Raw genomic sequence first — 50,142 nt, 5'->3', positions numbered from 1 at the left:
GCCTTTTCCCCCCGACGCCTTTTCTTTTGTTTTGTGTTTTGTTCGTCTTGGTGGGGGAGGACCTTCTGGGGCCCGTTGTAGACGGGACCCCCCGCCCCCCCCCCCCCCCCGTCCCCCGGGGAAGGTACATGCGGCGGTGAGTGGCCGGGAGTGCCGGCCGCGGAGGATGTTGCGCAGCCGGCGGGTGGGGGCGCGATGCCGCGCCCTATCCGCATCCTTGGCCACCGCCGTTCACCACGATCGCGTGGCGCCGCCGGTGAGGGCATGGCCCGGAGAGCCGCCGGCACCGCTCGTCGTCGGTTGCCGGCCTCGGCGCCGGGCCGCTTCGTCGTGCCGGACCCGGCCCTCGCGCCGCGGATCCGGGGGAGCGCCGGTTCGGCGTATGCACGGGTGGCACGGGACCGGGGCTCGGCGACGGATCACCGGTGGCGACGCCCCCGAGTTCACGAGGCCGCTCGCGCCCGGTGGGCGCTTTCGCCGAGAAGCGCTCCTTCGTCCTTCTCGGTGGCAACCGCGGACGCGGAGAGGAGCGTCGCAGCGGCCAGGCTGCCCCAGAGCGCGGCCGGACCGTGCGGTGCGAGAGCGGTGAAGACCGCGGGGGAGACGGCGAGGCCGAAGCCCGTGGAGAGTTCGAAGCGGGCGAGGGATCGTCCCAGGACGTGGGCCGGGGCGAGGGCGGTGACGAGGGCGGTGGCACTGCCGGCGTAGAGGATCTCGCCGACGGTGCAGACCACGGACATCACCGCGACGGCCGGGGCGGCCCAGCCGTGCCCCAGTGAGGTGACCGCGAGGAAGCCCAGGTAGGACGCGGTGAGTACGACACCGGCCAGGGCCAGCACGGTGCGCCGGGAGAACCGGGACATCAGTACGGTGAGCGGAACCTGCAGCGTGACCACCAGCACCGTGTTGGCCACGAAGATGGCCGCCGACCACACGGGCGATGCGTGCAACTGCGTCACCAGCACCAGCGGGAGCGCGATCTCGGGGACGTTGAGGCAGAAGACGTACACCACGTTGGCGGCCAACACGGCGCGCATACGGGGAGCGGACCCCTCGTCCCGGTCCTCGACCGCAGTGGCGGCCGGACGTGCGTGCAGGTGGACCGACCACGCCAGGGCCGCCGCCGTGAGATAGGCGAGCCCGGTGACGGCGGCCAGTGCCTGCAAGGCGGTGGCTCCGCCCGCCAGGCACACGGTGGCGAGGAGCGCGCCCACCCCCAGGCCCGCGTTGCGCAGGGCACGGCCCGCCGCGAGAGCGGCGTCGCGTTCCCGGCCGTGGGCGATCGTGGCCACGAGAGCCGCGTGGGCGGCCGGCCACGCCTGGTTGCCGATGCCGAGGAACAGCGCCGCCGCCGCGAATACCCAGACCTGCCCCGCCGGGGTGGCCAACAGCAGCGCCACTCCCAGCACCCGCACCAGCATCGACGCCGCCACGACCGTGCTGCGTGCGCCCCGGTCCAGCCATCGACCCACGGCGGGCATGCACACCAGGCCCACGACGACGCCGACCGTCATGGCGATACCGGTGGCGGGAGCGGACAACCTCAGCACCGTCATCCCGTAGAGCAGCAGAAAAGGCCGCAACAGGCCGGTGCCGAGCGCGTCCACGGCCAGGGCGACGGCGTAGCGGGGGCCTCCGGAGGCACGGACGAGGGCGCGGGGCCGGATCTTGCTGGTGGTTGGCATGGCGACAACGGTGCTTTCGGCCGCCGGGTTCGCCCGCGTCGGTTGACGGACACCGTCAATCGACGCCGTCGCCGGTCGGACGGTCGGTGATGATGAGGGGGTGACCTTGAGGATCGACATCAGCGGCCTGCCGTCCGAGCGAGTGCGGTTCGCCGCATCCCCGCTGGCCGAACTGACCGCGATGCTGCACGTGCTGGCCGAACCCGGACATCATCCGCAGTTCGCCGCCTGGGCCGGGGACGTCTGGGCCGGGCTGTCACCGGAACTCGCCGAACGGTTGCGGGAGGCGGACTTCCTCTGGCGCTCCTCACAGGCCGACTTCCTGATCCCCGCCCGGCCCCGGCCGACCCTCGCCGAGGAGCTGCGCGACGTGGACCGGATCGACGACGAGAGATATGTGACCGCCGCACTCGTCACCACATGCGGCGGCAACCGGGTCCGCTTCGTCGCGCCCTCGCCGCTCACCGACGCCACCGCCCGCGAACGTGCCCTGGATCTGGCCCAGGCCCGCGGCGCACGACAGGAGGCCTTCGCGGAACGGCTGCTCGCGGACCCGGCCACCGTGCGGGTGTGGGTGCGCGAAACCCTCGAACAGTGCGCCGAGGCCTTCTTCGACGCCGCTTGGTCGGGCGTCGCCGTACAACTCGCCACCGACCTGCGCCTGAAGAACGACCTGCTGAAGCGCAAGGGCATCGGGTCGGCCCTCGCATCGGTCTCCGGCGCGATCGCGCTGGCACCGGACGGCGACCGCATCGTCATCGACAAGCTGCAGGACAAGGCGACCACCGCGCACGACACCGGGGTCACCTTCATCCCCACCGTCTTCAACCGCCCGCACCTGGTCGTGGTCCACGCGCCCGGGTGGCATCCGGTGGTGCAGTACCCCGTGGCCGAGTCGGGCCCTTCGGAACCGGTGCCACTGGAAACGGTCACCCTGCGCCTGGAGGCACTCGCCCATCCGGTACGGCTGCGCCTGCTGCGCACCCTGGCCCGCGGCCCGCACACCACCGGCGAACTGGCCCACGTCTGGGAGTTGTCAGCCCCGGAGGTGTCCCGTCACCTCGCCGTCCTACGCCGCGCGGGTCTGCTCACCGCCCGACGCCAGGGCCGTTACGTCCGCTACACCCTCAACCTGCCCGACGTGACAACTCTGGGCACCGACCTGCTGGCAGCCGTACTGCGCTGACCGACCCCGAATCGCCGAAGCCCCCGGGCGCCCTCGCCGCCGCGTCATCATCGGCGACGACCGCGCAGTTCGCTCATGTGGCCGCGGCGTTCCGGATTTCGATGATGTCCGGGAAGGTCCCGTACGGTCCCATGGCTCCCCAGGCGAGCCGGCCGGTGAACGGGACCGACAACTCCTGCGGCGGCACCGGCACCAAGACGTGGTCGCTCGTCTCGAGCACCGCCAGGGTTACGTGCGGGCGATAGTCCGCGCCCGCCGAGGTGAGCGTGCCCAGTGACAACTCGCGGGCGTGCCCGAGCACTTCGCGGTGTGCCGCGTCGAGGTCGGCGCTGCGGAGCGCCTCCGACCCGACGTACACACCGCCTTGCGGCACGTAGGGGTCGCCGGTCGCGAACGCGGCGATCTGCGTACCGGACAACACCACGGGCAACTCCGCCGGGACCGTCGCGCAGGTACGCCCCCACAGCTCGGCGGCCTCCGCCCGACCACAGTCGACGTGCAGCAACGTCAGGTGCGGTCGGCGCACTTCGTCCACACACATGATCGTGGGCACATCGTGGGCAATGGAGCGGGCATACGCCACCAGGCGTGCCGATGTCCGCGTGTCGGGCAAGAGAATGATCCCGTAGGGCATCTGCCGTCACCTTTCGTTCTCCCGAGCCGGCGCCGTCCCCGCGGCCCTCGGTGCTCCTCATGCTGCCGTGTCGCTCCCTCGCAGACGGCCCCCGCGCGCAAAGCGGCCGACCACCGCGCGCACCGCACTCCCGGCCCGCCGCCGGACCCGCCGGCCAGGGGTCCTCACCCGTATGGGTGCCCCGGGTTGCGGTTCGGGGATTCCGTTCGCGTTCGCTCGCGATGAGGCGCACGATGGAAGTGGTGGACTCCGAAGGAGATGATTCACCATGCTTGCTGTGCGTTCGATCAACGAGGCCGACGAGAGCCGCGACATGCCGCACGGTCACCTCGACGTAGTCAGTTTGGAAGGCGTCGATTTCGGCGTTGCCCGATTCGAGCCGGGCTGGCGGTGGTCGCAGGATGTCGGACCCATCGCGGGGACCGACAGTTGCCAGTTCCACCACAACGGTTACGTGGCCCAAGGGCATCTGCACATCCGCATGGACGACGGTGAGGAGAAGGATCTCGGCGCGGGTGACGTCTTCGTCTGCGATCCCGGCCACGACGCGTGGGTCGTCGGCGACGAGACCGCGGTCGTCTTCGACTTCGCCGGCAACATCCACGAATACGCCACGCCCGCCAAATAAACGAGGTCACGACGGCACGAGCGGGTAGGTCGAGGTACGAGCGCTGCACGACGACCCGGCGGTAGGCGTCCCGCATGGCGGCCGCGGCCACCACGAAGTCCGCGGACTGCGGCCCGCCACGCGGGTCGGCCCGGTGGTACGGAGCCGGCCCCGGGTCGTGGGGCGCGCTGCGGGTCAGTCCTGCGGTTCTGCAGCGATGATGTCCAGCAGTCCCGGGAATCGCCGCTCGACGTCGGCTCGACGCAGGCTGGCCATGCGGCTGTTGCCCCGGTCGACCTGACGGACCAACCCGGCCTCGCGCAGCGTGCGGAAGTGGTGCGTCAGGGTCGCCTTGGACACCGGCAGCCCGAAGGAACTACAGGTCCGCGCCGTGGCATCGGGCTCGTTGGCCAATTCGCGCACCACCCGACGACGCAGCGGGTCCGCCAGCGCCGAGAGCACCCGGCCGAGTTCGATCTCCTCGACGTCCGGATGACCTTCGTCGTCGGGCATGCGGCCACCTCTCTTCCAGGTACGACTTGCATCATACCTACTGTCTTGCTAGCGTCCACCGGGCACTAGGTACGAACTTCGTCTTACCTTCCGGAGGAGAATCCCATGCCCCAGCCGCTCACCCTCGTCGGCACCGCCCGGCCCAAGCCCGAACGCGCCGCCGAGTTGAAGCAGCTCCTGCTCTCGTTCGTCGAGCCCACACGAGCGGAACCCGGTTGCCTCGAATACCACTTCCATGAGGACCGCGACGAACCCGGAGTCTTCGTCTTCTACGAGGCGTGGCGCTCGCAGGCCGATCTCGACGCCCACCTGGCGCTCCCCCGGATGAGCGCCTTCTGGGAGAGCCGCATGGACTATCTCCAGTCCGATCTGGACATCCGTTTCCTCACCATGCACAGCCCCTACCGGCCCGACTTCTCGAACTGACCGCCGCCACCGCGCCGCCGCCGCCGGTCTCGATCGGTGCCCCGGTCACAGGCTCGCGAGCAGATCGTCGAGGGGAGCGGGTACCCGCTCGGAGTCGAGGGCCTCGACCAACAGCCGGCCGTAGCGGATCTTGCGGCCCTTCTTCGTACCGAGAAAGCGCCGCAGCCGCTGGTGCGAGGGCCGGTCCCGGTGTGCGGGTTGGCTCACGAAGGTCTGCCAGGCCCGAAGGTCGCCCTCGGCCGCGAGGATCTCCTCGACCCGTGCCACGCCCAGCGCGCGGACGAGTTCGTCCTCCAGGTCCGACACGCACACGAAGAACCCGCGGCGCGGTGCGCGGGCCCGCTCGAGAGCGCGGTCGTAGAAGCCCTGCTCGCCCTCGTCGCACAGTCCGGCCAGGCGCAGCCCCAGCCCCGGCGGCCCGAGCAGGCCTGCGTACCGGCCGACGCTCATCGCCCCGCCCATCGGCAGCGCGCACACCCCTTCGGAGGACAGGTCCCGGCCGCGCCGCGCGGCCAGCGTCTCGACGGCCGCGAGATCACTCGGCCCTTCCAGCAACACCGCGGTCCGCACGCGCAGTCGCACGGCCAACTCACCCGCAGGCCCGCCGGGGCCGCCCGCCGCCCAGCCGGTAACCGCATCCCGGAACGCTCGCATGTCCACCATGCGCCGATTCTTTCCCGGTGCGAACGGACACGGCACGCAGTTTTCCCCGGCGAGGGAAGGCCCGGGCATCGAACAAGCCCGTCATGGAGTAATCGGCCATGAAGGAGAAGGACGCTTTTGCCGGTCTCGTGTGGAGCCGGTCGGAACAGCGCGCGGCACGCGGCGGCGCCGGCTTCGTGCGCGGGCCGGGCGGGCAGTCGGCCGACAGGCATGCGGCCGCCGTCGAGCGGGTGGGGCCGCGGCCGGGGCCTGGGCCTGGGCCGTCCCTGGGAGCGCTACACGGCCGACCGATGACGACCGGTTCGACGGCGCGTCTTGTGCGGCTCGCCGTCGAAGCCGGGCGGCTGCCGGACGGGCCGTCGCCGGGAACGGGCCGTCGTCGGCCGTTCGGCGTGGCGTTCCCATTTGTACAAGACCGCGGTGGCGGTTTCGGGCACCCTCGTCGGTGTCCGCCCGCCGACGGGTGGTTCTTCGCTGCCCACCGGCCCGTCACCAGGAGCTGCCCATGTCCATTCGCCGCGTGATGCCCGATTTTCCCTCGCAGGCCATGGCGGAGAGCCGGGACTTCTACGGCCTCCTGGGCTTCGAGGAGGTGATGAACCAAGGCTGGGTGATGACGCTCGCCTCGTCGTCGAACCCCACCGCGCAAATCACCTTCATGACCCACGACAAGACCGCGCCGGTCGTACCCGACGTGAGCGTCGAGGTCGATGACGTGGACGCGGTCCATGCGGCGGTACGGGCGAGCGGCGCGGAGATCGTGCGCCCCTTGCAGGACGAGGAGTGGGGAGTACGCCGGTTCTTCGTCCGCGACCCCAACGGCCGGGTGGTCAACGTGCTGACGCACCGCCAGGGTTCGGTCGGCGCCGAATGAGGGTCGCGCTGCGGATCGTGGGCCGCGAGGGTCCGTGCGTCGGCGGGTTCCGGGGTCGGCCGGCGCGCCGGTTGCGCGGACGCGCCTCGCCCCTCCTTCCTCGTGCCGTCGGGGTGGGCTCGGGTCTCGTGGTCGACACGGGAGAGGCTCGATGCTACTTTCGGAACATGTTCGGAAAGTCGATCGGGCCGCGCCCTGGACCGGAGTCCGCGATGACGGCGCAGACGGGAGAGCGATGAAGGCCACCGACCTCGCCCAGGCGGAGGCGCAGTCCATACCGCCGCCGGCGGCCCTGCCGCCATCCCCGCCATCCCCGCCATCCCCGCCGGAGGCCGACGCGGCGGCGGGGAAGAGCCTGGTGCGGTTGTTGCGCCCGTACGGATGGAGCTTCGCCGCCGTTGTCGTCCTGCAGGTCGTCGGCGCGCTCGCGGGTTTGGCGCCGCTGCTGGCGGTCGTCGAGTTGGGCCGCTCCCTGCTGTCGCCCGGCCCGACCGATCGTGATCACGTCCGGATGGTCGTGATCGCGGGCGCCGGCGGCATGTTGGTCCGGCTGGTGTTCACGGCGGCGTCGTCGGGGATCGGGCACATCCTCGACGGCGGGGTGCAGCTGATGTTCCGTCGGGAACTGGCCGCACGGTTGGGGCGCGTTCCGATCGGTTGGTTCTCCCGGCGGCGAACCGGCGAACTGGCCAAGGTGGTGGGGGAGGACGTGAGCGCCGTGCACCCCTTCATCGCGCACGCCCCCGGCGAACTCGTCTCCGCGTTCGTGGTGCCGCTCGCGTCGCTGATCTACCTGTTCACCATCGACTGGCGACTCACGCTGATCACGTTGATCCCGGTGGCGCTCGCCGTGGCGATGGTCCCGTTGATGATGACGCCGACCCGGCTGGGCGAGCAGCAGGAGTTCGACGCGGCCATGGGGCGGATCTCCAGTTCCGTCGTCGAGTTCGTGCAGGGCATCTCGGTGGTCAAGGCGTTCGGCGGATCCGGGCGCGCCCACCGCAAGTTCCGCACCGCCGCGGACGACTTCGTCGACACCTTCCACCGCTGGGTGCAGGGGCTGTCCCGGATCGCCGCCGCGATGCAGCTGGTGTTGTCGCCGCCGTTCGTGCTGCTGGTCGTGCTCGTCGGCGGCGCGGCGCTGATCACGAACGGCGGCATGGACCCGGCCGATCTGCTGCCCTTCCTGCTGCTCGGACTGGGCCTGACCGCGCCGGTGGCGGCTCTCGGCCACGGCTTCGACGACATGCAGGCCGCCGGGCGCGCGGTCGGCCGGATCCGGGACGTCCTCGACGCGCCGGTGCTACCGGAGCCCGATCACCCGGTCGCACCACGCGGCCACCGGGTGGAACTGCGCGACGTGCGATTCGGCTATGAAGCCGAGCACGAGGTGCTGCGCGGGATCGACCTGGTGCTCGAACCGGGAACGGTCACCGCGATCGTCGGGCCGTCGGGAAGCGGAAAGTCCACGCTGGTCCAGTTGTTGCCGCGATTCTTCGACCCGACCCACGGATCGGTCGCCCTGGGCGGCGTCGATCTGCGCGAGCTCGACAGCCGGGAGCTCTACCGGATGGTCTCCTTCGTCTTCCAGGACGTCCGCCTGTTGCGCGCGTCCGTCGCGGAGAACATCGCGCTCGCCGTACCGCAGGCCGACCCGGACGACGTCGTGCGTGCCGGCCGACTCGCGAACATTCACGATCGCATCCTCGAACTGCCGCGCGGATACGACTCGGTGATCGGTGCGGACGTCGGACTGTCGGGAGGCGAGGCGCAGCGGATCTCGATCGCCCGCGCCCTGCTGGCCGATACACCCGTGCTGGTGCTGGACGAGGCGACCGCGTTCGTCGACCCGCAGACCGAACACGCGGTGCGCCGAGCCCTGGCGACGCCGGGCAGCGATCGCACCATGCTGGTCATCGCGCATCGCCTGGAGACGATCGCGGACGCCGACACCGTCGTGATGCTGGAGAACGGTTCGATCGTCGAACGCGGCAGCCCCACCGAACTCATGGCGCAGGACGGAAAGTTCGCCGCGTTCTGGCACACCCACCGATCGGCTGTCGCCGACGAGGGGGGCGCCCCCGAAAACGCGGCGCAAGGAGACGAGTCCCGATGATCCGAATGTTGCTGCGTGTGCTGGGCAACGAGCACGCCCGGCCGATGCGCCGCACCGTGGCGCTGATGACGACGGCCGCGCTGGCCGAGGGCCTGTCGTACGCACTGCTGGTCCCGGTGCTGCGGGCGTTGTTCGGGAGCACACCCGAGGACGCCTGGCCCTGGTTGATCGCGTTCGGGGGCGCGGTCGCGGTCTACGCGGTGCTGCGCTACAGCGGCGACCTGTCCGGATTCCGGATCGGGACCACGGTGTTGCGGGGCACGTACCACCGACTCGGCGATCACATGGCCCGGTTGCCGATCGGCTGGTACAGCGCGAGCCGCGTCGGGGAGGTGTCCACGCTGGCCAGTCGGGGCGTCCTGGAGGCCATGGGCGTGATCGCGCATCTGCTGGCACCGCTCGTCTCCGCCTGCGTGACCCCACTGACCATCGCGGTCGTGATGCTCGCCTTCAACTGGCAGATGGGGCTGGCCGCGTTGGCCGCCGCACCGATCGTGGCGGCGATCCAGATCCGGACCGCACGCTCGATGGCCGCCGCCGACGCGGAGCGCACCGAACGCGACCACGAGGCCACCGGGCGGGTGATCGAATACCTGCAGGCCCAGCCGGTGTTGCGGGCCGGCGGCCGGACCGTCGAACGCTTCCGGCTGCTCGACGACTCGTTGCGGGAGGTGCGGCGCACGTCCCGCCGTTCCACGCTGTCGGCGCTGCCCGGCGTGGTGGGACTGACACTCGTGGTGCAGGCGATGTTCACCGTGCTGCTGGTCCTGGGCGCCTACCTCGCGCTCGAAGGGGACGTCGGCGCGGCGGAGGTCCTGACGATCCTGGTGTTGGCGGCCCGCTGCGCGGATCCGTTGCTGTCGCTGACGGACATCGCCGGCAAACTCCGCGGCGCGCGTTCCGTGCTGGCGGGCCTCGACGCGGTGCTGCGCGCCGAGCCGCTGCCGGAAGCCTCCGAACCGATGCAACCGGTGGGCCACGGCCTGGAGTTCGAGTCCACGGTCTTTCGACACGGCGACCGTACGGTGATCGACGACGTGTCGTTGTCCGTGCCGGAGGGACAACGACTGGCCGTCGTCGGACCGTCGGGATCAGGCAAGAGCACCCTGCTCCGGCTGCTCGCACGGTTCCACGACGTGGACGCGGGCGCGGTGCGGGTGGGCGGGGTGGACGTGCGCGCGATCGATCCGCGCGTGTTGATGGAGCGGTTCGCCATCGTCTTCCAGGACGTCTATCTCTTCGACGGCACGATCGAGGAGAACGTACGCCTGGGCCGTCCGGACGCCGACGACGCGGAGGTGCGGGCGGCGGCGACCGCGGCCCGGCTGGACGAGGTGATCGAGCGACTGCCCGGCGGATGGGCGACGCACGTCGGCGAGGGTGGAGCGCTGTTGTCCGGCGGCGAGCGCCAGCGCGTCTCGATCGCGCGCGCACTGCTCAAGAACGCGCCGATCGTGCTGCTGGACGAGGTGACCTCGGCGCTGGACCCGGTGAACGAGGCCGCAGTCCACGACGGCATCGAACGCCTGATGGCGGGCCGGACGGTGGTGATGGTGGCGCACCGGATGCGAACCGTGCAACGCGCCGATCGCATCGTCTTCCTGGACGCGGGCCGGATCGTCGAATCCGGCAGCCACGACGAACTGCTGCGCCACGGGGGTCGCTACGCCGAGTTCTGGAGTGTCTCGCCTGCTCCTGCGTTGAGTTGACGCGTCGAGCCGGCCCGTCGGCGCGGGCCCGCCGCCCGCCCGTTGTCGGCGGGCGGCGGGCGGCGTGCCGGATGCCCGCGACGACGCGAAAGTGTGTACCATCGAGCCCGTTGCGCGACGCGCGCAACCAACACGAGGAGGTGAGCCCGATGAACAACCGCATGGCATGTGTCGGTATGAACCGGGCCCTCCCGTTCGCCGCGTCCGTATGACGCATTCGGGAGTGCCCCGCGCGTGAGCGCGCTCTCGAAACGAAGGAACCATGACAGTCGAGACCTTCCGGATCTCCGTGTCCGACGACGTCCTGCACGACCTGCGGACCCGTCTGCGCCGTACCCTGTTCACCACCGCCTCCGACTCCACCCGCTGGGCCGCCGGTGTCGACCCCGGGCAATTGCGCGACCTGGTCGCCTACTGGGCCGACGACTTCGACTGGCGCGCGGCCGAGACGGCACTGAACGCCCATCCCCAGTACACCGCCCAAGTGGCCGAAAAGCGTGTGCACTTCGTGCACCTCAAGGCCAGGCGGGCGGAGGGGGCGCCGGCGGCGATGCCGCTGATTCTCACACACGGCTGGCCCAGCAGCTTTGTGGAGATGTTGCGCGTGGCCGGGCCGCTGACCGATCCGGCGGCCTACGGCGGCGACCCCGCCGACGCGTTCGACGTGGTGATCCCCTCCCTGCCCGGCTTCCTGTTCTCCGAGTTGCCCCGGGGGCCGTTCACCCGTCGCGGCGTCGCCGAGATCTGGCACGAGTTGATGACCGAGACGCTCGGCTACCCGCGCTTCGGCGCGTTCGGCGGGGACATCGGCGGTGGCGTCAACCAGTGGCTCGGCGCGCTGTACCCGAAGGAGGTCGCCGGCGTGCACCTGACCTCGGCCGTGATCTCCGCCGACTTCGGGACCGCCCCGCCGACCGCCGACGAACAGGCGTTCCTGGACGCGCTGGACGCGTACGACCAGGGTGATCAGGGCTACAGCGAGATCATGTGGACCAGGCCGGACACGATCGCCGCCGCCCTGGCCGACTCACCGGCCGGGCTGTTGGCCTGGATCGCCGACAAATACCGGGACTGGAGCGACTGCGGCGGCGACCTGGAGACCCGCTGGGACCGGGACACGCTGCTGACGGTGGCGACCCTGTACTGGGCCACCGGGAGCATCGGCTCGTCGTTCCGTCAGTACTACGACTACCCGAAGAACACTCCCGTCCCGCCGATCACCGCCCCGGCGGCGATCACCCTGAGCAATGAGCCCGCCTTCCGCAACTACCCGCGCAGCCTCGCCGAACGTGTGCACACCGACCTGCGCCACTGGCACATCCCGGAGCGCGGCGGCCACTTCATGGCGCACGAGGAACCCCACCAGGTCGTCGCCGACCTGCGGTCCTTCTTCCGGCCGCTGCGGTCGAGCGGCGGGTGAGCGGGTGCGCGGGTGCGCGGGTGAGGGATTGAGCGGGTGATCGACGCGGGGCGCTCGGCCGAAGGTTTCCGGTCGGGCGCCCCGCGCGGCTCCGCGCATCTCCCCGCCCCGACGGATGGCCGGTCGGCCGATACCGGCCTCGCACGGTCGCCCCGGTGGGGCGGTCCCGGGTCGGCAGGGTCGGTGGGTACCGTGTTTCCGGTGACCCCAGTCGACGCGGGCGTGGACGCCCTTGACCGCCGTATCATCGCCGCCCTCCAGGTCGACGGCCGCGCCTCCTGGCGTCGGATCGCGACCGCCCTCGGCGAACCCGAGCGCACCGTGGCGCGCCGAGGGCTGCGCCTGCTGGAGACCCGATCGGTGACCGTGACGGGCCTCGTCGCCGGCGGTGACACGGTGATCGTGCGGCTGAACTGCCGGCCGGGGCAGGTCCGCGAGGCGGCCATCGCCGCGGCGTCCGGCAGCGGCACCGTGTTCGCGTACGTGCTGGCCGGCTCGGTGGACTGCGTGGCCGAGGTGCAGTGTCCGCCCGATCGGCTCGCGCGTTTGATGTTGGAGGAACTGCCCACCCTGCCCGGCCTGGTCTCCCAACAGGTCGCGCCGGTGTTGCGGTACTTCCGCACCGTGCACGAATGGCAGCCGGACATCCTCGCCCCGGACGAGGCGAGTGCGCTCGCGCGGTTTCCCACGCCGACCGAGCACGTCGAGCCGGCGGATGCCGACGTCGGCCCGGAGGAGTGGAGCATTCTGCACGCGCTTGCCGAGGACGGCCGGCGAACGCACGAGGAACTCGCCGCCATCGCGGGTGTCTCCGAGGCCACCGCGCGCCGCCGGGTGGAGGCGCTCACCCGTTCCGGCATGGTGAGCATCCGTGCCTCGACCGAACCGGCCCTGCTCGGCTTCCCGGTGGAGGCCATGTTGTGGATCCGCACCCGGCCCGACGACGTCGAGGCGGTGGGTCGGCTGCTCCTCGACTCGCCGTTGGTGCGCTACGCGGCGGTGGTGATGGGGGAGTACCAGATCCTGGTCGACGTCGTGCAGCCGTCGAAGCAGGCGCTGCACGAGTTCCTGACCACCTCGCCGTGGGTGCGGCGCGTGGAGGCGGTGCAGTCGCACCTCGTGGTCGAACCCCTGATGCGCAGCGCGACCCCGACCCCACGACTGCGCGAACTGCTCGGTGCGCGGGTCGGGGTCGGGGCCGGGCGCGGGGCCGGCGTCGGCTGACTCGCAGGCGGTACGGCCGGGTTCAGCGGGCCGCTCGGGCCTGGGCGAACTCCTCGGCGATCGCCGTGCCGAGTCGGTCGAGGAAGTCGCCCGGCGCGAGCGACCCGGGTTCCGCGACCTCGGCGACTTCGGCGGCTCCCGCGATTTCCGCGACTCCGGGGGCTCCGGCGATTTCCGCGACGACGCGATGCACGATTCCGGCTGCCAGCAGGGCCCGGGCGCCGATTCGTTGTTCGTCGGCGAGTTCGGCGGCCCGGGTGGTGTCGCGATGCACGATCGCCGACGCGCCCTCGGGCGGTAGCGGGGCCAGCCACGCGTGTTCGGCCGCGATCCGGCGCACCGCCGGTATCAGCGCCAGCGCGGCGCCGCCCGCACCCTCGCCCAGCAGCAGACCGACGGTCGGCACGGGGGAGGACCCGAGGTCGGCCACACAGCGGGCGATCTCGCCGGCCAGGGCTCCCTCCTCGGCGGCCGGGGTCAGCGCGGCGCCGGCGGTGTCGATCACGGTCAGCAGCGGCAGGCCCAGTTCGGCGGCCAGCCGCATCCCGCGCCGCGCGGTGCGCAGGCCGCCCGGTCCCACGGGGCCGCCCACGGCCGCCCGTTCACGATCGTGGCCGACCACGACACAGGCCGTACCGCCGATCCGGGCGAGGGCGATCCGCATCGCGTCGTCGCGCTCACCGGCCCCGGTCCCCGACAGCGGTACGAGCGTTTCGGCGCGGCGCAGCAGGTCGGCGAGCCCGACACGGTCCGCCCGGCGGGTCCGGACGACGGACCGCCAGACGCCGTGTGGCGCGCGGGCCGGACGAGGACGCTGGTTCGGGGGCGCCTGGAGGGGACTCCCGTACCGGTCCGAGGGCGCCGCGCCGGGATCCGGCCCCGAGCCCGAGTGCGCCGAAGTGGTTCGTGCCGTGGTGGTGGCTCGTTCCCCGGACAGCAGGTCGAGCGTCCGCGCCGTGCGGCGGCGCAGTTCGGGTGTGGTCGCCACCGCGTCCAGGACGCCCCTGCGGTACAGGTTCTCCGCCCGCTGCACATGCTCCGGGAACGGTGCGCCGTGCAGCGCCTCGTACACGCGCGGCCCCAGGAACCCGATCAGCGCCCCGGGCTCGGCGGTCGTGACGTGTCCGAGCGAGCCCCAGGACGCGAACGCCCCGCCGGTGGTGGGGTGGCGAAGGTGGACCAGGTAGGGCAGGCCCGCGGCCTTGTGCGCGACGATCGCCGCGGTGATGTCGATCATCCGCACGAACGCAGGCGTGCCCTCCTGCATCCGGGTGCCGCCCGAGACCGGTGAGGCGAACAGCGGCAGTCGTTCGGCGCCGGCCCGACGGATGGCCGCCACCAGGCGGTTCGCGGCGGCGTCCCCGATCGATCCGGCCAGAAAGCCGAATTCGCCGAGGAGCACGGCGATCCGGTGCCCGGCGATGCGCCCCTCGCCGGTTCGTACCGACTCGTCACTCCCGCTGCGCGCGCGGGCGTGCGCGAGGGCATCGGCGTACGGGCCCGGGGCGGCGTTCGGCGGGATCGGTTCGTCCCAGGAGCGGAAGCTGTCGGGGTCGAGCAGGTCGGTGGCGAAGGCGAGGGCGGTGGGCCGACCGCGGGTCGCGGCGGCGGGTGTCATCGGCGCGTCCCCACGTCGGTGCGCGGGGCTCGGTGCACGTCGGCCGCGACGACGTGCCCCGCGTCGCGATGCGCGTCGTCGGCGGCCCGGGACGGGTCGCAGGGGTGCGCGTCCGAGGGGTGTTCGTCCTCGGCGTCCCGCGCGTCCAGCCATGCCCGCACGCTCGCGTCGTGTTGGCCGAGGGTGGGCGGCGCGGTGTGCTCGCGGCGCCCCCCGTCGTCGAAGCGCCAGGGCGGTCCGGGCAGTTCGATCGCTCCGAGCGTGGGGTGCTCCACCTCGACGACCAGGCCCTGCTGCCGGGTCTGCTCCCACGCGTACACCTCGTCGATGCCGCGCACCTTCCCCGCGGGCACCCCGGCCGCGTCGAGCCGGGCAAGCCAGTCGGCGGCGCTCGCGCCGGCGAAGACCGCCGTCAGTTCGGCCGCCAGCTCGTCGCGCCGGCGGACCCGGTCGCCGTTGCCGGCGTAGCGCGGGTCGTCCGGATCCAGGCCGGTGACGGCGGCGAGGGCCCGCCACAGCGCCGGGCTGCCGGCGGCGAGTTGGATGTCGCCGTCGGCGCAGTGGAAAAGCCCGTAGGGAGCGATCGAGGGATGCTGGTTGCCGGTGGGCTCGGGGAGGTCGCCGGCGACGGTCCACCGGGTGCCCTGGAAGCTGTGGATGCCGATCATCGAGGACAACAGCGAGGTCCGCACCACACGTCCCCGGCCGGTGGCCTGTCGTTCCAGCAGCGCCGCGAGTACTCCCGAGACGCCGAAGATCCCGGCGAGCAGATCGGCGATCGGGGTACCGACCTTGGTCGGCGCGCCGGGCTCGCCGGTCAGGCTCATCAGGCCGGCCTCGCCCTGCGCGATCTGGTCGTAGCCGGCCCGCCCGCCGTGCGGACCGTCGTGGCCGAATCCGCTGATCGACAACACGACCAGGCCGGGATTGAGTTCGTGCAGGCGCTCGACGGTGAAGCCGAGGCGGTCGAGCACCCCGGGCCTGAAGTTCTCGATCAGTACGTCGGCCCGACGGGCCAGCCGGGTCACCAGGTCGCGGCCCTCGGCACTCTTGAGGTCGGCGGTGACCGACTCCTTGTTGCGGTTGCAGGCCAGGAAGTAGGTCGACTCGCGGGCGTCCGCCGGACCGACGAACGGGGGACCCCAGCCCCGGGTGTCGTCGCCGCCGCCGGGTAGCTCGACCTTGATCACGCGGGCCCCGAGGTCACCGAGCATCATCGCGGCGTGTGGGCCGGCGAGGGCTCGGGACAGGTCGAGGACGAGGCGGCCGTCGAGCGGGCCGCGGGTACCGGACGGATCGCCGGACATGGGACCCCTTACGTGTGCGATGTCTATTGACTGAAACAGTCAGAAGATAAGCATGCATGGCCGAATTCGTCTAGATCGGACCGTGTGTTTTCTTGTTCGATCCACAAGCGCAAGGTCGTGAACATCCGGACGGCTACTCGTCGGCCGAAAAGTTCATGCTGCTCAAACCCTTGACTGAATTCGTCAACGATCCGCAGACTGGCCCGGCCGCACCGGAGGCGAACCGCCTCCGGCCGCCACCCCACACCTCCCGCTTCCGCCGCCGCTCGCACCAGGACACCCATGACCGACGACATCCCCGACCTCGACGCCACCGACCTCGCCGCCCGTATCCGGCGGCGCGAGTTGTCCAGCCGCGAGGTCGTCCAGGCACACCTGGACCGCATCGCGGCGGTGAACCCCGCGATCAACGCGATCGTCACCCTCGACCCCGAGGGCGCCCTCGCCGCCGCCGACGCGGCCGACGCGGCGCTCGCCCGCCGGGAGGCCACCGGCCCACTGCACGGACTGCCGATCGCCTTCAAGGACACCCACCACACCCGGGGCATGCGCACCACCCACGGGTCCCCGCTGCACGCCGACGACGTGCCCGACCACGACGACCCGCTGGTGGCCCGGGTCACGGCGGCCGGCGCGATCCGGATCGGCAAGACCAACGTCCCCGAGTTCGCGGCCGGCTCGCACACCTTCAACACCGTCTTCGGCACCACCCGCAACCCGTACGACCCCTCCCGCTCGGCGGGCGGCAGCAGCGGCGGGGCGGCCGCGGCCCTCGCGGCCGGCATGCAGCCGATCGCCGACGGCAGCGACATGGGCGGCTCGCTGCGCAATCCGGCGTCGTTCTGCAACGTCGTCGGCCTGCGCCCCACGCCGGGCCGCGTCCCGCAGGCCCCCTCAGGCAGCAGTTGGCAGACGCTGGCGGTGGCCGGCCCGATGGCCCGCACGGTCGCCGACACCGCGCTGCTGCTCTCGGCGATGACCGGGCCCGATCCGCGCGACCCGATCGCCCTGGAGACACCCGGCTCGGCGTTCGCGGCGCCCCTGGACTTCGACCCGCGAGGGCTGCGGGTCGCCTGGGCACCGGACTTGGGCGCCGGCGTGCCCGTCGACCCGGAGGTGCTCGACGTCCTGGCGGACGCGGTCGCGGTGTTCGCGGACCTCGGCTGCCACGTCGAGTCGGACAGCCCCGACTTCCGCGGCGCCGACGACGTCTTCCGCACCCTGCGCGCCCACGAGTTCAACCTCGGCCTCGGCCACGTGCTCGATTCCTCGCGCGCGGCGCTCAAACCGAGCCTGGTGTGGAACATCGAGGAGGGCCGCAGGCTCGGCTCGGACGATCTCGCGCGCGCGACGATCGCGCACAGTCGGCTGTACGCGCGTGGCATCGACTTCTTCGATCGCTACGACGTGCTGCTGGCGCCGGTGAGCCAAGTCGTGCCCTTCGACGCCGACCTGGAGTACCCGCAATCGGTCGCCGGACTCGCGCAGCACACCTACCTCGACTGGATGCGTTCGGCGTACTACGTCACGCTGCTCGGCGCCCCCGCGCTGTCGGTGCCGGCCGGATTCACGCCCGGCGGCCTTCCGGTCGGCCTGCAGATCGTCACCGCGCCGCGGTCGGACCTGACCACGCTGCGGATCGGCGCGGCGTTCGAGGCCGCGACCCGACACGGGCGCCGACGCCCGCCCCGGGGCTGACCCCGCCCTCGTCCCCGCCGCGTTCCGTCCCCTCCAGGGAGCCCCGATGAGAAAACGCCACGCCGCATGGGCCGCGCTGCCCGTGCTCGCCTTCTTCGCAACTCCCTACCTGCCGTTCGTCAACGGCCCGCACCTGTGGCTCGGCCTGCCCTCGGTACTGGTCTGGGCCGTCCTGTGGACCGTCGGCTGCACCGTCGCGCTGTTCGCGATCGAGCGCTACGCCGATCACCCCGAGGACGACGACGAGGACGTCGAGCACGAGGTCGACGTCGAGTACGGGGACGACCTCGAGCACGGGGACGACCTCGAGCACGACGGCGCCGGGTCCGCCACGAAGGCCGCAGCCGCATCGGAGATCACGTCGTGAACAGCACCATGGTCATCACCGTGCTCGGCATCGTGGCACTCGCCGCGATCGGCGTCGGCGCCCGTCGGCCGGCCAAGGGCGAACTGGGCGAATGGACCGTCGGCAACCGGCGCTTCTCGGCCATGACCTCGTGGTTCCTCCAGGCCGGCGAGTCCTTCACCACCTTCAGCTTCCTGGGTCTGGCCGGTCTCGCCTTCGGGGGTGGCGTGGCGGCCACCTACGCGCTCGGCTATCTCGCCATTTCCCTCGTCACGATGTACTTCATCGGCCCGCGGACCTGGCGACTGGGCCGCGACCGCGGCTACCTGACCCAGGCCGACTTCTTCGCCGACCGCTTCGCCAGCCCGCTGCTGGGCAAGGTGGTCGCGGTGGTCGGCGCGGTGTTCCTGCTGCCGTACCTGCAGTTGCAGATCACCGGCCTGGGGCTGATCGTGCAACTGGCCACCGGCAGCAAGGCCGGCGGCCACCTGAGCATGGTGCTCGCGACCGTCCTGACCGCGGGCTTCGTATTGTGGTCCGGCATCCGGGGCATCGCCCGCGTGGCGTACGCCAAGGACGTGCTCATGGTCGTCGCGCTCGTCGCGCTCCTGATCGCGGTGCCGATGTCGGTCACCGGCGGGTTCGCGCACATCTTCGACACCGTCCGGGACAGCCACGCGTCATTGCTGACGGTCGGCGGCGACTACGACAAGACCTGGTACACCACCGCGCTGCTGATCAGCGCGATCGGATCGGGCCTGAACACGATGCCGCACCTGTGGCCGCCCGTGCTCTCCGCGCGCAGCGCACGCGCCCTGCGGCAGAACTACATCTGGCTCCCGCTGTACCAGGTCGCCCTGGCGGTCCCGGTGATCGTGGGATTCGCGGCCGTGCTCGAACTCTCGCCGGACAGCGCCGGCAACGGCGTGCTGCTGACCATGGCCGGGCACTCGATGCCCGGTTGGCTCGTCGGCGTGGTCGCGGTCGCCGCGGCCGCCGCCGCGATGGTGCCGTCGGCGGCGATCGTGATGGGCATCTCGACCCTGGTGTCGCACAACCTGGTGCCCGTACGCGGCGAGCGCAACCGACTCCGGGTCAACCACGCGTGCGTAGTGCTCGCGTCCGGCCTCGCCCTGATCCTGGCGCTGGGCCGCCCGGGACTGCTCGCCAACCTGCTGCTGCTCACCTACGGCGGTCTGTCGCAACTGGCGCCGGCCACGGTGATGGCGCTGCGCCGGCGCAACCCGCAGGCCGCGATGCCCGCGCTCCTGGGCATCACGACGGGCATCGGCGTACTGAGCTGGCTGACGTTCGCCCATGTCGACGTGGGGAGTTGGGACGCGGGGTTGATCGCCCTGGCACCCAATCTCGCGGTCACCCTCGCGGCGCACCTGCTGTGGCCGCGGCGCCCGGTCGCGGAGTCGATACCCGAGCACGCGGACCGCGCGCCGCGGAAGCCGAAGCCGGCCGCCGCGGGAGTGTGAGCGCACCCGATCGAGACCCGCCGTGACCGGATCTGCCTTCCGGTCACGGCGGGTTCGCCACGACGACGGGGCGATCTCGCCCGCTTCGTCTACTTCGCGTCCGTGCACCGTGTTCCGGCCGCCGGGAGGCTGCCGTCCACGAGGTAGGCGATGACGTTCGCGTCGACGCACTTGCTGCGGCCGAACGCGCCGTGGCCTTCGCCCTCCAGGGTCAACAGCGTCGCGTGCGCGAGATCCTTGGCCAGCTTCTCGGAAGCGGCGTACGGGGTGGCCGGGTCGCCCGTCGTGCCGACGACCAGGATCGGCGCGGCGCCCTCGGCCCGGATCACGTGCGGCTTCTCGGGCGTCCGATACGGCCAGAACTCGCAACCGGGACCCTCGATGTCGGATGCGACGGTGTCCTTCGAGAACAACGGTGCGTCGGCCTTGAGCTTCGCCAGGACCTGCTGGATCGCCTCGGGGGAGGGAGCGGGAGCGGCGCCGTCGGCACAGCGGATCGCCGCGCGCGAGTCCGAGCCGTTGTCGTAGTGACCCTTCTTGTCCCGGCCCAGGTAGTTGTCCGCGTAGAACAACAGCGCGCTGCCGTCCTTGCCGTTCATGGCCACGGTGAATGCCTCGCGCAGGTACTTCCACGAGGTTTCCTTGTTGCCGTACAACAGGCTCTTCGCGCCCGCCCAGCCGAGACTGGAGGTGAGTTTGCGGCCCTGGCTCGCGGTACGCAGGGGGTTGTCCTGCAACTTGTCGAGGAAGTCGGCGCCGATCTCGGCGGCCCGGTCCGGGTTGCCGCCCAGCGGGCAGCCCTTGCGGGCGGCGCAATCCGCGGCGAACGCGCGGAACGAGCGCTCGAAGCCGATGGTCTGGTCGATGGCCGCGTCGAGTTTGTCGGCCGCCGGGTCCACCACGGCGTCCAGGACGAGGCGGCCCACCCGGTCGGGGAACTCCTCGGCGTACAGCGAGCCGAGGTAGGTTCCGTAGGAGACGCCGAGGTAGTTGAGCTTGTCGTCACCGACCGCACCGCGCAGGACGTCCATGTCGCGAGCCGCGTTGCGGGTGCCCACGAACGGGAGCAGGTCGCCGGACTTTTCCTGGCAGGCGGCGGAGAACGCCTTGCCGCTCCGCTCGCCGTGCGCCTTGCGCTCGATCGGATCGTGCGGCGAGTCCTGGGCGTTGCGCTCGTCCCGGGTCTTGTCGTCCAGGCAGCGCACGGGCGAACTGTCGGCGACACCGCGCGGGTCGAAGCCGAGGACGTCGTAGCGGTCGTGCAGGACGCCGTCGAACTCGGTGAACGCGTACTTGACGAAGTCCTGGCCGGAGCCGCCGGGTCCGCCGGGGTTGAGCACGAGCGAGCCGATCCGCTGATCGGGCTTGGCGGCCGGATGTTGCATCACGGCGATGTCGAGCGACTTGCCGTCGGGAGCGGTGTAGTCCAGCGGGACCTTGAAGGTCCCACACCGGAATTCGCCCTCGTCCTTCTTGGGAGTCGCCGGATCGTCCTGGCACGCCTGCCACGAGATCTTTTGCTCGTAGAAGGGACGCAGCGCGGGGTCCGCCGCTCCCTTGGGCTTTGCCGGCGGCGGGGTGGGCGCCGGCGGCGCGGTCGTCACCGGTGTGGGAACGGGCTTCGCGACGGCGGTGTCGGACGCCCTGTCGCCGGCGCCGGAGGTGCACCCCGCGGCCACGAGCAAGGCTACGGCCACGGGTATGGAACGGCGGAAGGACGCCGCTCGAAAGGGAGTGATCACAGCTCAAGGACTACCACTCGGCGCTTCGGCGGCGCACGGCGATATCCCGCGTCGGACGAACGCATCGCTCGGGGCGGCGTGCCGGCACGCGGCCGGATGCACTCGACCCGGCGTACCGCGACCCGTGCGCCGGGCTGCACGGCCACGGTGAGCAGTGGGTGATCGAAAAGAAGTTCCGGGATGGCGATGAGTTTTCCGGGTGGGCCCGGTCTGATCAATCACAGCGTTCGCAGCGGGAACGAGAGCGACGCGAGACGCCGGAACACAGACACGGGAGCTTCCATGGCCACCACGCACACCGTCACCTCCGCCGACGGCACCACCATCGTGTACGACCGGCACACGCCCGCGGGTGACAGCAGGGGGACGGTGATCCTCGTCGGCGGCGCCTTCAGCTACCGGGGGTTCCCGAAGATGGTGGAACTGGCGCGGTTGTTGGTCGCTTCGTACGGGCTGACCGTCGTCGACTACGACCGTCGCGGTCGTGGTGACAGCGGCGACACCCCGGGGCGCCACGATGTCGCGCAGGAGATCGACGACCTGGCCGCGGTGGTCGCCGCCGAGGGTGGCTCGGCGGCGCTGTTCGGCTGGTCCTCGGGCGCGGGCCTGGCGCTGCGGGCCGCCGCCTCGGGGCGAATTCCCGGGATCGGTCGGGTGGTTGCCTTCGAGCCGCCGTTCGTCGTCGACCGCACCCGCCATGTGCCGCCGGCGGACCTGGGCGAGACCCTGCACGCACTGGTCGCCGCCGACCGACGCGGCAAGGTCGTGCGGTACTTCATGACCAAGGCGATGGGCATTCCCGCCCCGTTCGTGGGGCTGATGCGGATCACCCCGATGTGGTCCAAGCTCACGGCGGTGGCCGGCTCCACGCCGCACGACTGGGCGGTGATGGGCGAGTACATGCGCGGCGAGCCGCTCGACCCCGCCGACTGGGCGGGCGTACGGGTGCCGGTGCTGGTGCTCTCCGGCGCGCGCAGCGACGCGCTGCTGCGTACCGCGGCCCGGGCCGCCACCGCGGTGCTGCCCGATGCCCGGCACATCGAGATCCCGAAGCTCAGCCACAACCCGAACGTCGGGCTGCTGGCCCCGCCCGCCGGCGAGTTCCTCACCAACCAGTCGGCGCCGACGGGCTGATCGCCACAGCCCTTCCCGGGGGCGTTCAGCGACAGGTCATTGCAACGTTTGATGTGTAGTGTTTGCGTTCGGCGGCATTTCATTGCAACGATGTAACCTGCTATGACCTGGGAAAATAGTGGAAACTGACGGTCTTGTCGATTGACCTTCCGGTGAATGCAACTTAGCGTTTCCCCAGCTGGAAAACGGAAGGTCCCGGATCGCGAGTTGCGGAGGCGGCGCGATCCAACGCGCCCTGGCACCCGTCCCGGTGACCACCGCACCGACTACCCGACGTCGCCACCACGAGAAAAAGCGAGATGCTCAAATGCGCATTGTGATTGCCGAGTTCGTCAGCCTCGACGGTGTCGTACAGGCGCCGGGCCACCCGGACGAGGACACCGACGGCGGCTTCGCCCACGGTGGTTGGACCCACCCCTACTTCGACCCGGCGGTGATGGGCAAGGCCCTGGCCGAATGGAGTGCCGGTACCGGGGCCATGCTGTTCGGCCGCAACACCTGGCAGGTCATGGCAGCCGCCTGGCCGGAGCGCGCGGGCGACCCGTTCGCCGACCACATGAACAACGTCACCAAGTACGTGGTGACCAACACGCTCACCGACGACGACCTGACCTGGAACAACACCATCCGCATACCGGGCGACCAGGCCCTGGAGCAGATCGGGAAGCTGCGCGAGATCGACGGCGGCGACCTGGTCGTCACCGGCAGCGCCTCGCTCGCCCGTACTCTCATCGCCGAAGGACTCGCCGACGAACTCCGCCTGATGATCATGCCGGTGCTGCTCGGTGGCGGAAAGACGATCTACCCGGCCGACGGCGCCCTGCGCGCCTTCGACCTCGTCTCCACCGTCACCAGCGGCACCGGTGTCCACGTGGCCACCTACCGGGCCAAGGCCGCCGGCGCCTGACCGCCGATCACCCGTTCTGGGGACGGGTGATCGGCGCCAGGCCGAACCGGGGCCCTCCCGCGCGGCATGCGCTCGCGCATGGCCGCACGGGAGGCCCCTTCTCGGTTCCCGGCTCGGAAAACACACCGGTGGTCCGATACCCGAGTTCGAACCGGTGGGCCGCCCGGCCCTCCGCTCAAAGGTCGCGGTCCTTGCGCAGCGCCTGGAGCAGCCAGGTGAAGTCCGGGAGCAGACCGGGCAGCACGTGCCAGTCGTTGATGACCCACACCAGCCGCCAGTACCGCTCCACGCGCGGATCATCGATCCGTTCGAGGTGTCGGATCGTCCAGGCCGGCAGTTCCGCGTCGGGCACGTGCGGGTACGCGCGCGCGAGCACATGGAGGATGCCCTCGACGACGGGTTCGGCCGCCGCGCCGAGTGGGTCGATGCCCGCTTCCTTCGCAGCGGTGATCCGCTCGCGGAGGGCCTCCAGTACCTCGTCGGAGATGCCGGTATCGGCCCGGTCGCCCTCGCGTGCGGCCGACTTGCGCATGCGGTCGCGGAAATCCTCGTCGCCGATGAGCTCGTTGAGCTCGACCCACGCCCGAACCTGCTCGGGAGAGGGATCGTCGGGGAGGTCGGGGGCGGCGGCGCGCACCATGGTCGCCAGATCGAGGTAGGCGGGTTCGCTGCCGAAGGTGGCGCCGATGAAGTCGTCGATCAGGCGTCGGCGTTCGGTCGCGGTCAGTCGGGTGAGCTTGTGCATGAGGTTGGTCTCCTCCGGGCTGGAGCCATGGGTGGCCACGACTCGCAGGACACTTCGACGCAGCCGCAACGTCCGGATCTGTACGTCGACGGCGTCGAGGTGGGCCGCCGCGACCTCCGCCACCGACACCTTGCGGTCCAGCACCCGACGGATCGTGGCGAGGTCCAGGCCCAACTCCCGCAGCGTGCGGACCAGGTCCAGGCGCAGCAGTGCGTCGAGGTCGTAGAGCCGGTAGCCGGCGGGGCTACGACCCGAGAACGGCACCAATCCCGAGTCGGAGTAGAAGCGGATGGTCTTCACCGACAGTCCGGTGCGTCGGGCGACTTCCCCGATCGCATGCAGGGCCACGTCGTTCATGTCCCTCATCATGGCGTCTCCCCTCACTGGAGACTCAAGGACTTTTTGCCACCGCCGCGCCGGGCCGGCTCGCGTATTGCGCGTGCGACCTCGGCTTCGGGAGGTCAGGGAGGAGGGTCCAGGATCAGGTCGAGGGACAACGTGCCGCCCGTTCCGGTAAACGTGCCGACCGGACGGAAGCCGGTCTTCATCGGGACCGGGCTGATCGCGGTGCTCGGTCGGGCCGAGTCGTCGTCTGGTGTCGCCGTCTCGGTCATGGCTGCGGGGCTGGTTGCCCCGGCCTGTGGGTGACCGGGGGCCAGGGGTTTGTCGCCGGAGATGGGCAGGGTGCGGATGGTGGTTTTGCGCTGTGCGGGGGGCGGGGCTGCGGAGGGAAAGGGTTCTTGTGGCGCTATGGGACCCGGGACTGTGCGGTCACCGATTCTCGATGGTCAGGGTGACCGGGAGTCCCTTCCGGATGCGGCGCAGCAGGCGGCCGCCGTGTACCCTCGGCGCGTCGAAGCCGCGGCGGTCGTCGGCATCGTCGGGGTCCTCGTCGGTGACCAGGACCTCGGGGACGAGCAGCGCGGCCGGATCGCGGTCCTGGGCGAGTTCGAGATACGAGGGGGCGATCACGCCGCCGTGCAGTTCGCCGCCGACGAGGTCGGGGGAGAACTCGGCGGACAGGACCGTCACGGTCGCCCGCAGGTCGCCGTGGATCATGACGAGTTTGTCGGTCATGTTGCCGATGAAGGCGTCCACGTGCACGGTTCCCTGGACCAGGAGCTTGGCGTCGCCTTCGAGGTAGATGTTCCCGGCGCGTAGATCGCCCAGCACGATCAGTGCCGGGCAGCCGTCGTCCACATTGACGACATTGCCGTCGACGGTCAGATCGCCGTCGATGACGTAGCCCGTGCCGGTGGGTTCGGCCTCGTCCAGGTCGAAGTGGCCGGGTATCGAGGTGTTGCCCTCGTGTACGTCGTACGTCTCGTTGTACAGGTTCCCGTACGAGGATTCGGGGAACTCCCGCCGCTCGAAGAGTGCGACGGTTTCCGTCCAGTCGTGCGGGGTGCTTCGCAAGGTCATGGCGCGCACTGTTGCACACCTCCCGGACAGTCGGGGGTCGCCGGAGCCGGGGCTTCCTTCGATCGGCATCCGCGTTTCGCGTTGGGTGTCCCTCGGTACGCCACGCCGCTTTCGGTCGGCTCTCGGTTCGGGCTCGGCGGCTCGCGGCGCGTCCGGCTCGTCCGGGTCGGCTTGTGGTTCGGTTGCCGGTCCGCTTCCGGGTTCGTACCGCGCGGCTCCCGCCCTTCCGCGCCGGCTCCCGACCCGTGCTCGGCGCTCGCCGCGCCGTCCCGTCCGCCGCCGGGTGCCGTCGACTAACCTGGCCGTATGCGTTTCGGGGTGCTGGGTTCGCTCGGCGTGTGGTCGGATGACGGCTCGGAGAGCAAGGTCCCCGAGTCGAAGGCCCGCGCCCTTCTCGCGTGTCTCCTGGTGCATCGGGGGCGCCCGGTCTCCGCGGACCGACTCGTCGAGGACCTGTGGGGGGCAAGGCCACCAAGCGATCCCCCGGGAGCGCTGCAGACGAAGGTGTGGCGACTGCGGCGCGCGCTGGAGGACGCCGAGCCGGGCGGACGGCTCCTGGTGGTCTCGCGCCCGCCGGGGTACGAGCTGCGGGTCGGACCCGACGCGGTCGACGCGGACCGTTTCCAGGAGCTGCTCGGGCGGGCGCGGGCGGTCGCCGATCCGCGGACCCGGGCCGCCGTGCTGGCGGACGCGCTGGCGCTGTGGCGCGGTCCCGCGTTCGCCGACTTCGCCGACGAGGAGTTCACCCGCACCGCGGCGACCCTGCTCGAGGAGCAGCGGCTGACCGCGTTGGAGGAACAAGCCGAAGCCCGCCTCGAACTCGGCGAACACGCCCTCGTCGCAGACGAGTTGAGTGACCTGGTCGTCCTGCACCCGCTGCGCGAGCGGATGCGCGCCGCACACGTGCGGGCGCTGTATCTGGCCGGTCGCCAGGACGCGGCCCTGCGCAGCCACGCGGATCTGCGTACCCGGCTGGCCGAGGAACTGGGGCTCGACCCGGGGCCCGAACTGACCGCCCTGCACCACGCGATCCTCACCCAGGACCTCGCCCCGGCCGCCCCACCCGCGCCGGCCGCCCCTTCCAGCCGCCCGCCGAACAACGTGCCGGCCCTGCCGGCCGCACTGATCGGCCGCGACGAGGCGGTCGCCGAACTGCGACTGCTGTCGGCCGCGCACCGGCTGGTGACGCTCACCGGCCCCGGCGGCGTCGGCAAGACGCAGCTCGCGCTGGCGACCGCCGCGCAGCTCGGCGCGACGTTTCCCGCCGGCATCCACGTGGCGGAGTTCTCCGCGCTCGAACCGACATCCGCCACCACACGGACCGGTGCGTGGGCCGAGGTCGACGAGGTGGTCGGTGCGGTGCTCGGAGTGCGGGACGACACCATCCGCCCCGGGGACGAGCCGCTGTCGTCGGCCGCGCGCGTCGCGCACGCGCTGGGGGACCGGCCGGCCCTGTTGATCTTCGACAATTGCGAGCATGTCGCCGAACCCGTGGCCGAGTTGGCCGAACAACTGCTGAAGGCGGCCCCGGGCCTGCGCATCCTGGCCACCAGCCAGGTGCCGCTCGGCATCACCGGCGAGCAGCTGTGGGAGGTACCGCCGCTGCGGCAGCCTGCGTCCGCCGAAGGGCTGAGCGCGGCAGACGTACTCCGGTTCGGCGCGGTGGAGTTGTTCGTGGCGCGGGCCACCGCGTCCGCACCCCGTTTCGTCCTGGACGACAGCACCCTGGACGCGGTGGTGTCGATCTGCCGGCGCCTGGACGGCCTTCCGCTGGCCTTGGAGATGGCCGCGACGCGGGTACGGGCGCTGGGGGTACACGAGTTGGCCGCCCGCCTGGACGACCGTTTCCACCTGCTGGCGGTGGGTGCGCGCCGCGCCCCGGCCCGGCAGCGGACGTTGCGGGCGGTGATCGACTGGAGCTGGGACCTGCTCGGCGACCGGGAACAGGCGGTGCTGCGGCGCCTGGCCGTACACGCGGACGGGTGCACGCTCGCCGCCGCGGAGGAACTCTGCACCGGGGACGGCGTGGACCGGGCGGAGGTGCTCGACCTGGTGGCCCGGCTGGTGGACTGTTCGCTGGTGGTGATGACCGAGAGCCCGGGCGCCGAAGGACCCCGCTATCGGATGCTGGAGTCGGTGGCCGCGTACGCCGCGGAACGACTGGTGGAATCCGGCGAGTCCGCGGTCTACCGGCGCAGGCACCGCGCCTACTACACGGCGCTGGCCGAGCGGGCCGAGCCGCACCTGCGCGGCCACGAGCAGCGCCGATGGCTGCGCCGGCTGGACATCGAGAACGCGAACCTGCGCTCCGCGCTGGACGGCGCCGTGCGGGCCGGGGACGCCGACTGCGCGCTGCGCCTGGTGAACGCGCTGGCCTGGTACTGGTGTCTGCGTGGACGCAACAACGAGGCCCAACGCTCCCTCGCCGCGGCCCTGTCGGTCGATACGGATGCCCCCGCCGGGTCGGTGGCCGAGGCGACGGCCTGGCTGGGCGGTGTCACGCTGGCGCTCCGCGGCAGCGCGGACCCCGTCGGCGAGTACCGCGCCGCGCTGCGGCCGTACGAAACCGTCGACGACCCGCCGGCCCGGGCCCGGGCACAGTGGTTCGTGGCGTCCAACCTGTACGGCGTCGGTGATTCCTCGCCGAGCCTGCACCTGGTCGAGTCCGCGCTCGCGACGTTCCGATCGATCGGCGACCGGTGGGGCACGGCCGCGGCGCTCGCCGGCCTGGCCTTCCACGCGAAGCTGCGTGGGGACTTCGGCGTGCTGCGCGGCCATGGTGAGCGGAGCCTGGAGCTGTTCCGGGAACTGGGCGACCAGTGGGGGCAGTTGCGGGCCATGGTGCCGCTGCAGACGCTGGCCGAGGTGATGGGCGACTACGAACGCGCCGGGCGGCTGCACCGCGAGGGGCTGCGGATGGCCGAGGACCTCGGGCTGTGGCCGGAGGTGTCCTTCCAACTCTCGGGCCTAGGACGCGTCGCCATGCTCACCCGGGACTACCCGGGAGCCCGGGAGTTCCACGAGCGGGCCAAGCGGGTCGCGGTCGCGCAGGCGGACACCTTCGGCGAGCAGTACGCGGAGATCGGACTCGGGATGGGGGCCCGCCGCGCGGGTGACCTGGACGCCGCCGAGGAGCACATGCGGAATGTGCTGGAGGTGCACCGGCGGATGGGGTACGAGCCGAGCCTGCCGGCGTTGATCCTGGCCGAGCTCGGGTTCGTCGCCGAGCTGCGGGGCGAGACGGCGACGGCCCTGGAGTTGCAGCTCGAGGGTCTGTCCGCGGCCCGAGCATCCGGGGACCCCCGGGCGGTTGCGCTGGCGCTGGAGGGCCTGGCCGGCGCACAGGTGTCGGGGGGCCACGCCGACCACGCGGCGCGGCTGCTCGGCGCGGCTGCGGCGGCCCGCCGCTCGGTCGGTATCCCGTTGCCCGAGGGCGAACAGGACGACGTGGTCCGCATCACGGCGCGGGCCCGCGACATCCTGGGCGACGCGCGCTTCGACGCCGCGTACGGCACGCATGTCCCCTGGGACGGCACGTCGAGCGTGGACGCCCTCCTCGCCGACCCGTCCCTGCCCGACACCGCCCGAACGCGGACACCGAGCGACGAGTGAAGGCGGTCGAAGGCGGCCACGCCCCACCCGCCGATGGAACACGGCGGTCCGACACCCGCCGGGAATTCGGCCGTTGTCGCCCGCCGTGGCGGGATTGCGGCCGGGACGCTCGACACCCGCCGACCGGACCCCGTGTCGGGGGCGGTCGGCGGGTGTCGGCGCGCGGGGCGGTCGGCCGGCGGCGGGCCGGACGACAGGACGAGGTCGCAGACCTGCTGCGCGCGGTGCGGAAGGAGATGGGTGCCGAAGCACGGCTCGACTGCTTTCCGCCGAGTACGGGAACCCCGCCGAGGTGGCCGGCCTGGTCCGGCGTGTGCGCACCGCGACGGACCGGATCGATCTGCTCGTCGACAACGCCCGATGCCCCGGAGCGCGCACCCGGACCGTGAACGTTGCGGGCACCGAACCCACCTTCCGGACCAACTACCCGGCTCCCGCGCAACCGACGGACGGGCGGTGGACTCTCCCCCCGTGGGAGAGTCCACGATGGTGGTGTGCACGACGAACTTCTCACCATCGGGCGCTTCGCCCGCCTGTGTCGGCTCAGTGTCAAGCAGCTCCGGCACTACGACGAACTGGGACTGCTGGCACCGGCCCACGTGGACGCCGGCTCCGGGTATCGCTACTACGCGCCCGAACAGGCCCGGGACGCCCTGACCATCGGCCTGCTGCGGGACATGGATCTGCCGCTGGCCGTCATCGCCCGGGCGCTGGTTGCCGAGCCCGCCTCCAGGGCGCGGATCCTGGGTGCGGAACGGGATCGGCTGGCCGAGCGGATCAGCAGGGACCGGGCACGGCTGGAGATGCTGGAACGCCTGGTCGAAGGCGGCCTGCCCGGCTATGAGGTGACGATGGGCAGCGAGCCGGAGCGCCGGTTGGCGGTGGTACGAGCGGTCTGTGCCCCGGAGGGGATCGGAGCGACCGTCGCGGAGTGCGTGGGTCGGTTGTTGCCCGCACTCGCCGGGGCCGAAATCGCCTGGGAGCCACCGTTGTGGGCCCTGTACCCGCTGGATTTGGAAGACCGGATGGAGATCGCCCTCGGGGCGCATACGCCGCACGGGAAGGGCGTGCCCGGTCCGGAGTTCGAGGTGTTGCCCGGCGGCCCGGTGGCCGAGACCGTGCACATCGGGCCCTACACCCAACTGCCGCTGGCCTACAACGCGCTCTTCGCCGCCATCCACGAGCGGGGGCTGCGCCCGCGGGCGCCCGTACGCGAGGTCTATCTCGTCGCGCCGGCCGAGGCACCGCAAGAAGAGCTGATGACCCGGTTGATCATCCCCGTCCAGGAGGACACGGCATGACCACGCTCGAAGACATCGACATCCGCGGAATGCGGCACTGCGAGACGACAGCCCTGGGAGTGCTGTTGCGGCACCAGGGACTCGATCTGTCCGAGCCCATGCTCTTCGGGCTCGGCTCGGGTCTGTCCTTCATCTACTGGGACGGCAAGAATCTGGACTTCCCGTTCCTCGGCGGACGGGTCAAGCCCTTCGAGCTCACCAGGAACCTGGCCGAAAGACTCGACCTGGAACTCCTGGTCCAGGAGACCACCTCGCCGCGCAAGGCATGGGAGAACGTGGCTGCCTCCATCGACGCGGGTCGCCCCGTCGGATTGCAGCTGGACAGCTACCACCTGGACTACTTCGCGTCGAAGGTGCACTTCGGCGCCCATGTCGTGGCGATGTACGGCTACGACGACCACGACGCGCACCTGGTGGACACCGACCAGCAGGGCGGAGCGGTATCCACCAGCCTGATCAGCCTCGCCCGGGCCAGAGCCGCGCGCGGCCCGATGACCGCCAGGCACCGATCCTTCACCCTCACCGTGCCCGAGAACCCGCCCTCGGTGCAGGACCTGGTCATTCCCGCCATCACGGTCTGCGCCCACGCCTTCCTCAACCCGCCGATCGCCAACCTGGGTCACCGGGGCATCGAGAAGGCAGGCAAGCTGATACCCGGTTGGCTCCAGCGCACGGACACCCCGCGACGGGATCTGCCCCAGGCCGCCGTCCTGATGGAGAGGGCCGGGACCGGCGGCGCGCTGTTCCGCAATCTCTACCGCGACTTTCTCGCCGAGTGCGCGCAATGGATCGACAGCGGCCGGCTGCGCACCGGCCTCGCGCTGTACACGGAGGCAGCCATCATGTGGACGGAAGCGGCGGAACTGATCACGAAGGCCGGTGAATCGGGCGACGGAGGATGCCTTACGCAGGCCGGCGCCGTCGTCGGCGATCTGGCCCGCATCGAGCGTGAGGCCATGCAGGCGCTGAGTCGCCTGCGGGAGTGAGGCGTCGGCCGCGGCGTGCCGCTGCCCGCGCTCTACGCCGGATGCCCGATGCCCGATCGGAGCAGACGCCCGGCGCCCGATTGGACTGAGCGTCCAATGTTAGACTTCCCGTCCAATGCGAGGAAGGTGAACATGGACGTCTATCTCGACCCCCGCTCCGGCCGGACCTACCCACTCGACGCGCTGCGTTGGCAAGGCGACGACGGCGCGCCGCTGTTGGTCGGGCCGCGGCCGGGCATCGGGCCGAAGGACATCGAGACCTCCACGCGCTCCCTGTGGCGCTACCGCGCCGCGCTCCCGGGAGACGTCACCCGACCGGTGTCGCTCGGCGAGGGGTGCACCCCGCTCGTCGAACGGCGTTGGGGGGAAAGGGAGGTGCACTTCAAGCTCGAATGGTTCAACCCGAGCGGCAGCTTCAAGGATCGCGGAACCAGCGTGATGATGTCGCTGCTCGCCCAGCGCGGAGTGCGGTCGGTACTCGAGGACAGCTCCGGCAACGGGGGCTCCTCGGTGGCGGCCTACTGTGCCGCCGCCGGCATCCGAGCCCGGATCCTGGCCCCGGAGGGCACGTCCGCGGCGAAGGTGTTGCAGGCCCGTGCGTACGGTGCCGAGGTGGTGCTCGTGCCGGGCGGTCGGGCGGCCGCCGGGGAGCAGGCGATGCGCGAGGCGCGAACCACCGCGTACGCCGGCCACAACTGGCACCCCCTCTTCCTCGAGGGCACCAAGACCTTGGCGTACGAGATGTGGGAGGACCTGGGCTTCGCCGCACCGGACGTCGTCGTCACCGTCGCCGGCGCGGGCAGCATCGTACTGGGATGCGATCTGGGCTTCGGCGAGTTGCTCGACGCGGGTCACATCGACCGGCGCCCTCGGCTGCTGGTCGCCCAACCCGAACGATGCGCGCCCATCCACGCGGCGTTCCACGGCGGCCCCGCCGTCGACGTCGGGCCCACGATCGCCGAGGGCACGGCCATCGAGTCGCCCATCCGTCTATCGGAAATCGTGGACGCGATCCGGCGATCGGGCGGCGACACCGTGGCGATCCCGGAGGACGACATCATCGGGGCGACCCGCCGACTGGCGGGCATCGGCCTCTACGCGGAGCCGACCTCGGCCTCGGCCGCCGCCGCGATCGACGCCTTCACCGCCAAGGGCGCGATCCGGCCCGGCGACAGGGTCGTGGTCGTCCTGACCGGATCGGGCCTCAAGGCCGCCGCCGCGATGGCGAGTGTGTTCCCGTGACCGAGACGAACCGCTGCCCTGCGAGGCCGAGAGAACGACCCCCGACCCCCACACAGTGACTGATGCCCACGCCGGCGGCGTCCAGGAGGCACAACAACTGCTGCGCGCCGCTGCACGCACCCGCGACGACACCCTCCGATCCGGGCCGCGCCGCGTTGGCGAAGCCGAATCCGACCCCGCCCGGCACCGCCGTCCCGCGATCGGGACCGATCACCGACAACCTGCGTCGCGCCGCCTCCTTCCATGAGCCGCACCTCGTGCGCAAGCCCTCGCTGTTCCGTGCCGGCGGTTACCGAAAGTGGACCCGAAACGGCGGCCGGCCCACGCCTCTCGGGGATCGGCCGCCATTCCGGAGCGGAGCCGGAACGCGTCGGCCCGCCCCGGCGGGTCGCCGGGGCGGGTGCGGGCTCGGGCCGGTGACCCTTCGTCGGGGGCGCCGGGTGATGCGGTATCCGGGTTTCGGGACCCTGGGCGGGAGGGTCAGGTGACGGGACGCGTGCGGGCGGCGATGAAGTCGGGGCGGGGGGCCGGGGCCGCGTAGGGGGTGGTCAGGGCGTTGTCGACGCTGTTGTAGACGATGAACAGGTTGCTGCGGGGGAACGGGGTGATGTTCTCCGCGGAGCCGTGCATGCAGTTGCTGTCGAACACGGTCGCCGAGCCCGCCGGACCCGTGATCACCGAGATGCCGTGTCGGTCCGCGAGTTCGGTCAGCGAGTCCGGGTCGGGTGTGCCGATCTCCTGGCGACGCAAGGAGGTTCGGTAGTGACCGCGCGGCGTCTCGCCCGGACACGCGACGAACGTACGATGCGAGCCCGGCATGATCATCAACGCGCCGTTGTGTACGTGGTTCTCGGTCAGCGCGATCGAGATGCTCACGGCCCGCATCGCGGGCATGCCGTCCTCGGCGTGCCAGGTCTCGAAGTCGGAGTGCCAGTAGAAGCCGGAGCCGTCGAAGCCGGGCTTCAGGTTGGCGCGGCTCTGGTGGATGTACACGTCCGATCCGAGGATCTGGCGGGCCCGGCCCACCAGCCGTGGATCGTGGACGAGTTCGCGCAGCAGCGGACTGATCCGGTGGACCTCGAAGATCGACCGCACCGCCTCGGATGCGGGCTCGATGACGGTACGTTCGTCCGCGCGAACCTCGGGATCACCGCATAGCCTGGTCAACTCGGCGCGCAGCGCGACGATTTCGTCCGGTTCGAGCAACTGCTCGACCGTGACGAATCCGTCCCGCTCGTAGCCGCGGAGTTCGTCCCGGCCCATCGGGCCCTCGAACGAGTCGGCCCACACGACGGGTTCGCGTCGTTCGAGGCGCAGCGAGTCGGTGACCTGCCGGGTGGGATAGAGGTCGACCGAGGGATGGTTGAGCGGGTGGATCGTCATGCGCCCGCCTCCTCGTGCAGCAGCGGGTACACCCCGTTCTCGTCGTGCGTCTCGCGGCCCGTGCACGGCGGGTTGAACACGCACACCATCCGGATGTCGGTCTTCGGCCGCATGGTGTGCCGTTCGTGACCGTCGAGCAGGTAGGTCGTGCCCGGTGTGATCAGGTACGTCCGGCCGGTCTCCTCGTCGGTGAGTTCGCCCTCGCCGGAGGTGCAGAAGACCGCCTCGATGTGATTGGCATACCACATCGAGGTCTCGGTACCTGCGTACATCACCGTCTCGTGCAGGGAGAAGCCGACGCCCTCCTTCGCGAGGACGATGCGGCGACTGCGCCACGTGTCCGCGACGACGTCGCGGTCGGTGCCGTCGAGTTCGTCCAGTGTGCGAACGATCATCGTGCTGGTCCTTCCGTTGTGGTCGGTGGGGTGGGGGAGTTCAGGCGGCGGCGCGGACGGCGCGGACGGCGTTCGCGAGGATCCCCATGCCCTCGTCGAGTTCGTCCTCGGTGGTGGTCAGGGCGGGCATCAGCTTGACCACCTCCGACTCGAAACCGGAGGTCTCGACCAGTAGTCCGTCCTCGAAGGACCGTGCGCACACGGCGTCGGCGAAGGAGGTGTCGGCGAAGGTCAGGCCCTGGATGAGGCCGCGACCGCGTCGGGAGGCGCCGAGCTCGGCATGTTCGGTGACGATGTCGTCGAGGTGACGCTCGATCAGTTCGCCCTTGAGCGTGGTCTGTTTCTCCAGCGATCCGTCCGCCCACAGATCCAACGCCGCGGTGGCGGTGACGAAGGCAGGGTTGTTGCCGCGGAAGGTGCCGTTGTGTTCGCCGGGCTCCCACACGTCCAGGTCGCGGCGGAACAGGGTGAGTGCCATCGGCAGGCCGTAGCCACCGATCGACTTCGACAGGCACACGATGTCCGGGGTGATCCCGGCCGGTTCGAAGCTGAAGAACGGACCCGTGCGACCACAGCCCATCTGCACGTCGTCCACGATCAACAGGATGTCGTGGCGCCGACACAGGTCGGCCAGTGCGCGCAGCCACTCGAAACGGGCGACGTTGACGCCGCCCTCGCCCTGCACAGTCTCCACGATCACCGCGGCGGGCAGGTTCAGGCCGCTGCCGCCATCGGTGAGCAGGCGTTCCAACCAGATGAAGTCGGGCAACTGCCCGTCGAAGTAGTTGTCGTACGGCATCGGTGTGGCGTGCACCAGCGGAATACCGGCTCCGGCGCGCTTCTTCGCGTTGCCCGTGACCGCGAGCGCGCCCAGGGTCATGCCGTGGAACGCGTTGGTGAACCCGATCACGGCCTCACGCCCGGTCACCTTGCGGGCCAGCTTGAGCGCGGACTCCACGGTGTTGGCGCCGGTGGGGCCGGGAAACTGCACCTTGTAGTCCAGGCCGCGCGGCTCCAACACCACCTCGTCGAAGCGCTCCAGGAACGTGCGTTTCGCCACGGTGGACATGTCCAGGCTGTGCGTGACCCCGTCGCTCTCCAGGTAGTCGAGCAACGCGCGCTTGAGCAGTGGGTGATTGTGGCCGTAGTTCAGCGCGCCCGCTCCGGCGAAGAAGTCCAGGTAGGTGCGGCCGTTCTCGTCGTGCATCCGGCTGCCGCGCGCGTGGGTGAACACCGTCGGCCAGCTCCGGCAGTAGCTGCGGACCTCGGACTCGAGAGTTTCGAAAACAGTCATGTTTCTCCTGGATCGCATGGTCGAGGGCAGCGGCGAGCCACGTCCGACGGTGCCGCCCCCTCCGGTTCGGGGCCCGTCGGGGGTCAGGCGGCTGCGGTGAACGGGCCTACCCGAAAGAGGACTTCGTCGGCGTGCCCATCCGGGAAGAGCGCCGCGCGAAAGAGTTCGGTACGACTCACGCCCGCCCCGTGTTCGCGTCCCAGCGCGGTGAACAGCGCGATGGACGCCGAGTTGTCGAGGGTGATCGTGGTCTCCAGGCGGGTTTGCCCATGCGGTAGGCGCCGCCGCATCAACGCGGTCAGCATGCGCGTGGCCAGCCCTTGCCCCCGGGCGGATTCGGCCACCGCGACCTGCCACACCATGAGCGTGTCCGGCAGACCGGGTCTGACGTAGCCGGTCACAAAGCCCAGGACCCGGGAGTCGTGGTCACGGGCGACGATCGAGGTCGCCGCGAAGTCCCGGCACCAGAGCAGATAGCTGTACGAGGAGTTGAGATCCAGCGATCCGCTGTCGCGGGCGAGCTGCCACAGCGCAGCGCCGTCGCGCAGCTCGGGTGGACCCATCGAGACGACGGGATGTGCGGATTCCGTTTCGGCGAAGAATTTCGTTTCGGCGGACATGCGGATCGAACCTACCGAGGCGCTCTCGGTGGACCGGAAGGACGGACCTTCCCCGCCTGGGCACCTCTTCGTAATCTTCGGGTGCACGCGCGCACGTTGCCCGGAAGTCGGAAGCCAAACCTCCGGTCGGCGCGCACTCGACAGCGCCTGCCCTCGGACCGCAGATACTTCGAACTCGGCGGCGATATGCGGGAAGATCTTTTCCGGAATCGGAATATGGCGAGAGATTCTGCGTGATTCCCCACGGATCACCATCGGGCAACACGTCGATAACGTGTCGTGATCATCGCAGAGAGCAAGGATTGGTGATGACGGCGCCGGCGATTGTGAGCATGCTCATAATCTTGACTGCGGCAACGACTGTCGGCGCTCGTCTCGCTCTCGCCGGCGCTCGGTGCCGTCGCGCTCGCCTTGCCCCTTCTTCGCGGCTCCCAAATTTCCGAGGCCCGCGGGACATGCCGAGCGACCTCGGAGGGCGTGGGGTTGCGGACGCTGCGGGCACGCGGATGGCGCCCCACCCCGCCGAGCGGGGGGAGCGCCATCGATTGGTCCGGTGGTCCGGTGGTCCGAAAGCCGGATGTCGCTGATGCCGGGAGGTGGTTCGCGCTTCACACCCGGCGCGTCGACCCGAGGTCGGACATCGTCAGGGCCGCGTCGATCTGGTGCACGAAGTCCTTGAGGTCATCGGGCGTGCGGGAGGTGATCAGTACATAGTCGCCCGTGTCGTCCCGCACGACCGGCTCGTCGAGCCAACGGCCGCCGGCGTTGCGGATGTCCGTCTCGACGGACGCGTACGAGGTCAGCGTGCGGTCGCGTACGACGTCGGCCTCGACCAGCATCCACGGGCCATGGCAGATGGCGGCGACGGGGCGGCCCGAGGTGGCGAAGGAGCGGACGATGCCGACGGCGGTGTCGTTCAGGCGCAACGAGTCGGCGTTGAGCGTGCCGCCCGGCACGAGCAGGAGGTCGTAGCCGGACGGGTCCGCGTCGGACAGGGTGAGCGTCGGCGCGACGCTCACGCCCGGGTCCTTGTCGCCGACGAGGGTCCGGATCGGTTCCGTCGAAGGTGCCGCGATGTCGACCCGGGCACCGGATTCGCGGAGACGGCGGACCGGGACGACCAGTTCGTCCTGCTCCACGCCGTAGTTGGTGACGATCGCCAGGATGCGTCGGCCGGTCAGGTCGGAGTCGTTCATCGAGGTCGGCCTTTCGGTTCGCGGTTCACGACAAGGGGAAGCGGGCCGCCGATCGGTTGTGCGGCGACCCACCGCCCCTGCTGCCCACGCGCATTGTCGACAAACGTCGTGTTCACAGCCGAACCGCACCAAGCCGGGTGGTCCCGTCGGATGCCGTCCCGGTCCTCCCTGTGCGGGTCGGCCGCCCGGGATCCGAGATTGCCGAAACCGGGCATGTCGTGCGGGCCCCTCCGGTGCCCGTCCCGGGGCATCTCGGCGGACTCCCGCCGCCCGCCTTCGGTCGGCGCCTCGGACGCGGTGGTGGGAATCCCCTGCGGAGGCGCGGGCGGCGGCCGGCGCCGGCGACGCACTCCGCTCACCACGGGAATGATGAGCAGGACGGCGGCCAGGAGTGCGGCGGGGATGGCCACCGCGGCCACGGTTCCCGCCGAGGCCGATTCGAGCCGAGCCAGGGCGATCATGTGCAAACCGCTACCCCGACTCGTGCCGGTGATGCTTCGGCGCCCGGGCCCGGCGCACGCGCGACCCCATGCGCCGTGGCGGACCCGCGCCGGGCGCGGCGAGGGTGGTGTTCGGCGCAACGAAGTCCGGCCTTGCCAAGCTGGTTTGCATCACGCGTGAACAGTTCCGAGCCGCTGCGCACAGGAGCTGCCGTACGGGTGGCAGTCCTTGACCCCCCGCCAGTCGGCAACGGGTCTCGGTGTCTGTCGGCGCAGTTCGCCGGTGGGCGGCCGGGCGTAGGGATGCCCGGGAACCGGCATTCCTCGCCGGTGACTTGGCCGCGGACTCGGCAGTTCCCGGTGCCGACCGGGACGGCCGACACGGAGGGGCAAATCCCGGGCTTCGGGTTCCGCGCCGGTCAGCCGGGCCATTTGCCCGACACGCGGCGGACGGCGGTTGCCCCTCCGCGGTCGGTGGCGGCCTTGACGGCTGCGAAGATCGCCCCCTGTAGCGCGGCGGCGATGAGCACCTCGCGCCACCCACGGTCCTCGTCGGTGGCATCCGGGGCGTCGTCCTCGTGCCCCAGTACCTTCCACATCTGCTTGAACACGGCACCCGCGACCATTCCGCTCAGTGCCCCCGCGAGCAGGCCGATCGGCTTGTACGCGATCTTCGCGGTGTTCATCACCGGCTCCCTTCGTGCGATGACATGATTTCCAATACCCGCGAGACGGGCATCCAGCCTTCGATCAGGTCCGATCACGTCGACGGCCGCGTCATGTCACCCGTCCCGGGTTTCCGCGACCGGCGGGCGCACCGCCTCGCGCATGCCCGCCGCCTCCGCCCGAGATGTAGCCGGAGTGGGCTACTTCCACATCATGAAGAGGATCACCGGGACGAGGAATAGCAGGACCCACGGTTCGATCAGGACCAGCAGGCCCAGACCGGTGTAGGCGGCTGCTTCGGTCAGGCGGTGCTTGGTGGACTTGCGCTGCTTGCCCTTGCCCTTGTCCTTGTTCTTGTTCTTGTTCGTGGGCTTGCCCTTGCCCTTGGCGCCCGTGCACCGCCCGGTGTCGTCATGGGTGGACTCGGCGGGTGCTTCGAGGTGGTGTTTGGTGAGGGAGATCGGGGGGCTGGTCAGTGCGTCGGCAGGGTTGCTCATGGTGGTCTCCGTGAGTTGTTCGGCGGTGGGTGATGGGTGATGGGTGATGGGTGATGGGTGGTGGGTGATGGGTGGTGGGTCGGCGGGCCGGGTGCATCGACCGCAGCGGCGGAGTTACTGCTGCCGTCGCTCGGCGTGGTCCTTCAGGTGCCGCAGCCATTGGCGCAGCGAGTGGTCGAGCGCGTGGCGCATGTCGTCGGGGGCGGCGTCGACCGGTGCGCCGCTCCAGGATTCGTCGGTGCGAACCGCCACGACGCCGTCCTGCTCGTGGAACGTCCAGACGTGGACGCCTTCGATGCCCTGCACCGGGCCACCCCAGACGATGCGCTTTCCGGGGACGACCTGGTACACGGTCGAGGTGATGTCGAGGCCGTGAGTGAGCCACCGGAACCGCGCGCCGGGGGCGAGCGGGGCGTCGAGTTCGGCGCGGTCGATGTCCGGGTTCCAGTCGGCCCAGGCGTCGATGTTGCTGTGCAGGGCCCAGACGTCGGCGAGCGGGGCGTTCACCGTGATGGAGAGCCGCACGATGACGGGGGCGTCGGCGTCGACGGCCTCGATCGGGGGGAGGGCGGCGTTGGGTGTGCCGGCGGCGAGGGGGGTGGCTTCGGTGCTCATGGCGAGATCTCCTCGATGAGAAGGGTTCATGAGTGATTGATCACTCAAAGTTTGGATCACAGGAATGTCGGGCAAGTTCGCGCAAATTCAACCGATATGCCGACGTGGTCTTGGTGTACTCCTACTTGTCAGTCGAGATGTGAGTAGCTAATCACTCACACCTTCGTTCGTCAAGGATCCGCGATCGGAGCAAACGAGGTCGACGTGCCTTGGGCGCGGTCTCGCACTCCGACGCCGCGACCGTCGTCTTCGCCACCTGGGCGCGTCGGCGGACCGCGCTGCTCACCGCGCACGGTCGGTGGGGCCGCCTGCGTGGGCGTGGCTTGCCGGGTGTCGGGTCAGCGAGGTTGGCGCAGGCCCGCGACGAGGAGTGCGACCAGGGCGCGTGCGTCGTAGCGGGGGTCCGTCTCGGCGCCGATGCACAGGTTTCCGATGCCGCGCATGAGTTGGTACGCGGTGAGGTCGGAGCGGACCTCGGCCGCTGCGACGGCGGCGTCGAGGAGTAGGGCGCACACCGGTAGGAGGCGGTCGAGGAAGTAGGCGTGCAGGGCCTCGAAGCCGGCGTTGTCGGCCTGCATCGCGGCGGCAAGGCCGTGTTTGGTGACCAGGAAGTCGACGAAGAGGTCGACCCACCGTTCGAGGGCGACGTGGGGCGTCGGGCCGGCGGCCAGGAGGGCGGGGCCGGCCTCGGCGCAGGCGTCGACCTGGTGGCGGTAGACGGCGATGACGAGGTCCGCCCGCGTGGGGAAGTGGCGGTAGACCGTACCCACGCCGACGCCGGCCTTGGTCGCGATGTCTCGTACCGGGGCCTCCACGCCCGAGGCGACGAAGACCGCGGCGGCGGCGTCCAGCAGGGTCTTCTGGTTGCGCCGGACGTCCTTGCGCTTGGATTCGGCCGCGCTTCCCTGCCGGTTGCCGTCGTTCATCGCCGTGCGTCCTTTCGTGCCGTTGCAAAGCGGAACCATGTTCCGTATCGTTGGCGGAGCGAGGTTCCGTTTCGTCCATGATGGCAGATCGAGAGACCGCGGCCCATGCCGTCCGACGGGCTCACGCTCCGTCCGGGGAAGGGCACACGACCTCGACAGGCGGTGTCGGCGTGCCCGCGTGTCGGGGACGGCCCTCGCCTCCAACCCCACCCGTCCCGCCGCCTGCGAGGCGAGCGGCGGTTGGCCCCACCGAACCAAGAGTGCGAAGAAGCCGAACGGAAGGCAGTGCCATGTCCGACTCGAACACCACAGACTTCACAGCAGCTACAAACATCCCGAGCACCACGGTGGTATCCGCGAAGCCGATCGTCCTGCCCGCCCCGGGGCGCGGTGAGGACCTCCAGGTGCGCGTGTCCGCCCCCGCGACCGGCGGCGACCTGCCCGTCATCGTCTTCTCGCACGGCTTCGGCTGGTCGATGAACGGCTACGCGCCGCTCGCCGATCACTGGGCCGCCAACGGCTTCGTGGTCGTCCAGCCCACCCACCTCGACTCCCGCACGCTCGCCATCCCGCACGAGGACCCGCGTACGCCCCGGATCTGGCGCATTCGGATCGAGGACCTCACACGCGTGCTGGACGGGCTCGACGTCCTCGAAGCTTCCGTGCCGGGCCTCGCCGGCCGCGTCGACCGTGATCGCATCGCGGTCGCCGGCCACTCCTGGGGCGCCCAGTCGGCGAGCGCGCTGCTCGGGGCGCGTGTCCTCGACGCCGACGGCGTTCCCGGCGAGGACATGGCCGACCCCCGCGTCAAGGCGGGCGTGCTGTTGGCTCTGACCGGCCTGGGCGACGACCTGACTCCCTTCGCCGTCGAGCACCTCCCGTTCCTGAGGCCGTCCTTCGACGCGATGACCACCCCGGCCCTCATCGTCGCCGGGGACCACGACCAGTCCCACCTGTCCACCCGCGGACCGGACTGGTTCACCGACCCCTACACCCACAGCCCGGGAGACAAGAGCCTGCTCACCCTGTTCGGGGCGGAGCATTCGCTCGGCGGCATCCCCGGGTACGAGGTCGCCGAGACGACGGACGAGAGCCCCGCGCGCGTCGCCCTGATCCAGCAGTTCACCACGGCCTTCCTCCGCAGCGCGCTCCGCCCCGAGGACACCGGCTGGAAGACCGCGGTCGCCGCACTGGAGGACGCCGCCGACCCACTGGGGATGTTGCGCAGCAAGTGAAGGCCCTGTTCCCGGCGGACGTTCCGACACGATCGTCGGCGCCGCACGGGCTCGACCTCGACTACGTGAAGGACACCGGGTGCGCCGCCGCCCTTCTCCAACTCTCGGACAAACTGAACCGCCTTACCTACAACGCTGGTTAGGGTCGGTTCATCACCAACGCCGTGCTCGTCGGTGCGATCGGGAAGGTGGTTCCCGACGCTCGGATCGACCTCCCGACCGGAGGCGGGGGACAGCGAATGGACCTCGACATCGGACGTCTTTGGGAAGACACCGACTACCAGGCCGAGTACGACACCGACCGAGCTGCCGGCGACTACATCGCATGGCTGCGCGCAGACGACAAGGATCTGAGGCCGCGCCCGCCGCCCGCCGGGCACCCGCGACCCACACAAGGCGGTGGCGGGGGCCCGGCGGAGCCGGAAGTGGACGGCGGGGGTTCAGCGTTCGCTCACCCGCAGGGTGGTGATGCGGCGGAAGGCCAGGCGGGGTTCCCAGTTCGGCTCGGTGACGACGCGAAGGGTGGGCAGGCGTCGCAGGGTCTTCTCCAGGAGGACGGTGGCCTCCAGACGGGCCAGACCGGCGCCGATGCAGTAGTGGATTCCGCCGCCGAAAGAGATGTGTCGGCCCCGGCGCGTGACGTCGAAGTCGTCCGCGTCGGGTGTGGCCGCCGGGTCGTGGTTCGCCGCGCCGAGCATGGTGTGCACCACTTCCCCGCGGGCGATGGACACCCCCGCGAGTTCGGTGTCCTCGCCGGCCAGGCGGGTGGTCACGTGGATCGGCGGGTCGTAGCGGAAGACCTCCTCGATCGCGTCCGGTACCGCGTCCGGTCGTCCGCTCAGCCAGGACCGCTGGGCGGAATGTCGGTGCAGGATCCACATCATGGTGGACAACAGGGTCGACGTCGTTTCCAGCGAGGCGATGACGATGAACATGACCAGGAAGTAGACCTCCTCGTCGGCGACTTCCCGGTCCGGCTCGATGGAGTCCCAGGTACGCAGCCAGGTCGAGATCACGTCGTCTCCGGGCTTCGCGCGTCGTTCCGCGACCAACGCGGTGAAGTAGTCGCGCAGTCCGATCGCGGCGGCGTCCGCCTCGCGGAGTTGGCGTTTGGTGGGCAGCAACTCCTGCGAGTACGCTTGGGCGTGCGTCAGAGCGCGTAGGAGATCGAAGTCCTCGGCCGGCACGCCCAGCCAGTGCCCGACCGTCGCCACCGGGAGTTGCTCGCCGACGGTGTCGACGAAGTCGGCTTCGCCCGCCGCCATGCGTTCCACGAGGAGGTCGATCAATCCGTCCGTGATCCGCTCGACGGCGGGCCGCATCGCGTCGAGGGTGCTGCGGTCGAAGATGTTGCTGATGGATCGGCGCCGCCGGGTGTGTTGCGGCGGATTGAGTGCCACCAGGGTATGGGCGAGCTCCCGGGACGCGGGCGTCGTCCAGCGGGAACCGTCGGTCTGAGCGGCGCGCCACGCGCCGTCCAAGGCGAGCCAGGCCGGACTGCGCAGCACCTGATCGCAGGTCTGATAGGACGTCAGCAGATATCCGCCCCAGGGCGCGGGCACGACTTCGCCCATCGCTCTGAGTTCCGCGTAGATGGGCAGGGGGTCCGCCTGTCCGCCGACCGAGCGCAGGCGGGACAACAGGCCGACGACGGTCCGGCGGTCAATCACGGTGGCGGATACTGAGGACTGCATGACGTCTCCTTGGTGGAACTCAACAGGATGTCAACTAGACGCTCGGCACAGGCGTGATCGGTCGGCCGCCCGGATGACCGGGCGGCCGACGCTTTTGGACTTCTTCGGTTGGTGTGGCCGGTGGGGCAACCTCGGGAAGTGGCCGATCGGGCCGGGAGGTTCGGTGAATCAGGCGGCGGTGCGGCGGGTTATTGGTTGCGCCACCAGTTCAGGAAGGAACTCCACACACCCGGCTTGCGAACGTCCTCACCACGGTCGGCTCGGCCGGCGGCGACGCGCGGGGCGGCGGTCGGTACGGGGGGTGGTGTACTCGCCGCGCGGTGGGTGAGGACGGGGGTGTAGCGCGCCGGCAGCGCGTTCAGGGCGCGGTGGAAGGGGCCCGGCCGCCAGTCCAACTCCTGAACAGGGATCGCCAATTCGAGATCGGGGAGGCGGTTGAGGAGCTTCTCGATCGCGGCGGTGGCGATCAGCCACGCGGAGTCCTTGGCCGGGCAGGCGTGCGGCCCGGCGCTCCAGGCGAGGTGCGAGCGGTTGTTCGGGCGCTGTCCGTGCGCGAAGAGCGTGGGGTCGGTATTGGCGGCGGCGAAACTGATCACCACCGGCGTTCCCTGGCGCACCACGACGCCGGACAGGTCGACGTCGCGCACGGGGTAGTGCACGGCGTAGTTCGCCATCGGCGGGTCGGTCCACAACACCTCTTCGAGCGCGTCCTCGACGGAACCCCCGGCTCCGAACAGGCTGGCCGAGAAGCGTTCGTCGGACAGGATCAGCCGCAGCCCGTTGGCGATAAGGTTCCGTTGCGGTTCGGTGCCCGCACTCATCAGCATGACGAGTTGATGGATCATCTCCTCGTCGTTGAGCCGGTTGGGATGCGCCATCAGCCACGACGTGACGTCGGGTCCGGGATGGGCGCGCTTGAGCGCGACGAGTTCCACCAGGGCGCCGGTGAGCACCGCGTTGGCGTTCTCCGCGTCGACGCCCTCGAAGATTCCCGAGATGCCCGCGACCAGCCGGTCGCCCAACTCGGCCGGGCTGCCGAAGAGTCGGCTGAAGACCAGGAGCGGCAGGGTCTTGGCGTAGCCGTGCAGCAGGTCCACCGAGCCGCTGTCGCCCCACTGGTCGATGAGGTAGTCCGAACTGCTCTCGACGAATCGACGCAGCTCGTACGGATCGATCCGATTCAGACTGTCGGTCACCGCCTGACGCAGCCTCAGGTGCTCGGAACCGTCGGTGAACAGGCAGTTCGGTCGGTACATCATCATCGGCACGACCGGACTGTCGGCCGGCACCGTACCGTCCGCCAGTGCCCGCCAGCGACGAGGGTCCTTGGCGAAGACTTCCGGCGAGTGCAGTACGTGCAGCGCGGCGGCGTGCGAGGTCACGAGCATGGCGTCGACGCCGGGCGCCAACTCCACGGGTGCGGCAGGTCCCTGGCGGCGCAGTTCGGCGTACACGGCATGGGCGTCCATGGAGAACGCCTTGCCGTGCAGCGAAGTCGCGCCGTTGCCGGCGTGCGCGGGGCAGCCGGGGGGTGGCGCGGACGGATCATCGGGACGAGAGTTCACGCGGGTTCCTTTTGCGCACGGGCCTGGAGGTAGCGGACAAGGGTCATCAAGGCCTCCTTCGACGAATCGCGATCACGGGCGTCGCACGTGATCAGCGGCGTCTCGGGAAGGAGGTCGAGGGCGTCGCGGAGCCGGTCCATGGGGTAGGTGGGGGATCCGTCGAAGCGGTTGATCGCGACCGCGTACGGGATGTCGTGTTCCTCGAGCAGTCCGATCACGTCGAAGGACTGATCGAAGCGCTGCGGGTCGATCAGTACCAGGGCGCCGAGGGCGCCGATGGTCATGTCCTTCCACACCTGCGCGAATCGCTGCTGCCCGGGGGTGCCGAACAGGTACAGGACCACGCGCTCGCTGAGGGTGAGCCGGCCGAAGTCCAATGCCACGGTGGTGGTGGTCTTGCGGCCGGCGCCGGTGAGGTCGTCCACGTCGACGCTCGCCTGGGTCATGGTTTCTTCGGTGCTCAGCGGGCGGATCTCGGACATCGTGCCGACGAAGGTGGTCTTGCCCACCGCGAAGTGCCCGACGATCAGGATCTTGGCCGCGACGCGCACGCTGTCCGAGAGGTAGACGTCTGCCACGGTGACGGGGGGGCCGGCACCGGGGCGGTCGTCAGAGACGAGCGAGTCCATCGAGCACCTCCTGGAGGAGTTCACGCCGCGGCAACTCGGCCGGGGGTATGGGTTGCCGAGTGGCGACGATGCCGCTGTCGATGAGGTCGGACAGCAGCACCTTGACGACGCCGATGGGCAGTTCGAGATGCCCGGCCACCTCGGCCACGGAGAGGATGCCGCCCCGGCACAGGGCGACCAGGCGCTTCTTCTCGGGATCCAGGATGTGCGGGGACATGTCGCCGGGAAGCGCGATCACCAGACTGACCAGGTCGAGGCCATCACGGGTGGGATGCCCGCGGCCCTGGGTGATGACGTAGGCACGGACTAATTCGGGAGTGCCGGGCTCCGGCTTGTCGGGCGTCATCATACGGCGTGATCCACGTCCTGTCGGGGCGGGCTGGTCAGTTCCTTTCCTAGCTGACGGACCAGCTGTTGCATGCGAAACGTGATGATCTCCATATCGACGTGTTCGGTGGCGGACACCGCCAGATAGGCTCCGGGGCCGGCCGCCACGAGAAAGATGAATCCGTCACCGAACTCGACCAGGGTTTGCCGCCACGGTGTTTCCGCGTTGCCGGTGAACTCCGCGGTGCTGCGACTGATCGACTGGAGGCCGGAAAGCGCCGCAGCCTGTCGATCCGCCTCATCGCGGGAGATTCCGTCGGAATGCGCCCGCAATATCCCGTCGGCGGACAGGAGAATCGCGTGTCGGGCCTCTGGAAGCTTGAGAGCGTCGTTGAGCATCCAGGCCAGGTCGTTGTTCATCGAGATTCGTGCCCTTTGGTGTCTGTGTCGGGGACGCGGCCGGAACGGGTGCCTCGTTGGAAGGCACCCATGAGTCCCGCGACTTCCGCGTCCGATCGGGCGGGGGCGTCCGGCGGGTCGGCCTGCTCGGACCGCGCGGCCGGGAGCGGCGCTCTGCGCCGGCGCTGCGGCAGGTCGTCCTCCGAGGGTGCGGACGCCGGGGCCGGCTGCGCGGCTCGCGGGGCGGCCGGCACGACTTCCCGGGGCTGGGCCGCGACCCTGCGCTCGCGTCGAATCGGCTGCTCGGGCGACGGCCCCGTGTCCACAGCGGTGGTGAGCAGTTCGGGAGGCAGCATGACCACCGCGCGGGTACCGCCGTAGGGGGAGCGGGTGTCCACCGAGACGGTGAACCCGTACTGGGCCGCGAGCATGCCGATCACGGGGAAGCCGAACTGCGGGGGATGCCCCAGCCGGGTGATGCCGACCGGCTCGTCCGCGGTCAGGAAGCGCGCGGCGCTTTGCCGGACCTCCTCGTGCATGCCCACACCCGCATCGTCGACCATGATGCAGACGCCGTTGGGCACGGTCTGGAAGTTGATCTCGACGGTCGTGTGCGGGGGCGAGTAACTGGCGGCGTTGTCCAGGAGTTCGGCCACGGCGAGAGCCACCGGCTCCACCGCTCGGCCGATGACCGCCACGTTGGACTGCATCCGGATCTCGACCCGCAGATAGTCCCGGATCCGACCTTTGGCGCCGCGCATGACGTCGTAGAGCGGTGTGGCGTTGCGTTGCCTTCCGGTCCAACCGCCGCACAGCGCGGCGATCACCTGGGCCCGCCGGCCGAACTGCGAGTTCATGTGGTCGATTCCCAGCAGGTCCTGGAGGAGTTGGGAATCGGCGTAGTTCTTCTGCATCTCGGAGATCGCGAGCTGCTGCTCACTGGCCAGACCCTGCAGGGTCCGCATCGCGGCCTTGAGAGCGGTCTTGGCCGAATGATCGGCGCGGTTCCGGGCGTCCTCGACCGCGGTGGTGAACATCTCCACGACCGTCTCGATGCCCTGCGCGTAGGGGGTGTCGCGTAGCTCCTCGTGCAGCAGGACGGAGCCCTTGAGCCGTTCGCCCGATTCCACCAGGGCGGGCAGCAGAGTTCGCGCCACGTTGAGAATCTCGTCGTCGCGCATATTCACATTCTCGGCGAGTGTGCGGTTTCTTTCACGCAAACCCTTGACAGTTCTTCGGCTTCGCGCCGCGTATATCCCGGCGGCGCCCGTGCCGATCACCCCGTACCAGAGTGCGGGGTCGTGCATGAAATCCATTTACAAGATCCTCGTCACGCGATAAGGCAAGCCCGGGTGGCCGGCTCGGTTCGGCGGGTGCATCGACAACACGAGCGGTCGGCCATGGTTCGACCCGACCTCTCCGTACGCGCCGAATATGTCTGATTGACACCAAGCGTCACTTTTGGCATTGCTCTCTCGGTTGTAGGGCCTTGTGATTCTAATGGCGTTGAGTTGCCCAGATCGAATCCTCGTCACGCGGCGCTTTCCAGCCATTCCGTTCTGCGACGGACTTGACGAAGTACGCGATTATGTCCCGAAGTATCGAGACATGCTGCTTTATCCCGATCGACGGTACGAACGGTGGTCGGCGACGCATTTCGAGTGGGAAATCGGCCGATTGGAGAGGTCGGTGAGGATTGCGATCCGGAATGCGCGAACCGGATGGCTGGAATGCGTCATATGCATGGACGCCGGTGGCCGATATGCCGGGCCGACGCCGTGCCCACGTCGCGGGGCAGGGGTGGAACGCGGGACGCGGCTCCCGCGGCGGGCGCGGCACGCACGGTGCGCTCGAACCAGCCCGGCGTGGCACGCGGCGGACGGGTGGATCCCGTGTCGATGACGCGCCCGTCGCGACGACGACCGACGCCGGGATGCGTCGGATTCACGCCAAGTGGCCACCGAGGCATCCGAATCCACCGGCCGCGGATGACGGCCGGGCATGGGTGTGCCGGTCAGCCGCCGGTGGTCTCGCCGACCGCGACGGCGAGGAGGTGGCTGTCCAGAAGCCCGACGTCCGCAAGCCGGGACGGGGCGGAGTACGCGTGCAGGAGCGCCTTGCTCGTGCGCAGCGCCGAGGCCGACCTGCGCAGTGTCGGCCTGATCCAGCCGTCGACCACCCGGTCGATGTCGGTCGAGGGCACCACGCGATGCAACAGGCCGATTCGGTGGGCGGTTTGCGCGTCGAGGGCGTCGGCGGTCAGTACCAGTTCCCGTACCCGCGACATGCCCAGTTCGCTGATCAGCCGGGCGAGCGCGCCGCCCCAGGTGGTGGGGAGCCCGAGCGCGAGTTCGGGAAGCCGGAAGCGACTGTCCTCGGTGCCCACACGCAGGTCGCAGTGCAGTGCGAGGGCCACCCCGGCTCCGATCGTTCTGCCGTGTACCCGGGCTATCGTGACGACTTCGGCCGCGGCCAGCGCCTCGCACACGGCCCGGGCCCGGTCGCCCAGGCGGCGAAGCGCGAGGCCCGTGGGGTCGGCCGCCAACAATTCGGCCATCTCGGCCCGACCTCCACCCAGGCAGAAGTCGTCACCCGCACCCGAGAGCACCAGGATACGAACGTCGGGGCGTTCGCGGAGTCCGGCAAGAAGGGTGCCGAGCTCGGACAACATGGTCTCGTCGAGCGGGTTGCCCTTGTCGGGGCGGTCGAGACGAACCCGCAGCACGCCGCCCTCGTCGGTCACGGCGAGGGTCTTGTGGTCGTGCGACATGAACGGCTCCATCGGTGTCGACTGGCTTCCTCTGGCTTCCTCAAGGGCAGGTCGACGAAGCGCAGGAGCACTCTCCGCAGCGGGATCGTTGCTTCGAGGCCGTCCGGGACCGGCAACGAGACAGTAGTGGAGTCCGCGGCTCAAGGCCAGGTCACGGCCCTGCCCGAGACGGAGGCCGCGGCAGTCGGGATCATGGCGATGTTCCGGACGTGCTGCTGCCCGGTAGGCCGGGCAACCGGCCTACCGGGCAGCATTGTTCGAAGACGGACCGATCAGGGCCGAAGTCGCGCGGACCGGTCGCGTGCGGCTTTGCTCAGCAGGCGCCGAGGTCGACCCACACTCCCCATTGGCCGGTGGTTCCCGGGACTTCGCCCTGGGTCCACCACTTGGCGCGGTAGGTGTGGCCGTTGTACGAGACCACGTTGCCGTTGGTGTAGACCGTGTTCGCGTTCCACGCGGGTGCGGTGCAGCCACCGGGGCCGTTGCCGACGGTCAGCGTGTATTGCGCGGTATGGGTGGTGGTGCCGGTGGCGGTCACCGTCACCGGGTACGTGCCCGGAGTCGCCGACGAACTCACCGAGAACTTCAGCGACGAGTTGGCCCCCGACTGGATGGTGCCCGGCGTGAACTCCGAGGTCACCCCACTGGGCAGGTTCGAGGTGGTCAGGGTGAGGGTTTGCGCGGTGCCGCCGGTGGTCGTGGTGCCGACCGTGGTCGTGACGTCGCCACCGGGCGGCGCGTTGCCCGACGTCGGGTTGAGCGTCATCGAGAAGTCGGGGTCGCTCGGACCCGAGGTGCAGGTGGGGTCGTTCGGCTGCGCCGGCAGGCTGACGGCGTCCCACGCGGCCTTGGTCTTGTTGAACAGGGCGCAGGTGGGGTCGAGGGTCTTG

The 50,142-nt window shown here is 70.5% G+C and carries 47 protein-coding genes and 1 pseudogene; 19 read left to right on the top strand and 29 right to left on the bottom strand.

The window, feature by feature from the left end; translation table 11 throughout:
• Positions 1-176: 176 nt before the first annotated feature.
• Positions 177-251, top strand: a pseudogene (locus tag ACZ4FV_RS38670) (DinB family protein); the annotation flags it as partial.
• A 192-nt stretch (positions 252-443) separates the two neighbouring features.
• Here ACZ4FV_RS38670 and ACZ4FV_RS38665 read toward each other — a convergent pair.
• Positions 444-1,685 (bottom strand): MFS transporter, encoded by a 1,242-nt coding sequence (locus ACZ4FV_RS38665; RefSeq protein ID WP_395869699.1) that lies wholly within the window; start codon positions 1,683-1,685, stop codon positions 444-446.
• A 100-nt stretch (positions 1,686-1,785) separates the two neighbouring features.
• Between ACZ4FV_RS38665 and ACZ4FV_RS38660 the strand changes: the two genes are divergently transcribed.
• The gene (locus ACZ4FV_RS38660; RefSeq protein ID WP_395869697.1) at positions 1,786-2,871 is read left to right on the top strand and encodes a DUF5937 family protein; all 1,086 of its coding nucleotides are present in this window, start codon (positions 1,786-1,788) and stop codon (positions 2,869-2,871) included.
• A 73-nt stretch (positions 2,872-2,944) separates the two neighbouring features.
• Here ACZ4FV_RS38660 and ACZ4FV_RS38655 read toward each other — a convergent pair whose 3' ends face one another.
• Positions 2,945-3,505, bottom strand: a complete 561-nt coding sequence (locus ACZ4FV_RS38655) for a hypothetical protein (RefSeq protein WP_395869695.1) — start codon at positions 3,503-3,505, stop codon at positions 2,945-2,947.
• Positions 3,506-3,773: 268 nt separating this feature from the next.
• Between ACZ4FV_RS38655 and ACZ4FV_RS38650 the strand changes: the two genes are divergently transcribed.
• Positions 3,774-4,133 (top strand): cupin domain-containing protein, encoded by a 360-nt coding sequence (locus ACZ4FV_RS38650; protein WP_395869693.1) that lies wholly within the window; start codon positions 3,774-3,776, stop codon positions 4,131-4,133.
• 174 nt (positions 4,134-4,307) lie between these two features.
• On the opposite strand, the gene ACZ4FV_RS38645 is transcribed toward ACZ4FV_RS38650, so the two are convergent.
• The gene (locus ACZ4FV_RS38645; protein ID WP_395869692.1) at positions 4,308-4,625 is read right to left on the bottom strand and encodes an ArsR/SmtB family transcription factor; all 318 of its coding nucleotides are present in this window, start codon (positions 4,623-4,625) and stop codon (positions 4,308-4,310) included.
• A 105-nt stretch (positions 4,626-4,730) separates the two neighbouring features.
• Between ACZ4FV_RS38645 and ACZ4FV_RS38640 the strand changes: the two genes are divergently transcribed.
• Complete coding sequence (locus ACZ4FV_RS38640; RefSeq protein ID WP_395869690.1) at positions 4,731-5,051, top strand: putative quinol monooxygenase; 321 nt, start codon at positions 4,731-4,733, stop codon at positions 5,049-5,051.
• Positions 5,052-5,096: 45 nt separating this feature from the next.
• Here the strand turns inward: ACZ4FV_RS38640 and ACZ4FV_RS38635 are convergent, their stop codons facing one another.
• The gene (locus ACZ4FV_RS38635) at positions 5,097-5,714 is read right to left on the bottom strand and encodes a TOPRIM nucleotidyl transferase/hydrolase domain-containing protein (RefSeq protein WP_395869688.1); all 618 of its coding nucleotides are present in this window, start codon (positions 5,712-5,714) and stop codon (positions 5,097-5,099) included.
• A gap of 505 nt (positions 5,715-6,219) precedes the next feature.
• Here ACZ4FV_RS38635 and ACZ4FV_RS38630 point away from each other — a divergent pair.
• From ACZ4FV_RS38630 to ACZ4FV_RS38610, 5 genes are all read left to right on the top strand, one after another.
• Positions 6,220-6,588, top strand: coding sequence for a VOC family protein (locus tag ACZ4FV_RS38630; protein WP_465325261.1), 369 nt, complete (start codon positions 6,220-6,222; stop codon positions 6,586-6,588).
• A gap of 355 nt (positions 6,589-6,943) precedes the next feature.
• On the top strand, positions 6,944-8,704 hold the full coding sequence (locus ACZ4FV_RS38625; RefSeq protein ID WP_465325269.1) for an ABC transporter ATP-binding protein: 1,761 nt from the start codon (positions 6,944-6,946) through the stop codon (positions 8,702-8,704).
• Positions 8,701-10,413: an ABC transporter ATP-binding protein gene (locus ACZ4FV_RS38620; RefSeq protein ID WP_402238401.1), complete on the top strand. Its 1,713-nt coding sequence runs from the start codon at positions 8,701-8,703 to the stop codon at positions 10,411-10,413. Before ACZ4FV_RS38625 ends, ACZ4FV_RS38620 begins: the two co-directional genes overlap by 4 nt.
• A 262-nt stretch (positions 10,414-10,675) precedes the next feature.
• Positions 10,676-11,833 carry an epoxide hydrolase family protein gene (locus ACZ4FV_RS38615; RefSeq protein ID WP_465325259.1) on the top strand — a complete coding sequence of 386 codons (1,158 nt, stop codon included), beginning with the start codon at positions 10,676-10,678 and terminating at the stop codon, positions 11,831-11,833.
• 201 nt (positions 11,834-12,034) lie between these two features.
• Positions 12,035-13,057, top strand: a complete 1,023-nt coding sequence (locus ACZ4FV_RS38610; RefSeq protein ID WP_395869679.1) for an Lrp/AsnC family transcriptional regulator — start codon at positions 12,035-12,037, stop codon at positions 13,055-13,057.
• 22 nt (positions 13,058-13,079) lie between these two features.
• On the opposite strand, the gene ACZ4FV_RS38605 is transcribed toward ACZ4FV_RS38610, so the two are convergent.
• Together ACZ4FV_RS38605 and ACZ4FV_RS38600 are read right to left on the bottom strand one after the other, a co-directional pair.
• Positions 13,080-14,675 (bottom strand): carboxyl transferase domain-containing protein, encoded by a 1,596-nt coding sequence (locus ACZ4FV_RS38605; RefSeq protein ID WP_402238395.1) that lies wholly within the window; start codon positions 14,673-14,675, stop codon positions 13,080-13,082.
• Positions 14,672-15,982 carry a CaiB/BaiF CoA transferase family protein gene (locus ACZ4FV_RS38600; RefSeq protein ID WP_465325257.1) on the bottom strand — a complete coding sequence of 437 codons (1,311 nt, stop codon included), beginning with the start codon at positions 15,980-15,982 and terminating at the stop codon, positions 14,672-14,674. The genes ACZ4FV_RS38605 and ACZ4FV_RS38600 overlap by 4 nt, the downstream gene beginning before the upstream one ends.
• 282 nt (positions 15,983-16,264) lie before the next feature.
• Between ACZ4FV_RS38600 and ACZ4FV_RS38595 the strand changes: the two genes are divergently transcribed.
• Genes ACZ4FV_RS38595 through ACZ4FV_RS38585 form a run of 3 tightly spaced genes read left to right on the top strand, consistent with a single transcriptional unit; the run spans position 16,265 to position 19,510 of the window.
• A complete protein-coding gene (locus ACZ4FV_RS38595) occupies positions 16,265-17,680 on the top strand; it encodes an amidase (protein WP_465325255.1) in 1,416 nt (471 codons plus the stop codon).
• A 46-nt stretch (positions 17,681-17,726) separates the two neighbouring features.
• Positions 17,727-18,047, top strand: a complete 321-nt coding sequence (locus ACZ4FV_RS38590) for a hypothetical protein (protein ID WP_402238389.1) — start codon at positions 17,727-17,729, stop codon at positions 18,045-18,047.
• Entirely contained in the window at positions 18,044-19,510 is a 1,467-nt protein-coding gene (locus ACZ4FV_RS38585; protein ID WP_402238387.1) for a sodium:solute symporter family protein, read from the top strand. The genes ACZ4FV_RS38590 and ACZ4FV_RS38585 overlap by 4 nt, the downstream gene beginning before the upstream one ends.
• An 89-nt stretch (positions 19,511-19,599) precedes the next feature.
• Here the strand turns inward: ACZ4FV_RS38585 and ACZ4FV_RS38580 are convergent, their stop codons facing one another.
• Positions 19,600-21,207 carry an alpha/beta hydrolase gene (locus tag ACZ4FV_RS38580; protein ID WP_465325252.1) on the bottom strand — a complete coding sequence of 536 codons (1,608 nt, stop codon included), beginning with the start codon at positions 21,205-21,207 and terminating at the stop codon, positions 19,600-19,602.
• A 327-nt stretch (positions 21,208-21,534) separates the two neighbouring features.
• Here ACZ4FV_RS38580 and ACZ4FV_RS38575 point away from each other — a divergent pair, with 327 nt between their 5' ends.
• Together ACZ4FV_RS38575 and ACZ4FV_RS38570 are read left to right on the top strand one after the other, a co-directional pair.
• Complete coding sequence (locus ACZ4FV_RS38575) at positions 21,535-22,386, top strand: alpha/beta fold hydrolase (protein ID WP_395869665.1); 852 nt, start codon at positions 21,535-21,537, stop codon at positions 22,384-22,386.
• Positions 22,387-22,693: 307 nt separating this feature from the next.
• The gene (locus ACZ4FV_RS38570; RefSeq protein WP_395869663.1) at positions 22,694-23,293 is read left to right on the top strand and encodes a dihydrofolate reductase family protein; all 600 of its coding nucleotides are present in this window, start codon (positions 22,694-22,696) and stop codon (positions 23,291-23,293) included.
• Between the two features lie 175 nt (positions 23,294-23,468).
• On the opposite strand, the gene ACZ4FV_RS38565 is transcribed toward ACZ4FV_RS38570, so the two are convergent.
• The 3 genes from ACZ4FV_RS38565 to ACZ4FV_RS38555 form a co-directional block, all read right to left on the bottom strand.
• Entirely contained in the window at positions 23,469-24,395 is a 927-nt protein-coding gene (locus tag ACZ4FV_RS38565; protein WP_402238381.1) for a MerR family transcriptional regulator, read from the bottom strand.
• 104 nt (positions 24,396-24,499) lie between these two features.
• Positions 24,500-24,652, bottom strand: a complete 153-nt coding sequence (locus ACZ4FV_RS38560; RefSeq protein WP_395869659.1) for a hypothetical protein — start codon at positions 24,650-24,652, stop codon at positions 24,500-24,502.
• 157 nt (positions 24,653-24,809) lie between these two features.
• A complete protein-coding gene (locus ACZ4FV_RS38555) occupies positions 24,810-25,460 on the bottom strand; it encodes a hypothetical protein (RefSeq protein ID WP_402238378.1) in 651 nt (216 codons plus the stop codon).
• Between the two features lie 306 nt (positions 25,461-25,766).
• Between ACZ4FV_RS38555 and ACZ4FV_RS38550 the strand changes: the two genes are divergently transcribed.
• From ACZ4FV_RS38550 to ACZ4FV_RS38535, 4 genes are all read left to right on the top strand, one after another.
• Positions 25,767-29,072 carry an AfsR/SARP family transcriptional regulator gene (locus ACZ4FV_RS38550; RefSeq protein WP_465325248.1) on the top strand — a complete coding sequence of 1,102 codons (3,306 nt, stop codon included), beginning with the start codon at positions 25,767-25,769 and terminating at the stop codon, positions 29,070-29,072.
• A 494-nt stretch (positions 29,073-29,566) separates the two neighbouring features.
• Positions 29,567-30,373 (top strand): MerR family transcriptional regulator, encoded by an 807-nt coding sequence (locus ACZ4FV_RS38545; RefSeq protein WP_465325244.1) that lies wholly within the window; start codon positions 29,567-29,569, stop codon positions 30,371-30,373.
• Entirely contained in the window at positions 30,370-31,359 is a 990-nt protein-coding gene (locus tag ACZ4FV_RS38540; protein ID WP_465325242.1) for a BtrH N-terminal domain-containing protein, read from the top strand. The genes ACZ4FV_RS38545 and ACZ4FV_RS38540 overlap by 4 nt, the downstream gene beginning before the upstream one ends.
• 132 nt (positions 31,360-31,491) lie before the next feature.
• Entirely contained in the window at positions 31,492-32,601 is a 1,110-nt protein-coding gene (locus ACZ4FV_RS38535; protein WP_465325239.1) for a threonine synthase, read from the top strand.
• A gap of 480 nt (positions 32,602-33,081) precedes the next feature.
• Here the strand turns inward: ACZ4FV_RS38535 and thpD are convergent, their stop codons facing one another.
• The 11 genes from thpD to ACZ4FV_RS38480 all read right to left on the bottom strand — a co-directional run bounded on the left by thpD (position 33,082) and on the right by ACZ4FV_RS38480 (position 40,633).
• A complete protein-coding gene (thpD, locus tag ACZ4FV_RS38530) occupies positions 33,082-33,984 on the bottom strand; it encodes an ectoine hydroxylase (RefSeq protein ID WP_402238368.1) in 903 nt (300 codons plus the stop codon).
• Complete coding sequence (locus ACZ4FV_RS38525; protein ID WP_395869646.1) at positions 33,981-34,379, bottom strand: ectoine synthase; 399 nt, start codon at positions 34,377-34,379, stop codon at positions 33,981-33,983. The genes thpD and ACZ4FV_RS38525 overlap by 4 nt, the downstream gene beginning before the upstream one ends.
• Positions 34,380-34,419: 40 nt before the next feature.
• Entirely contained in the window at positions 34,420-35,673 is a 1,254-nt protein-coding gene (gene ectB, locus ACZ4FV_RS38520; RefSeq protein ID WP_465325236.1) for a diaminobutyrate--2-oxoglutarate transaminase, read from the bottom strand.
• An 83-nt stretch (positions 35,674-35,756) separates the two neighbouring features.
• Entirely contained in the window at positions 35,757-36,293 is a 537-nt protein-coding gene (ectA, locus tag ACZ4FV_RS38515) for a diaminobutyrate acetyltransferase (protein ID WP_395869642.1), read from the bottom strand.
• Positions 36,294-36,901: 608 nt separating this feature from the next.
• Complete coding sequence (locus tag ACZ4FV_RS38510) at positions 36,902-37,489, bottom strand: type 1 glutamine amidotransferase domain-containing protein (protein ID WP_395869640.1); 588 nt, start codon at positions 37,487-37,489, stop codon at positions 36,902-36,904.
• Positions 37,486-37,950 carry a DUF6479 family protein gene (locus ACZ4FV_RS38505; protein WP_465325233.1) on the bottom strand — a complete coding sequence of 155 codons (465 nt, stop codon included), beginning with the start codon at positions 37,948-37,950 and terminating at the stop codon, positions 37,486-37,488. Before ACZ4FV_RS38505 ends, ACZ4FV_RS38510 begins: the two co-directional genes overlap by 4 nt.
• A 150-nt stretch (positions 37,951-38,100) precedes the next feature.
• Positions 38,101-38,250, bottom strand: coding sequence for a carboxylesterase family protein (locus tag ACZ4FV_RS38500; RefSeq protein ID WP_465325231.1), 150 nt, complete (start codon positions 38,248-38,250; stop codon positions 38,101-38,103).
• Positions 38,251-38,348: 98 nt separating this feature from the next.
• Positions 38,349-38,615, bottom strand: coding sequence for a DUF4235 domain-containing protein (locus ACZ4FV_RS38495; protein ID WP_395869638.1), 267 nt, complete (start codon positions 38,613-38,615; stop codon positions 38,349-38,351).
• A gap of 180 nt (positions 38,616-38,795) precedes the next feature.
• Positions 38,796-39,092 (bottom strand): hypothetical protein, encoded by a 297-nt coding sequence (locus ACZ4FV_RS38490; protein WP_465325229.1) that lies wholly within the window; start codon positions 39,090-39,092, stop codon positions 38,796-38,798.
• Positions 39,093-39,206: 114 nt separating this feature from the next.
• On the bottom strand, positions 39,207-39,707 hold the full coding sequence (locus ACZ4FV_RS38485) for an SRPBCC family protein (RefSeq protein ID WP_465325227.1): 501 nt from the start codon (positions 39,705-39,707) through the stop codon (positions 39,207-39,209).
• 338 nt (positions 39,708-40,045) lie between these two features.
• Positions 40,046-40,633 (bottom strand): TetR/AcrR family transcriptional regulator, encoded by a 588-nt coding sequence (locus ACZ4FV_RS38480; protein ID WP_395869633.1) that lies wholly within the window; start codon positions 40,631-40,633, stop codon positions 40,046-40,048.
• Positions 40,634-40,923: 290 nt separating this feature from the next.
• On the opposite strand from ACZ4FV_RS38480, the gene ACZ4FV_RS38475 reads away from it, so the two are divergent.
• Entirely contained in the window at positions 40,924-41,868 is a 945-nt protein-coding gene (locus ACZ4FV_RS38475) for an alpha/beta hydrolase family protein (protein WP_465325225.1), read from the top strand.
• Between the two features lie 440 nt (positions 41,869-42,308).
• Here ACZ4FV_RS38475 and ACZ4FV_RS38470 read toward each other — a convergent pair whose 3' ends face one another.
• From ACZ4FV_RS38470 to ACZ4FV_RS38435, 8 genes are all read right to left on the bottom strand, one after another.
• A complete protein-coding gene (locus ACZ4FV_RS38470) occupies positions 42,309-43,562 on the bottom strand; it encodes a cytochrome P450 (protein ID WP_395869629.1) in 1,254 nt (417 codons plus the stop codon).
• A gap of 188 nt (positions 43,563-43,750) precedes the next feature.
• A complete protein-coding gene (locus ACZ4FV_RS38465; RefSeq protein ID WP_465325267.1) occupies positions 43,751-45,031 on the bottom strand; it encodes a cytochrome P450 in 1,281 nt (426 codons plus the stop codon).
• A gap of 92 nt (positions 45,032-45,123) precedes the next feature.
• On the bottom strand, positions 45,124-45,756 hold the full coding sequence (locus tag ACZ4FV_RS38460; RefSeq protein ID WP_395869624.1) for a GTP-binding protein: 633 nt from the start codon (positions 45,754-45,756) through the stop codon (positions 45,124-45,126).
• Complete coding sequence (locus tag ACZ4FV_RS38455; RefSeq protein ID WP_402238532.1) at positions 45,737-46,102, bottom strand: DUF742 domain-containing protein; 366 nt, start codon at positions 46,100-46,102, stop codon at positions 45,737-45,739. The genes ACZ4FV_RS38460 and ACZ4FV_RS38455 overlap by 20 nt, the downstream gene beginning before the upstream one ends.
• Positions 46,102-46,503 carry a roadblock/LC7 domain-containing protein gene (locus ACZ4FV_RS38450; protein WP_395869622.1) on the bottom strand — a complete coding sequence of 134 codons (402 nt, stop codon included), beginning with the start codon at positions 46,501-46,503 and terminating at the stop codon, positions 46,102-46,104. Before ACZ4FV_RS38450 ends, ACZ4FV_RS38455 begins: the two co-directional genes overlap by 1 nt.
• Complete coding sequence (locus tag ACZ4FV_RS38445; protein WP_402238349.1) at positions 46,500-47,663, bottom strand: ATP-binding protein; 1,164 nt, start codon at positions 47,661-47,663, stop codon at positions 46,500-46,502. Before ACZ4FV_RS38445 ends, ACZ4FV_RS38450 begins: the two co-directional genes overlap by 4 nt.
• A gap of 833 nt (positions 47,664-48,496) precedes the next feature.
• Positions 48,497-49,252: an enoyl-CoA hydratase/isomerase family protein gene (locus ACZ4FV_RS38440; RefSeq protein WP_465325222.1), complete on the bottom strand. Its 756-nt coding sequence runs from the start codon at positions 49,250-49,252 to the stop codon at positions 48,497-48,499.
• A gap of 313 nt (positions 49,253-49,565) precedes the next feature.
• Positions 49,566-50,142 (bottom strand): carbohydrate-binding protein (locus tag ACZ4FV_RS38435; RefSeq protein ID WP_395869616.1); only part of this gene is annotated, 577 nt, incomplete at its 5' end.

This window comes from Embleya sp. NPDC025285 (assembly GCF_055558835.1).
The sequence above is the reverse complement of the archived record's forward strand: the minus strand, read 5'-3'. Positions and strand labels throughout refer to the sequence as shown.

Coding starts and splice junctions, on each gene's coding strand:
- ACZ4FV_RS38665 (WP_395869699.1), bottom strand. CDS start 1,685: ATGCCAACCACCAGCAAGATCCGGCCCCGCGCCCTCGTCCGTGCCTCC.
- ACZ4FV_RS38655 (WP_395869695.1), bottom strand. CDS start 3,505: ATGCCCTACGGGATCATTCTCTTGCCCGACACGCGGACATCGGCACGC.
- ACZ4FV_RS38650 (WP_395869693.1), top strand. CDS start 3,774: ATGCTTGCTGTGCGTTCGATCAACGAGGCCGACGAGAGCCGCGACATG.
- ACZ4FV_RS38645 (WP_395869692.1), bottom strand. CDS start 4,625: ATGCCCGACGACGAAGGTCATCCGGACGTCGAGGAGATCGAACTCGGC.
- ACZ4FV_RS38640 (WP_395869690.1), top strand. CDS start 4,731: ATGCCCCAGCCGCTCACCCTCGTCGGCACCGCCCGGCCCAAGCCCGAA.
- ACZ4FV_RS38635 (WP_395869688.1), bottom strand. CDS start 5,714: ATGGTGGACATGCGAGCGTTCCGGGATGCGGTTACCGGCTGGGCGGCG.
- ACZ4FV_RS38630 (WP_465325261.1), top strand. CDS start 6,220: ATGTCCATTCGCCGCGTGATGCCCGATTTTCCCTCGCAGGCCATGGCG.
- ACZ4FV_RS38620 (WP_402238401.1), top strand. CDS start 8,701: ATGATCCGAATGTTGCTGCGTGTGCTGGGCAACGAGCACGCCCGGCCG.
- ACZ4FV_RS38615 (WP_465325259.1), top strand. CDS start 10,676: ATGACAGTCGAGACCTTCCGGATCTCCGTGTCCGACGACGTCCTGCAC.
- ACZ4FV_RS38605 (WP_402238395.1), bottom strand. CDS start 14,675: ATGACACCCGCCGCCGCGACCCGCGGTCGGCCCACCGCCCTCGCCTTC.
- ACZ4FV_RS38600 (WP_465325257.1), bottom strand. CDS start 15,982: ATGTCCGGCGATCCGTCCGGTACCCGCGGCCCGCTCGACGGCCGCCTC.
- ACZ4FV_RS38595 (WP_465325255.1), top strand. CDS start 16,265: ATGACCGACGACATCCCCGACCTCGACGCCACCGACCTCGCCGCCCGT.
- ACZ4FV_RS38590 (WP_402238389.1), top strand. CDS start 17,727: ATGAGAAAACGCCACGCCGCATGGGCCGCGCTGCCCGTGCTCGCCTTC.
- ACZ4FV_RS38575 (WP_395869665.1), top strand. CDS start 21,535: ATGGCCACCACGCACACCGTCACCTCCGCCGACGGCACCACCATCGTG.
- ACZ4FV_RS38570 (WP_395869663.1), top strand. CDS start 22,694: ATGCGCATTGTGATTGCCGAGTTCGTCAGCCTCGACGGTGTCGTACAG.
- ACZ4FV_RS38565 (WP_402238381.1), bottom strand. CDS start 24,395: ATGAACGACGTGGCCCTGCATGCGATCGGGGAAGTCGCCCGACGCACC.
- ACZ4FV_RS38560 (WP_395869659.1), bottom strand. CDS start 24,652: ATGACCGAGACGGCGACACCAGACGACGACTCGGCCCGACCGAGCACC.
- ACZ4FV_RS38555 (WP_402238378.1), bottom strand. CDS start 25,460: ATGACCTTGCGAAGCACCCCGCACGACTGGACGGAAACCGTCGCACTC.
- ACZ4FV_RS38550 (WP_465325248.1), top strand. CDS start 25,767: ATGCGTTTCGGGGTGCTGGGTTCGCTCGGCGTGTGGTCGGATGACGGC.
- ACZ4FV_RS38540 (WP_465325242.1), top strand. CDS start 30,370: ATGACCACGCTCGAAGACATCGACATCCGCGGAATGCGGCACTGCGAG.
- ACZ4FV_RS38535 (WP_465325239.1), top strand. CDS start 31,492: ATGGACGTCTATCTCGACCCCCGCTCCGGCCGGACCTACCCACTCGAC.
- thpD (WP_402238368.1), bottom strand. CDS start 33,984: ATGACGATCCACCCGCTCAACCATCCCTCGGTCGACCTCTATCCCACC.
- ACZ4FV_RS38525 (WP_395869646.1), bottom strand. CDS start 34,379: ATGATCGTTCGCACACTGGACGAACTCGACGGCACCGACCGCGACGTC.
- ectB (WP_465325236.1), bottom strand. CDS start 35,673: ATGACTGTTTTCGAAACTCTCGAGTCCGAGGTCCGCAGCTACTGCCGG.
- ectA (WP_395869642.1), bottom strand. CDS start 36,293: ATGTCCGCCGAAACGAAATTCTTCGCCGAAACGGAATCCGCACATCCC.
- ACZ4FV_RS38510 (WP_395869640.1), bottom strand. CDS start 37,489: ATGAACGACTCCGACCTGACCGGCCGACGCATCCTGGCGATCGTCACC.
- ACZ4FV_RS38505 (WP_465325233.1), bottom strand. CDS start 37,950: ATGATCGCCCTGGCTCGGCTCGAATCGGCCTCGGCGGGAACCGTGGCC.
- ACZ4FV_RS38500 (WP_465325231.1), bottom strand. CDS start 38,250: ATGCCGGTTCCCGGGCATCCCTACGCCCGGCCGCCCACCGGCGAACTG.
- ACZ4FV_RS38495 (WP_395869638.1), bottom strand. CDS start 38,615: ATGAACACCGCGAAGATCGCGTACAAGCCGATCGGCCTGCTCGCGGGG.
- ACZ4FV_RS38490 (WP_465325229.1), bottom strand. CDS start 39,092: ATGAGCAACCCTGCCGACGCACTGACCAGCCCCCCGATCTCCCTCACC.
- ACZ4FV_RS38485 (WP_465325227.1), bottom strand. CDS start 39,707: ATGAGCACCGAAGCCACCCCCCTCGCCGCCGGCACACCCAACGCCGCC.
- ACZ4FV_RS38480 (WP_395869633.1), bottom strand. CDS start 40,633: ATGAACGACGGCAACCGGCAGGGAAGCGCGGCCGAATCCAAGCGCAAG.
- ACZ4FV_RS38475 (WP_465325225.1), top strand. CDS start 40,924: ATGTCCGACTCGAACACCACAGACTTCACAGCAGCTACAAACATCCCG.
- ACZ4FV_RS38470 (WP_395869629.1), bottom strand. CDS start 43,562: ATGCAGTCCTCAGTATCCGCCACCGTGATTGACCGCCGGACCGTCGTC.
- ACZ4FV_RS38465 (WP_465325267.1), bottom strand. CDS start 45,031: ATGGACGCCCATGCCGTGTACGCCGAACTGCGCCGCCAGGGACCTGCC.
- ACZ4FV_RS38460 (WP_395869624.1), bottom strand. CDS start 45,756: ATGGACTCGCTCGTCTCTGACGACCGCCCCGGTGCCGGCCCCCCCGTC.
- ACZ4FV_RS38455 (WP_402238532.1), bottom strand. CDS start 46,102: ATGACGCCCGACAAGCCGGAGCCCGGCACTCCCGAATTAGTCCGTGCC.
- ACZ4FV_RS38450 (WP_395869622.1), bottom strand. CDS start 46,503: ATGAACAACGACCTGGCCTGGATGCTCAACGACGCTCTCAAGCTTCCA.
- ACZ4FV_RS38445 (WP_402238349.1), bottom strand. CDS start 47,663: ATGCGCGACGACGAGATTCTCAACGTGGCGCGAACTCTGCTGCCCGCC.
- ACZ4FV_RS38440 (WP_465325222.1), bottom strand. CDS start 49,252: ATGTCGCACGACCACAAGACCCTCGCCGTGACCGACGAGGGCGGCGTG.